This is a genomic window from Microbispora sp. NBC_01389 (assembly GCF_045040095.1).
Classification (GTDB): domain Bacteria; phylum Actinomycetota; class Actinomycetes; order Streptosporangiales; family Streptosporangiaceae; genus Microbispora.
Genome location: NZ_CP109552.1, coordinates 3,839,329 through 3,896,999, shown reverse-complemented (window position 1 = coordinate 3,896,999; position 57,671 = coordinate 3,839,329). Strand labels below are relative to the sequence as shown.

The following is a 57,671-nucleotide window of genomic DNA, read 5'->3' as shown; positions in this document are numbered from 1 at the left end:
AACCCCAGCATTCGGGGACGCTTGGTGGCCACGCCGTCCTCGGCGTACTCCTGGTAGCCCATCCAGTAGGCCGAGATGTTGCCGGCGTTGCCGACCGGGATGCAGTGGACGTCCGGCGCGTCGCCGAGCGCGTCGACGATCTCGAAGGCCGCCGTCTTCTGGCCCTGCAGGCGGTGCGGGTTGACGGAGTTGACCAGCGCGATCGGGTAGGTCTCCGCGAGCTTCCTGGTCATCTCCAGGCAGTCGTCGAAGGAGCCCTCGACCTGGAGCAGCTTCGCGCCGTGGACCAGCGCCTGGGCCAGCTTGCCCATCGCGATCTTCCCGCGCGGCACGAGGACGGCGCAGGTCAGCCCGGCCCGTACGGCGTAGGCCGCGGCGGAGGCGCTGGTGTTGCCGGTGGAGGCGCAGATGACCGCCTGGGCGCCCTCCTCGACGGCCTTGCTGATCGCGAGGGTCATGCCGCGGTCCTTGAAGCTGCCGGTGGGGTTGAGACCCTCGACCTTCAGATGGACGTCACATCCCGTGATCTCGGACACCCGCCGGGCGGGGACGAGCGGCGTGCCGCCTTCGAGCAGGGTCACCACGGGCGTCGTCGCGGAGACCGGAAGACGGTCGCGGTACTCCTCGATAAGGCCACGCCAAGCCCTGAACATGGTTGCTCCTCCCACGCGTGCGGACGCGTGTCACCAGGGGTATCGGTCACCGAGTCTACCGGAGTGCGGGCCGGTGCTCCGGCCTTCAGGCCGGGGGTGAAGGCCCGCGCGGGAGTGCCTTATAGCTAGGGCGCGAGCGTGCCTTCACCCGCAGGTCACAGTGGGCGTTGCCGCTGCTCGATGTACTGCTTGAGCACCGTGATCGGTGCACCGCCGACTGAGCCGGCGAAGTAGGACTTCGGACCAGAAGTGTCCACCCCACAGGTACTTGCGGACATACGCGCTGTGTTCCTTGCGGAGTATCCGCGCCGAGACGCCCTTCAGTGAGTTACGAGTGTGGACAGGGCGACCTTCGGCGGGTGGTGGATCAGTGGGTGGACGTGGTCGTGTTCGCCGTTGAGCTCGCGCAGCTCGACCTCGAAGTCGGCGCGCACCTCGCGCATGAGTTCCTCGCATCGGGTCGGCATCGGGCCGGTGAAGGCCCCACGCCGGTACTTCGTCACGCACACCACGTGGGTGCGGAGGGTGTGGACACCATGGCGTTCGATGCGTACATCGGGGTCACTCAGGGTGTGGATTCCGTCACGCTGGCGTAAACCCGGGGGTACGATCCGGGCGTGGAGGTGGCCAGGCAGGCGCGTGCGCATGTGGCGCGACTCGACCTGAGCACGGCCCAGGTGGCGGTGCTGGATGGTCAGGCGCACACCGCCCGCGCGCTGTGGAACCTGCTGCATGAGTTCTGCACCTTCCGGCAGGGCCGGTTGGCGTCGGTGAAGGACTGCGACACCGCGATCCGGGTGGCTCGCCGCGAGATCGACTGGATGGGGCGGCTGCCCGCTCAGGGGGCGCAGGCGGTGCTGAGAACCTACCGGCAGGCGTGGGCGAACTTCTTCAACCCCGCCCATCCCGCCGGACGGCCCACGTTCAAGGGCCGGTCGCGGACCCGGCCGGCCGTGGATGTCCCCCAGGCCCGCGACCTGAACATCACGCGGGTGAACCGGCGGTGGGGCGCGGTCAACCTGCCCAAGGTCGGGCGGGTGCGCTTCCGCTGGACCAGGGACCTGCCCGGCGTCACCAGGGGCGGCCCGGCCGGGCGGATCACCGGAGCCCGCCTGGTCAAGGACGCCTTCGGGTGGCAGATCGTGTTCCGCACCGAAGCCGTGGTCGCGGCGGCCCCGGTCGCCCACCGGGGCGAGCCGGTCGGGATCGACCGGGGAATCACCGTCGCCCTGGCGTTGTCGGACGGCACCATGCGCGAGCACGGGGAATGGCTCACTCGCGGTGAGAAGGAACACCTTCGCCGGCTGGAGAAGACGTCCGCCCGCCGGCGCCGCACTCGCGTTCCCGGCCGGCCTGCGTCCAGACGGCTGGCCCGCACCTATGACCGGATCGCCCGGCTCCGCGCGACAGCCAAGCGCCGGGCCGTCGACTGGCAGCACCAGACCACCACCGAACTCGCGCGCACCTTCGGCGTGGTCGTGGTGGAAGACCTGACGATCACGAACATGGTCCGCTCCGCGACCGGCACGGTCGAGCGGCCCGGCCGGAACGTGCGGCAGAAGGCGGGGCTGAACCGCGCCATCACCGGGCAGGCGTGGGGCCGGACGGTCACCCTGCTGGAGTACAAGACCCGTGATCGCGGCGGGCTGGTGGTGAAGGTCCCCGCCCCGGGCACGTCACAGACCTGCCACCGGTGCGGCCACCGCGACCCGGCGGCCCGGGACGGCACCCGGTTCTCGTGCGTGAACCCCGCGTGCGGGTGGGCCGGGCACGCCGACACCAACGCCGCGATCAACATACGCAACGCCGCAGGAACCGCGGTGTCAGGACGTGGAGACCTCGGGGCTGCCCGGTCCGCGAAGCGTCAACCCCCGCACGCCGCCTGACCGCGACACGACGGGAGAACCTCCGGCCTTCAAGCCGGGGAGGAGTTCAAGGCCAACCGTTTGACGTGCGGACTCCGTTGTCCACCGACTGGACATATTGGGCGTCACCTTAGGGAACCGTCATTCGCTTTCGCTAGTGCCGCGACCACCAAAGTTTGCCCAGGCGGAGCGGTGTCCAGAGTGGTGCATCGCAAGGCGGAGGAGGAGGCCGTAACGGAGGGCGAGGTGCCGCTCTGGGCGACGTGACGGGGCAAAGACTGGCGGAAGGGGCATTAGTGTGGACCGGGCCTTTGACCATCGCTGTGAAGGACGAGGATTGGCCCACCTGACAGGCGTGGAGCCCCGGCCGAGGATCCGCCACAACGACTACTCTCCGCTCACGCCGCCACCCCTCGGAAGTTGGAGTCCCACGCTCGGCGCGAGCGTCGTGATCCCCGCGCACGGCGGACAGCACCGCCTCGACCTGACGCTGGCCGCGCTGGCCGCGCAGACCTATCCCGCGCGTCTCACCGAGGTGATCGTGGTGGACGACCGCAGCGATCCCCCGCTGCGCCTGCCCGGGCTGCGGCCGGAGAACACGAGAATCGTCTCCGTGCCGGCCGGCGGGTGGGGCGCCGGGCACGCGATGAACGCCGGCATCGCGGCGGCCGAGGGGGAGATCGTGCAGCGCCTCGACGCCGACATGGTGATCTCGCGCGAGCACCTGGAGGCGCTGTTCCGCTGGCACCACCTCACCGACTACCTCGTCACCATCGGCGGCAAGAGGTTCGCCGAGGAGCCCGCGCTCACTCCCGGGCAGGTCCACGACGCCGTACGGCGCGGCTCGCCGGAGGACCTGTTCGACCCGTCGGCGCTGGTGTCCAGTTCGACCGAGGAGACCATCCGCCGCCTCGACGGCCTACGCGCCAGCAAGAACCCCTACCAGGTCTGCACCGGGCCGACGGTCTCCCTGCGGCGGGCCCTGCTGGACGAGGTCCGGGGCTTCGATCCCGAGGTCGTGCGCGGCCAGGACACCGAGTTCGCCTACCGGCTCGCCCAGGCGGGGGCCGTCTTCGTGCCCGACCCGGAGGCCCGCGCCGTCCACCTCGGCCTGCCCGCGCAGCGCAGCGAGCACGGCAGGGCGATCGTCCGGCTGGTCGAGGCTCATCTGGCGCAGCGGGTGCCGCTCCGCCGAGACCTGCGCAAGGAGCCCGGCCGGCGGTGGCGCGTGCCGTACGTCGAGGTCGTCTTCGACGTGGCCGGGGCGGACGAGCGGCGGATCGTCGCGGCCGTCGACGCGGTGCTGCGCGGCACGCTCCCGGACGTCGCGGTGACGCTGACCGGCCCCTGGACGCCGCTCGACGGGGGCCGCAGGTGGGCGCCGGGGACCGAGGCGTTCGACCTCGCCCTGGTCAGGGCGGCGTTCGGGCCCGACGCGCGGGTGCGGTTCGCCGGCAGCGCGGCGCCGACGGCCGCGCCCATCCCTTTCCGCTACACCGCGCCGATCGACGCGCCGCCCGCTCCGGCGCTGCTGGAGCGGGCGGTCAGGGCGATGCTGGAGGAACGCGTCGGCCTGCTGGTGCTGGAAGCGCCCGGCGGCCCCACGGCCACGCTGGAGCGGACCGAGGCCGTCGCACGCGCCCGCCTCCTCGCCGCGCCCGGCGAGGCGATCGCCGACGTCGTCGCCCAGACCCACGGCGTACGGCACGCCACGCCGGACGAGTTCGACAAGGCCCCACCCGCCGCACGGAAGCCCGCGGTGACACCGGCCGCCGCGCCGGCCTCCCCGGAGGACCAGGCGCCGCGGGCGCGCCGGGGCCTGTTCCGCCGTTCCTGACGCGGGGAGGCGCGGTCAGGACTTCTTGAAGGCGAAGGGGCGGGTGAGGCCCCGGGCGATGCCGCGCAGGCCCTGGGCCTGGCCCTGGCTCTGGGCGCGGCGCAGCGCCGAGATCTGCTTGCGCAGGGCGCCGATCTCCCGGCGGAACTCGACGGCCGACTTGCGCCACCGCCCCGCCTCGTCGCGCCACTTGGCGACCTGGCCGCGCAGCCGCTCGACCTCGTTGGTGAGCCGCTCGACCTCGGCCTGCGCCGACACCCGGGCCCGGTAGGCCGCACGAGGGTTCAGGTGGGGCGCGGCCTCGCCGAAGGGCCGGAAGCCGAGGGTCTCGCCGTCGGCCCAGTGGGTGCCGAACATCTCGTCCACGAGATCGTCGGCGTTCTCCCCCTCGGCCGCCTCCCCCTCGGCCGCGACGAGGGCGGCGCGGGCGAAGGCCTCGGTGCGCTCCAGACGGGCGACGACGATCCCCTCCGCGTCCTCGGCCAGGAGCACGCTGACCAGCCCGAACTCCCGCTCGCGCGCCGTCGCGAGCAGCGCTCCGATGCCGTCCTCCCCCGGCGACCAGCCCGGCGGGACGCGCAGCCGGTACGGCGACAGGGTGTCGGGCGGCGTCGCGGCCAGCCGTACGCGGCCCTCGTGCGCGTAGTGCGCGCGCAGCAGCACCAGGTCCAGGCGCGGGTCCTTGAGCGGGGCGCGTTGTTCCGGCGCGAGTTCGTCCCACGGGCCGGTCAGCACGACGGCGAGATCGGTGACGGTGCCGGCCAGCACGCCGTCCACGGTCGCCCGGACCTCGTCGTACGACCCCGCCGTCGCGTCGACGACGGCCTCCACCTGCGGGACCTTCCACTGACGCGAGGGGTGGGTGCGCAGCCACCGGTATACGGGGACGCGGTCGGTCACCAGGGCGTGGCTGACCCGGTTGATCCGCTCGCTGTCGCGCATGCGCATGGACGGCCCGAGGTGGTACGCCCTGGCCTGCGGGTCCGGGACGAAGACCGCCCCCGCCTGCGCCAGCCGGTAGCCCATCTCGGTGTCCTGGCCGAGGATCATGTCGGGGTCCATCGTCCCGGCCCGCTCGAACAGCCTGGCGTTCGCCGACGACGCGCCGCCGATGTGGATGCTGAACGGCCGCGGCGAGCGGGTCAGCCCCTGCGACCGCTCGACCAGGTCCTCGATCCAGGCGTGCGGCTCGGCGGGCTCGAACAGCCTGGCCAGGTCGCCTGCGCCCGCGACGTCCTCGGGAGCGGGCAGCGCCGCGGTGCTGAAGCGCAGATAGGAGGTGACCGACAGGTAGGGCGCGAGGTGGTGCCAGCGCATGTGGGCCTCCACCTCCGCACGCTCCGGCACGACGTCGGAGTCCATCCAGTGGATGACGTCCCCCGTCGCGGCGGCCAGGCCGGCGTTGCGCGCCCTGGCCCGGCCCGGCGCCTCGCACACCAGCAGCCGCGTCCCGCGCGGCCGGATCTCCGGCAGGCGCAGCGGCGGGTCGCTGCCGTTGTCGACGACGATCACTTCGAGCAGGCCGGCCGGGTACGTCTGCGCGGCCAGCCCGGCGAGCGTGAGGTCGAGCTTCGCCTGGGCTCCGTACGCCGGGACGACGACGCTCACCCGCAGGCTCGGCGTCCACGCCGACCCCAGCGCGGGCGGCTGCAGCACGGTGTAGTCGTTTCCCCTGATGCGTGGCGTCATGGCGTGTCCAGAAGCAGACTCGGGCGAAAACCGCGCCATTGGTTCGTCGCGGCTCGCAGGAAGTGGGCAAGGGGACGGTTCCAGGTGTGGTCGGCGCCGAGGGACCGCCGCAGGACGTAGCCGAGGCCGTGCGTACGGTAGATCCGCCCGCCCGCCTCCTCGACGGAGCGCCGCAGGTGGGCGTCCTCTCCCCGGTCCTGCGGCCCGAAGCCGCCGACCTCCTCCAGCAGGTCGCGGCCGAGCAGGATCGTGCCTCCCGCGACGTGGTCGGTCCACACCTCGCTGCCGTAGTCGGTGCGGCGGATCGTGGCGTCCAGGGGCTGGAGGTAGAAGAACTCGGGAGCGGTCCCGACCAGGTCGGCGCCCGAGTAGGTCATGGCCAGCAGCAGGTCCGACAGGTGCTCGGGGCCGTACCAGTCGTCGTCGTCCCATTTGGCGACGATGCCGGTGGACGCCCGCGCGGCCGCCTCGTTGAGGACCGTTCCGAGTGGCGCCTGCCCGGCGGCCTCGACCACGGTGACGGGACGCGGGAACTCCTCGACCGCCTGCCGCACCCGCGCCGCGGGGAAGCCGTGCAGCGCGACGACCACCTCGAAGTCCACCCCGCGCTGACGGGCCATCTGCCGCAGCGCGTCGCCGACATACTGGGGCCGCCGCGTGGCCATGACGACGGTGACCGGCGCCGGGTCCGCGGCGACTCCCCGGGCGCGCAGCGCGTGCCTGCGCAGGCGCACGCTGTGCTCCTCCCGGCGCAGGTCGGCGACCGAGGCCGGGGTGCCGTCGCCGGGCTCGGGCGTCCAGGCCGCGGCGAGCCCAGCGAGCACCGGATCGCCCTCGCGTACCCATGCGGGCGGATCCGGGCAGGTCAGCGGCACTCCCGCGGCGGCGAGCGCGACCACCGGATCGAGTGCCCCGGCGACGGGCCGCGCGGGCCACTCGACGGTCAGCCCGCGCAGCGGCCGGAGCTCCTCGACGTCGGCGGGCCGCGGCGGGCCGGGCAACGGGCGGTCTCCCGCCATCCAGCCGTCGCCGCTCCACGACAGCGCGACAGCCTCCTGGGTGGGACTCCGCGTGAAGCCGTACGGGGAGCACATTTCCGTCGCGACCGTCACGTGTCCCTCCCGCTCGTCTCTTTACGAGTTTTGTGGACTTATATCATCAGAAACTGGTAAATACCTGTGACTTTCAGTGCCCGGACCATCTCTCACATTTCGTCGGGAACCGGCCAGACCTTTCCGCCCACGAGGTCGCCCAGCGCCTTCACCTGGATCTTCCCGGCCTTCCGCTGCCGCGCCACCCAGTCGACGAAGGCGGCGAACTCCTTCGGCGCCGTCGCGTACTGGTCCTTCGGGTTGTTCTTGATCTCGTGGAAGACGAAGGTGACCAGGCCGTGGCTGCCCTCCTGCTGGGCCCGGGTGACGAAGCCCTCCAATGTGCGGGCCGTACGCGGCAGGCGGGTCTGGCTCGTGGCGCGCACGGCGGCGAGGTCGACCGGCGGCAGCTTCTCGGCGACCGGGCACGCGCGGCAGCTGTCGGGCCGGTACAGGCCGTTGATGCCGCGCGCGGTGGTGTAGCCGCACCGCATGGAGAGCTGCTTGGTGGTCTCGTCGTAGTCGCCGAAGGGATAGGCGAACGAGCGGGCGGCGAAGCCCATCTTCAGCAGCGCCCGCCGGTCGTCGCAGATCTCGCTCCGCTGCACGTCCTCGGACTCGTCCGACAGGTGTGGATGGCGGAGGGTGTGGCCGCCGATCTCGTGCCCGGCCCGCGCGATGGCCCGCAGGGCCGGCACGGTCAGGTACTTGCCGGAGCTGCCGAGGCGCCCGCTGTTGACGTAGAACGTTCCCTTCAGGCCGCGCCTGGCCAGCATCTTCGCCACGGCCAGGTGGTCGGCCGTCCCGTCGTCGAACGTGAGCGCCACGGTCGGCACTCCGCTCCTGGCCGCCGCCTGCGGGGCGGCGTGCGCGGCCGCCTGCCCCGTGGAGGGAACGCCGGCCGCCCCGGCGGGGGCCTGCTGGAGCCCCGCGACCGACGCCGCGGCGACGAGACAGGCCGGTACGAGTCTCTTCACCGTAAGTCGCATAGGGGAAGACTTTACTTGCATCGGGCAATTACTTTGCCGTCACCTCGGCGATCGGGTATCGCCGCGGTGGTCATTTTCCGCCCCGCCCGCGTTCGAACAGCGCGACGGTCAGGCCGGGCAGTTCGGCGGAGTGCCAGGCGGTGGACAGGCGGAATCCCGCCGCGCGCACGGCCATCACCCGCCGGATCTTCGTGCCCTCCAGGCCGGCCTGCCTGGTGCCCCGCCAGACGACCCAGACCCGGCGGCGCCCGGCCAGGGCCTCCGCGAGGCCGGGCCTCTCCGCGTACTCGAAGGCCGGGCCGCGCCCTGTGAAGAGCACGTCGTCAGGGAGCCCGTCGCGGCCGTAGTAGCCGAATCCGGTGCGCAGCCTGCTCTGGCCGTACACGATGGCGTCGCCGGGGCGCTCCTGCGCCCTGATCACGTCAACCGCTCCGGGGAAGTCCTCGTAGTGGCCGTTCCGCCGCCGGTAGTCGGCCTGCGCGGGCAGCCCCAGCAACGCGACGGCCAGGACGGACGGCACGGCTACCAGCGCGGTGGTGCGGGCGGAAGACGGGCGGACGGAGGCGAGGGCCACGCCGCCCGCCAGCGCCAGCGCGGGCGCGGCGACGAACACGTAGCGGTCCACATAGGCGGGGGTCACCAGCGCGTCGACCGCGAGCAGCAGCAGCGGCGGGAGGACGAGCCAGCCACCGGCGAGCACGCCCCACGGGACGGACGCGCGCAGCAGGATCACCACCCCCGCGGCGGCGAGGGCGAACAGCGCCGGCCCGGCGAGATCGGAGCCCGCGACGTGCTTGGGCACCTTCAGCAGCACCTCGGGCCCGTGCGGCTCGATCCAGCTGATCGCGGCGCGCTCGCCCCATCCCACCAGCCCGAGGATCGCGACGGGGACGCACCCCGCGGCCATCGCGGGGACGACCCTGGCCGACACGGTACGGAGGGGCAGCGCGAGCAGGGCGGCCAGGAACTGCGCCGGGAGCACCAGGACCGAGAACAGGTGCGTGCAGCCGAGCAGGGCCACCGCGGCCGCGTACGCGCCCGCCCGGCCCCAGGTGGGCGACTCCGCCACCCGGTGCAGCGCCCAGGCCGAGACGACGGCCGCCGCGGCCGCGAACGCGTACGGCCGGGCGTTCGCCCCGTGGAAGGACACCGACGGCAGCACCGCGAACAGCGCGGCGGCCGCCATTCCGGCGCGCGGGCCGGCGAGCCTGCGGCCGAGGTCGGCCAGGAAGCCGGCCGCGACGCCCGCCGCCAGGGCCGACGGCAGGCGCAGCCACCACTCGGCCTCCCCGAGGAGGGACCAGAGGTGGATGAGCAGGTAGTAGGGCAGGAAGTGGCCGTCGACGTGCTGGACGAGCGTCCACAGGCCGCTCAGCGGCCGGGCCACTGCGGCGCTGTAGGTCGCCACCTCGTCACCCGACAGCGACGCCGTGCCGCCGGACACGGCGACGCCGGTGGCCACGAGGCCCGCGACGAGCGGCGTCCACCGCGAGCGCCTGGGCCATCCGGGCCGTTTCGCCGCGGCCCCGGCCGCGCCGTCGCCGGCCGTACGGGCCGCCTCGCCCGTAACCACGCTCTCCCCCGATGAAGTGATCACTTCTACGAGGTTAGGGACATCCCGTTTCCACCGGCACGAAGATCCACAAGGCCGTTACCGGATCGAGTCGTCGCTCGTCAGGAAGGAGGGTCAGGGAGCTTCGTCGCCCTCCACGCGCATCACGCTGGCGACCGCCCGGACGATGTCCAGTTCGCGCAGGTCCTCGATCGTGCCGGACAGGGCCGCGTCGCTGGCCCGGTGGGTGACCAGCACGAGCCGGGCGTCGTCGCCCCGCCCCTCCTGCCGCACCGTCTGGATCGACACGTCCCGCCGGGCGAAGGTGTCGGCCACCCGGGCGAGCACGCCGGGCTTGTCCGCCACGTCCAGCGACACGTGGTAGCGGGTGACGCTGTCGCCCATGGGGTGGACCTTGAGGTCGGCGTACGTCGACTCCTCGGGGCCGCGGGTGCCCGCGAGGCGGTTGCGCGCCACCGCGACGATGTCGCCCAGCACGGCGCTGGCGGTCGGCGCGCCGCCCGCGCCCGCGCCGTAGAACATCAGCCGCCCGGCCGACTCGGCCTCCACGAAGACGGCGTTGTACGCCTCCCGGACCCCGGCGAGGGGGTGGGACCTCGGGATCATGGCGGGGTGCACGCGGACCCCGGCCGACCGGCCGTCGTCGGAGCGGGCGCAGATGGCCAGCAGCTTGATGACGTAGCCCATGCCCTTGGCGGAGGCGACGTCGGCCGCGGTGATGTCCGTGATGCCCTCACGGTAGACGTCGGCGGCCGTCACCCGGCTGTGGAAGGCGATGCCCGCGAGGATCGCGGCCTTGGCCGCGGCGTCGAAGCCCTCGACGTCGGCCGTCGGGTCCGCCTCGGCGTATCCCAGCGCCTGGGCCTCCTCCAGGGCGTCGGTGAACGAGGCGCCGGTGGAGTCCATCTTGTCGAGGATGTAGTTGGTCGTGCCGTTGACGATGCCCAGCACGCGGCGCACCCGGTCACCGGCCATCGACTCGCGCAGCGGCCGCAGCAGCGGGATCGCCCCGGCCACGCTCGCCTCGAAGTACAGATCGGCGCCGTTCTCCCGGGCGGCCCGGTGGATCGTCGCACCGTCCTCGGCCAGCAGCGCCTTGTTGGCGCTGACCACGGACTTGCCCCGCGCCATGGCGGCGAGGATCAGCGAACGGGCGGGCTCGATTCCGCCGATCACCTCGACGACGATGTCCACGTCGTCACGGGTGACGAGGGCCTCGGCGTCGGTCGTGAGCAGCGCGGGGTCGACGTCGGCGTCCCGCTTGCGGCCGAGCCTGCGCACGGCGACGCCGGCCAGCCTCAGCGGCGCCCCGACGCGGGCGGCGAGATCGTCGGCCTGCTCGCCGAGCAGGCGCACGACCTGCGACCCGACGACGCCGCAGCCCAGCAGCGCGACCCCGAGCGCCGGTTTGGCGTTACTCACGACCCCTCCTCGCTTCGCCGCCGGACCGCCTGCGGCGGCTGGTCACAGCTGCCCCCTGAGCAGGTCGTCCTCGGTCTCCCGGCGGATGATCACACGCGCCCGGCCGTTGGACACCGCCACGACGGCGGGCTTGGGCAGATAGTTGTAGTTGCTGGCCAGGGACCGGCAGTAGGCGCCGGTGCCGGCGACGGCGATCAGGTCGCCCGGGGCCAGGTCGCCCGGCAGGTACAGGTCGCGCACGACCATGTCGCCGCTCTCGCAGTGCTTGCCGACCAGGCGCGACAGCATCGGCGCCGCCTGGCTCTCGCGGGAGGCGAGCACCGCCGTGTACTCCGCGCCGTACAGCGCGGTGCGGACGTTGTCGCTCATGCCGCCGTCGACGCTCACGTAGGTGCGCAGGCCCTCCACGTTCTTGACGGTACCGGCCTCGTACACGGTCACGCCGGAAAGGCCCGCGATCGAGCGGCCCGGCTCGACCGTGAGGCGCGGCACCGGCAGCCCGGCCGCCTCGCACACCTTGGTGACGATCTCGCGCAGGCCGTCCGCGATGACCTTGACGTCCAGGGACTCGTCGCCCGTGACGTACGGGATGCCGTATCCGCCGCCGAGGTCCAGCTCGGGGAGCACCACGCCGTGCTCCTCCTTGATGTCGACCAGCAGGGTGGCGAGGCGGCGGGCGGCGACCTCGAAACCGCCGACGTCGGTGATCTGCGAGCCGATGTGGGAGTGCAGGCCGGCCAGTTCGAGCTGCGGCAGCGCGAGGATGCGCCGCACCGCCTCGGCGGCGGCGCCGCCGTTCAGCGACAGGCCGAACTTCTGGTCGTCGTGGGCGGTCGCGATGAACTCGTGGGTGTGCGCCTCGACCCCGACGGTCACCCGGATCATGACCTTGGGCCGCACGCCGTGCTTCTCGGCGAGGAAGCCGAGGCGGGCGATCTCCTCGAACGAGTCGACCACGACGTGGCCGACGCCGGTCTGGACGGCCTTCTCCAGCTCCGCGAGCGACTTGTTGTTGCCGTGCAACGTGATCCGCGCGGGCGGGAAGCCCACGCTGAGCGCGACGGCGAGCTCGCCCGCGCTGCACACGTCGAGGCCGAGCCCCTCCTGGTCGATCCAGCGGGCGACCTCCCGGCACAGGAACGCCTTGGCCGCGTAGTGGACCTCGCCGTCGTGGAAGGCCGAGCGGTATTCGCGGCAGCGGGAGCGGAAGTCCTCCTCGTCGACGACGTACAGCGGTGTGCCGAACTCCTTCGCCAGGTCGCGTACGTCGATGCCGCCGATCGTGACGGCTCCGCCGGTCCGGCCCGACGTTCGCGGCCAGATGGCCGGTTCGAGCGCGTTGAGGTCGGCGGGCGTGTGCGGCGGACGCTCCTCGGGCGGTCCGGCGGTCACGGCGACGATATTGGAGGCGGCGTGCAGGTCGCCGGCTGGGTGGGCGAATCGACTCACCCGCACGAGGCTAGCCGACCCGGCGATTCTCCCGCGCCCGCTGCTCACCCTGCGAGACAACGCGTGGAAGATATTCTGCATCGCAGGTCATCCTGCGTACTGTTTCCGGTCGGTTTCTGCTTTTGCTCAGATTCTGCGGGGCGGGGTGACACCGAGTTCCCGCAGGCCCGTGGCGAGCACCGCGCGCACCGCCTCCCCCAGCCGTACCCGCGCGGCGTGGACGTCCGACGGCTCCTCGTCGCCCCGGGGAATGGGCGCGGCGTGCTCGAAGGCGTCGTGGTAGGCCGCGGCCAGCCGTTCGAGATACGCCGCCCAGCCCGGATCACGGCTCTCCCGCCTGCTCGGCAGCTCCGCCAGGACCCGCAGCACCGCCCGGTCGTACGGGCCGTCCAGCCGCCCGGGGCTGGGGCGCCCGCCGACGCGGGTCGCGACGCCGAGATCGCGCGCCCAGCGCCGTACGGCCTCCGCCCGCGCGTACGCGTACCTGACGGCGAAGCCGGGGTTGTCCCACGTACGGGGGAAGTCCGGCCACGGCCCCTCGCCTTTCGACGGCCGGGAGGGTTCCGGGGGTGCGGCGGGCGGGACGTCGGCGAGGACGTCCTCCGGCTCGGTGACGGCGATGACGAGGAAGCCGTTCGGCCGGACGTCCACCCGCCCGACCCCAGGAACGGCCCGCAGCCGTCCGGCCAGCCGCTCCGCCGTCTCTTTCGCGGGTATACCGGTCCCGCGCAGCGCCGCCGCGGAGGCGAACGTCGCCTCCCGTTCCCACGAGCCCTGGGGGACGGGCGGCGAGCCGAGGACGGCGGCCAGCGCCCCGACGATCACTCGCCGTCCTCCACGGGCGGCGCCGGGCACCCGTGGTCCCGTTCTTCATGGCTCGCGATGGTCATCGCGGCCAGCCTAACGCCGGAGCCGGGCCGGTCGGAGAAGCCGGTCAGAGCAGGAGGGCGAGGGGTTCGGCCGGGACGAATCCCTCCATGCGCGCCGAGGAGAGCAGCGCGCCCTCCGCCGAGTCGCGGACGCAGACGTAGGAGTAGCGGTCGGCCGAGTAGACCCGCACCCCGTCCGTACGGCACTGCCGCATCAGGACCTCGCCCCACTCCTCCGAGACGTCCGCGAGGCCGAGATCGGTGAGGGTCTGGCGGCGGGCCAGGACGGTGCCCCCGGCGATCTCCGGCAGGAACCGGTGCTCGGCCCCCGGCTGGCGCAGCAGCGTTGCCCCGGTTCCGGGCAGGTGCGCGTAGAAGGACGCCTTCCCGAGCACCTCGGCGTCGGTGGAGGCGAAGTGCCGGACGAGGTCGGCCAGGTAGTGCTCGCCGTACAGGTCTCTGGGGTCGAGCACCGCCACGTGGTCGCCGTCGGCGAGCCGGACCGCGCGGTCGAGGGCGGCCCCCCGCGTGATCGGCTCCTCGGCGACGCGGACCACGACGTCGAGGCCGGGGCACGCCTGGCGGACGGTCTTGTCCACCAGCCCGGCGTCCAGGCCCTCCGCGACGATCACGATCTGGCCGGGCCGGTCGATCTGGCGGGACACCTGGGCGAGCAGGTGGTCGAGCTCGGCCTGACCGGCGACCGCGGCGACCGCCGTGACCACGCCGCTGCCCCGCACGCTGGGCACGCCGAGCGTGTCGAGGATCGGGTCGAGCAGCGGCGTCACGCCGGCGCCGGCCCGCCAGGCGAGGTGCGCCTCCCTGGCCAGCCGCTCGGCGTCGGCCATGAACATCTCGGCCGCCGCGACGATCTCCTCGCCCTTGGCCCCCGCCCGCACCTGGAGCACCGGGGTGCCGCAGGCCGTGACCTCTCCTATCGTCCGCGGCTCGGCGTCGGCGCCCGCGATCACCAGGGCCGGCTGCCGGTAGGCCGTCAGCACGTCGTCGTACGCCGTGTCGTCGTCGCCCTGGCCGGCCAGCGGCCGCCAGGCGGCCGATCCGTCGGCGGGAGGGGGGACAGTGCCGAGGGTGACGATTTCCCCCGTACGGCCGCCCTCGGCGGGGATTGGGTTGTGCACCCGGGGCTGGATCGCGAGCGGGAGCACGCCGACCCGGTCGTGCCGCAGCGCCGAGCGCCACTCGCGGGCCCGGGCCTCGGTGGTGGTCAGCACCCACTCGAAGTGCTCGGCCGCCGGGACCCCCCGCGACACCGCGCCTCCGGAGTGCCAGAAGACCGTCTTGATCCCCCGCTTGCGGCAGGCCGCCACCAGGTCGCGCAGCGCGCGCGTCTCCCCGGCCAGCGCCTCCAGCCAGCGTCCGCCGTTCCCCTGGCGGGGGCCGGGCCGTACGGACTCGACGAACAGCACGTGCGGCCGCTGCTGGTCGAGCATGACCTCCCAGTTGTCCGGGCCGAAGTTGGTCACCAGCCGCCACTCGTACCGCAGCAGCGCCTCGGTCTGCCGGTCGACGATCGCGGCGACCGTCATGTACGGCCGTGCCGTCGGGCCCTTGGGGACCACGAAGTGCCCGGCGAGCGGCGCGGAGACCTGCGGAGGCTTCGGCTGGGGCTCGGCCGGAATGGCCTTCGCCTCCTCGACGACGGGGATCTCCGGCGTGAAGTCGGAGCGCCTGGGCGCCGGGCGCTTCCTGATCGGCGCCTTCAGCGTCTTGGCCACCGAGCCGGGGTTCTTGCTGTTGATCGCGTCGCCGAGCTTGCTCCACCGGCTGTCCTGGAGCGAGGCGAGCTTCCAGTTGGCGACCTCGGTCTGGTAGCGCTGCTCGGCGAGTTGCTTGGCGAGTTGCCTGTTCTGCCGCTCCGCCGTCTTCAGCCGCGCCTCGGCCTCGCGCGTCCTGGTCACGGCCTCGGCCTCCGCGCGCGCCACCTCCTCCAGCCGCCGCTGGTAGTCGCCGATCAGCCGGGTGAGCTCCGCCGCGCCGGCCGCCCGTTCCACCGCCTCCGCCAGCGCCCGCCGCAGCGCCGCCGGGTCGTTCCGCTCGGGCTGTCCGGCTGCCGGTTCGCTCAGCTCGCTCATAAGGGGTGACTCCGCGGTAGGCCATCAGGACGCAACTCACAATATTCGCAGAACCTCCTGATCATTCTCAGCCGGAGGCACGACCCCGCAGATCCCGGCACCTCGCCGCTCCACCCACCGTGTCAGCGACCAGTCGCTCACGCGACTTCCGACCAGCTGCCCACGTCCGGAGCGACCAGACGACCATGCGCCCTGCGACCAAATCGTCAGCGATCATGCGGCCATCTGCTCACGTAGGCCGTACGGCCTGCGGAAACACAATCGCCCCCAACCGCACGAGCGCGGCGCCGCCTGTCGTCGTTCCTCATCACTCGCCGACATCGAGCACCACCGGAAAAGGATCTTGACTTGCTTGACGAACCGAAAGACATGACGCTTGCCTCGCCTATAACGTTCATGTTATGAAGTGGGGAGAGGTGGAACTGGAACCCGAAGTCGACGAGTGGTTCGACTCGCTCAGCCAGAACGACCAGGAGACCGCCGTGTTCTATGTCGATCTACTGGCCGAGCGGGGCGTGCTTCTTGACGAGCCGTACACCCGGCAACTGTGCGGCAAGCTGAGAGAACTTCGATTCCATCTTTCCCGAGACGCGGTTCGCGTCACCTACTGGATCGCTCCGGGAAGGCGCATCATCCTGCTCACGGTCTTCCGTAAGCAGCGGATGCGAGAGACAGCCGAGATCGAGCGAGCCGTGCGGGCCATGCAACGGTGCATGGCGGAAGCTCACACGGCAGACGAGGAGTGACCGACATGGGTGAGCGCACGGCATGGTCGGACAGGCGCGCCGAGATCATGAATCGTCCCGGTGCCGGAGCCGCCTATGAGGCCGCTCGCCTCCGCTTCGAACTCGGCGACGCGGTGCGGCGGCGTCGCGAGGAACTCGCCCTGACACAGACGGAGCTGGCAGATCGGGCAGGCCTCAAACAACCTGCGGTCGCCCGCTTCGAGGCAGGTGGCACCATGCCGACCATTCCCATGCTGGAACGCCTCGCCGAGGCACTCGAGGTACGGCTCAGCGTGCAATTCCAGCCTTTTCGAAAGGCAAGTTGAAGCGAACCGACGACTTCCGCGGCCTGCGCCATCTCGCCGACCGCCTGGAGGACGACTTCGTGGCCGGCGTCGTCCTCTACACCGGCACGCAGACCCTCCCCTTCGGCCCACGCATGCGCGCGATGCCGGTCAGCGCCCTGTGGCAAATCTGACGGTGAGAACCAGGCCTACTCGCGTCGGTGGTGATTCGTTCACGAAGCCGGCGTCTTCGGCAAATGGATGGATCACGGCCCGTCGGTCCGATCGAGTTCGAGTATGACGAAGCCTGCGCTGCCGGGCCTTTTCCACAGCCTCTTGATCACCTTTGCCAGACGCGGGTCCTCGAACTCGTCCACCTGGTATGACGCGATCCTGGTGAGGGACAGCTGGGTGTTCTCCCATCGGTCCGACCGCATCGATACCCAATCAGGCAGCCGCTGGGAGTCGACCGCCCATCCGAGTCCTTTCGCCAATGCGACCGCTGTCTCCAGTGCCTTCCGGTTGTCCGTGTTCCTCGTGTCGACGACCAGGACGTTCGTGACCGTGGTGTGGCCTTCCCAGGAGAACTCCGACGTCGTGTCCACCACGATGCCGCCGATCCTCCGCACATCATCGACGACCGGGGGCCGCACCCGAGATATCGAGGGGGAAAGCCAACAGCCGGCCAGAACGGCGAGCATCGCGAGCAGCGTCAAAGCCAGCGCCGTTCCGCAGCCCCGCCATCGCGGCCGCCTCCTCATCGCCCCAACCGACGACATACGCCCCAAGGCACCTTCCTGTACGGCCGCTCACAAGCGGCGGCGTACGACCGCGATCCTCAGATCGCGGTGCCGGTTCACCACGACCTCAGCACAACACGCCGTAAGCATTCACGTCATGCGCGCTTTGTGACCGATGGCTTGCTGGTGTGACGTTCCGTCACTTTGATCGTTGATCTCCGGCATGCTGTGATGGCCGTGTGCCTGGCCTGGAAGAGATGTCGCGTGAGGAGCTGATCGCTCTTGCGCGCGCTCTGGCCGAGCGGACGGTGATCCTGGAGAAGGAGAATGCCGAGCTGCGCGAGCATGTGGCCGTGCTGGAGCAGGAGAATGCCGCGCTGCGTGAGCGGGTCGCGCGGTTGGAGCGGCTGATCTCGCGCAACAGCGGTAACTCGGGGATGCCGCCCTCGGCTGATGATCTGCCGGGTAAGAAGCAGCCCAAGGCCTCTTCCGCGGCCCGTGGGGCGGGCAAGCGCAGGCCGGGCAAGCAGCCGGGCGCTGCCGGGGTGAGTCTGGCGTGGTCGGATGAGGTCGCCGAGCGCGACATGGTCGAGCACTTTCCCGAGGGGGCCTGCGGGTGCGGGGCCGATCTGGCCGGAGCGGCCGATCTTGGGGTGACCGGCCGGCATCAGCAGATCGAGATCCCGCTGGTGACCGCCCGCCGCCTGCAGCACAACCTGCACACGGTCGCCTGCCGGTGCGGTGCGGTGCATACCGCTGCCCGCCCGGACGGGGTGAGTTCCGCGCCGGTCAGCCTCGGGGTCAATCTGCAGGCGTGGTGCGTGTATCTGCTGGTGGTCCACGCGATCCCGGTGCATCGGTGCGTGGAGTTGGTCGCCTCGCTGACCGGGGCACAGCCGTCGGTGGGGTTCGTGCACGGCCTGATCGCCCGCGCCGCGGGCCTGGTCGCCTCGGCCAATGCGCGGATCCGTGCGCTGCTCACGCTGGCGTACATGGTGTGCTGCGATGAGACGCCGATCCGGGTCGGACCGAAGAAGGCAAAAAAGTACCTGCTGGTGGCCTGCACGAAGGTGTTCACCTCGTACATGCTCGGCGACCGGGACATGGCCACGTTCAAGAAGTTCGTCGTCGCCGAGTTGACCGGCGTCGTCGTCCACGACCGCTACCAGAACTACGACTCGGCCGAACTCGGCGAGCACGACCACCAGCTGTGCGTGGCTCACCTGCTTCGTGATCTGCAGGACTGCGCCGAGACCTACCCTGGTGCGGCCTGGCCGGCTCAGATCCAGACCGCGCTGCGCGGACTGATCCACGCCGCCAACCTCGCCCGCGAGCAGGGCAGGGACGCCATCGCCGAAGGCACCCGGAGAATGTGGATCAGCAGCTTCCGGCACGGGGTGCGGGTGGGCCTGTCGGAGGTTCGCCGTCTTCCCGGCCCGGCCAAGACCGTCACCCAGCCCGTCGGCCGCGTGCTGCTGGAGGTGTTGCGCGACCGCGAGGACGACGTGCTGCGCTTCGCCCGCGACCTGCGGATTCCTCCCACGAACAACCAGGCGGAACGCGATGTCCGCCCAGCCAAGACCCAGCAGAAGATCTCCGGCCGGCTCCGCTCCGAACGAACCACCGCGCACCGTTACGCCATCCGCGGCTACCTGTCCACCGCGGCCAAGCACGGTGCCGATGTCATGACCGCGATCCGAGACGCCCTCGTCGGCCGCGCCTGGATGCCTCCCGATCCCACACCGGCCTGACCCCAACACCCACCCCGGGACGACTCGCGGCCATGCACCATCACACACCGCGATCACACCGCGATCAAGCAACACCGGAATGCATCAGAGCTGAATGCTTACGATTCGCCGGCATCTCCGATACCCGTACTTTCGGTTTGCCGCATCCGGAATCGCCGGCGCTCTCCCGGCCGGCGGTCCTGGCCGCGGTGGGATGGGTTCCGGTGCTCCGGGGCCGGGAGGTCCGTAGACTCGGCTGCGGTTCAAGGGAGGGCAAACCGTGCGCAAGGGTGAGTGGCCACGATTCCAGGCCAGGCCGTACGTCTGTGGGGCCGTCGGGCCCTACGAGCAGGCGAGGCTCGACCTGCTGGCACGGTCGGGGCCCGCCGTCCAGGCCGCGCACACCGCCCCCGAGGCCGCGTTGCTCGCCTCCGCCCCCCTGGCGCCGTACGCGTCGGGCCCCGAGGCGACCGCGTACGCCTGGGAGGGCCGGCGGCCGGAGGCCGCGCCGGGCGCGAACGCGTGGCTGCGGGTCGCGGAGACGTACGAGACGCCGGGGCTGGTGGACGGCCCGGAGACGGTGGTCCTGCACACCGGCGGGCTCGGCCTGATCGACGTCTACTACCTCGCCGACGGGGACGCGGTCTACTTCTCCTCGCTCATCGAGCCGCTCCTCGCGCTGGCCCGGCGGCCGTACGAGGTGAACTGGGACGCGTGGGCCGCGATTCTCCGGCTGACCTACCCGCTGCTGGAGGACACGCCGTACCGCCAGATCCGGCGCCTGCCCGGCGCGACCGCGCTGACCTGGTCGCGGCGGGAGCGCACCCTCCGCGTCGACCGGCGCGCGCCGCGCTGGGTGCGGGAGGAGCCGGTCGACCGCGGCGTGACGGCCGGCGACCTGGTCACGTTGCTGCACGACGCGCTCGCGCCGTACGAGCGGGTGCTGGTGCCGGTGAGCGGCGGGTACGACTCGCGACTGCTGGCCAGTGTGGCGATGGACCGGAAGATGGACGTCGAGTCGTGGACCACCAGCCCCGACGACGGCCTGGACCACGACATCGACTTCGCCCGCTACATCACCCGTGAGCTGGGCATCCCCCACCGGATCGTCCCGCAGTCCCCGGAGAGGTACCCCGACGAGGCGCTGTGGGCGGCCCGCCGCCTGGAGTACCTCACCAGCCACCACGCCTGGTACTCCCCCTTCGCCAGGGAGGTGCACGGGGCGGGCCGGGCGCTGGTGGACGGCCTCGCGGGCGGCCCGCTGATGAAGAACTTCCTGATCACGGCGGACGCCGTCGGCGCGGGGACCGGCGCGTCCCGCCGCGCGGCGCTGCTCAAGGCGCTCGCGACCGGCGACGCCCACATCCCCGTGCTGGGCGAGCAGGCCGCCGCGTGGATGGACGACCGGGTGAGCGCGGCCTTCACGCGGGCGACCTCGATGCTGCACGGCCACCGGGCCGAACTGCCGCTGAGCGTGCTCCACACCCGCACCGTGCGGGGCATCGCCCGCTCCCCGGTCAACCTCGTCGGCCCCGAGGCCACCCCGGTCTTCCCGTTCCTGCACCCGGAGTTCTTCGACGCGGCGTTGTCGGTGCCGGTCACGGCCAAGGAGGGCGGGAAGTTCTACCGGGAGGTCCTGCGGGCCGCCAACCCCCGGGTGGCCGCGCTGCCGTCCACGAACACGCCGCTGCTGCCGAACCGCCGGGTGCCGCTGCGCTCGAACGGCCCGGCCGCCCGCGAGTGGAACCACCGAATGCTGGTCAAAGCCACGGAAATCCCGGGCCTGATGTCGCCCCAGATGCTGGAGGCGGTCGCCGCCGGGCCGGACGCGCTGACCGCCTTCGGCTCGTGGAACTCGCGGTTCTGGCTGCGGGCGCTGGTGGCGTTCGGGGCATGGCTCGCCGACTACGAGGACCTGCTCGGCGACCTCACGCCGCCCTGGAGCCTCCGGCCCGCGGCCGTCGTCCCCACCCCGTGATTGGGATCTGCCCTCGTAGGGGTTACGGCTCCGCACAGTTCGGAAAGACGGGTTGTGATCGCCGTCCGTGATCACCCGTAAGCAGGTAAAAACCGCATGTTAGGGGGGTGTCAGGCTTTCCAGTCAGGCCTATATCGGTGGTAGTTTTGGTCAAATAAAGCCAAACAACACGGCGTGAGCTTCAACGCTCGGGTGTGCCCTGACCACGCGCCCTTCTTTCCTCAAGCGAGAACCAGATGAACGCTGCTGCGCCCTGCCCTGACCCGGTTCCCGGGTCGTCCGGCGATCTCCCGGAGATCACCGACTTCACCTCGCAGGACCCCCGCTGGTACAAGCGCGCGGTCTTCTACGAGGTGCTCGTACGCGGCTTCAAGGACTCCAACGGCGACGGCACCGGCGACCTGCGCGGGCTGACCGAGAAGCTCGACTACCTCTCCTGGCTGGGCGTCGACTGCCTCTGGCTGCTGCCGCTCTACCAGTCCCCGCTCAGGGACGGCGGATACGACATCGCCGACTACCTCAAGATCCTTCCGGAGTTCGGCGACCTCGGCGACTTCGTGAAGCTGATCGAGGCGGCCCACGAGCGGGGCCTGCGGGTCATCACCGACCTCGTCATGAACCACACCAGCGACCAGCACCCGTGGTTCCAGGCGTCCCGCACCGACCCCGACGGCCCGTACGGCGACTTTTACGTGTGGTCGGACGATCCCACGAAGTACTCCGGCGTCCCCATCGTCTTCGTGGGCACCGAGGAGTCGAACTGGACGTTCGACCCGGTGCGCAAGCAGTACTACTGGCACCGGTTCTTCCACCACCAGCCCGACCTGAACTACGACAACCCGGACGTCCAGGCGGCGATGATGGAGGTCGTCCGCTTCTGGCTCGACCTCGGCGTGGACGGGTTCCGGCTGGACGCGGTGCCGTACCTGTTCGAGCGCGAGGGCACGTCCTGCTCCGGGCTGCCCGAGACGCACGCCTACCTCAGGAGCATCCGCGCCGAGGTGGACCGGATCTACCCCGACCGGGTGCTGCTGGCCGAGGCCAACGGCTGGCCCGAGGACGTGGTCGAGTACTTCGGCGACGCCACCCGGGGCGGCGACGAGTGCCACATGGCCTTCCACTTCCCGCTGATGCCGCGGATTTTCATGGCCGTGCGCCGGCAGAGCCGCGAGCCGATCTCCGAGATCATGTCGCGGACCCCCAAGCTGCCGGAAACCGCCCAGTGGGGCATCTTCCTCCGCAACCACGACGAGCTGACGCTCGAAACCGTGACGGAGGAGGAGCGCGACTACATGCACGCCGAGTACGCCAAGGACCCGCGCATGCGCGCGTACCTGGGCATCCGGCGGCGCCTGGCCCCCCTGCTGGACAACGACAGGGACCAGATCGAGCTGTTCACCGCGCTGCTGCTCAGCATGCCGGGCTCGCCGGTCATGTACTACGGCGACGAGATCGGCATGGGCGACAACATCTGGCTGGAGGACCGCGACGCGGTCCGCACGCCGATGCAGTGGACCCCCGACCGCAACGCCGGGTTCTCCGAGGCCGACCCCGGACGGCTGTACCTGCCCGTGGTCATGGACCCGGTGTACGGCTACCAGGCGGTCAACGTGGAGGCCCAGATCAAGAGCGAGTCGTCGCTCCTCCACTTCACCCGGCGGATGCTGCAGATCCGGCGCGAGCACCCGATCTTCGGCACCGGCGCCTACACCGAGCTGTGGTCGCCGAACCCGAGCGTGCTGGCCTTCCTGCGGGAGGAGGGCGACGACGTGGTCCTGTGCGTGAACAACCTGTCGCGCTTCGCCCAGCCGGTCGAGCTCGACCTGCGGCGCTTCGCGGGGGTCGTCCCGGTCGAGTGCCGGGGCGGGGTCGCCTTCCCCACGATCGGCGACCTGCCCTACCTGCTCACGCTGCCGGGGTACGGCTTCTACTGGCTGTCGCTGCGCCGGGCCCCGGCACCCAGGCCCTGAACGTCTGACCCGTACGCTCAGCGGGCGGTGACGGGCACCTGTGCCCGCGCCGCCCGGCGGGCGGGGATCAGCGCCACCAGCGACGCGGCGCCGATCGCGATCAGGAGGGCGGCGGCGAGCATCCCGGGGGCCGGCGCGCGGCCGATGCCCGCCCCGACGCCGCTGCCGCGGCCCTCCAGGTCGATCAGCCACCGCGACCAGAACGCCCCCGCCGCGGCCCCGGCGACGACCCCCACCGCGGCCGGCAGGCCGGCCGCGGTGACCAGGGTGGCCGTGACCTGGCGGGGGGTGAGACCCATGGCCTTGAGCACCGCGAGGTCGAGGAGATGGTCGCGCAGGCCGAGGGCGCTGGCCGTGAGCAGGTTGGCCAGCCCGATCAGGGCCAGCACGACGACCAGCGCGACGATGATCACCCGGACGACCGCCAGCCGCTCGGCCGGGTTCACCGCCCGGGTCACCTCCAGCCCCTGCTCCTGCAGGCGGGCGCGCACCAGCGTCGCGTCGGCGCCCGGCCGCAGCACCAGAGCGTAGAACCGGGGCGGCAGCGCGTCCTTGGCCGCCAGGCTGTCCACTCCGAACGACAGCACCTCGCCGTCCTGCTCGGGCTCGATCACCCGGCCCACGATCCGCACGATCAGGGGCGTGCCCCCGATGGTCATCCTGACCCGGTCGCCGACCCGCACGCCGAGCAGGTCGAGCAGTCCCTGGCCGGCCACCGCCTCGCCCCGGTCGGCGAACATGCGGCCCTCCACCACGGGGAAGGGGTACGGATCGGAGGAGAGGCCGAGGGCCCGGGTCCGCACGGTCCTCGTCTGCCAGGGCACGAGCGCGTCGAGTTCGGCCCCCGGATACGCCGCGACCACGTCGGGGTCGGCCATCACCCGCTGCCGGGCCTCCTCGGCGGTCATGTCGCCGGGCCGGATGCTCAGCGCCGCTGCCTGCCCCACGCTCTCCGGGTGGCGGCCGAAGTCGTCCAGCGTCGCCCAGCAGCCGAGCCCGATGGTGATCAGCATCATCGGCAGGGCCACCCCGCAGGCCGTGAGCGCGGCGGGCGTCCTGCGGGTGAAGGCGTCTCTCGCGCCGAGGACGAGCGCGGGCGGCAGCCGTACGAGCAGGGCGACCCGGGCCAGCCGGGACAGGCGCCCGCGCGGCGGCGCGGCGGGGGCGGCCGGGAGCGGCGGGACGCGCCCGCCGCGCCAGGCCGGGACCAGGACCGCCACCAGCACCGCCAGCGCGGTCCCCGCGACGATCGCCGCGAGGGGCCCGGCCGACAGCGGCACCGCGACCGTCTCCCCCATCGCGTACGCCGTGACCAGCCGGGCGGCGAGCACGCCGAGGGCGATGCCGAGCAGCCCCAGCGTGCCGTGCTCGGCGAGGAGCATCCGGACGACCTGGCCCCGGGTGAACCCGAGCGACTTGAGCGTGGCGATGTCGCGCAGCTGGGTCAGCACCCGGCCGCCGGCGGCGTTGGCGAGCGCGAGCGCGGCGGCGACCAGGCCGGCGACGCCGAACAGCGCGAGCAGCAGGCCGAGCAGCCGGTCGTCCAGCTCCATCGAGGCGCGCACCTCGCGCCAGGTCGTCACCCGCTGCACCTGGTTGCGCAGCGTGAAGACGGCCCGCTGGACGACGAGGTCGGTGTCGGCGGGGTCGGCGAGGCGCAGCCCGGTCACGGCCTCCGTACGGCCGGGCGCGGGCTCCACGACGTCGAGGGTCTGGCCGAGCGTCCAGGCCAGGCCGGGGGTCCACTCGGGGTAGAAGCCCTGGTCACCGCTCTCGGCCAGCCCGGCGACGGTCAGCCGGTGGGTCGCGCCGTTCAGGCCGGTGACCGTGAACGGGCTGCCGGGCCGCAGGCCGAGGGCGCGGGCGAACGACCGCTCGACCACCACGCCGTCCGGAGCGCGCGGGTCGAGCCAGCGTCCCTCGCGCGGCAGCGGGCGCGCCACGGAGGTGAAGGCGGCCGGCGTCTCCCGCAGGGTGATCGGCACCCGCCGGCCGCCGGTGGCGAGCGTGGCAGGCGCGCTGCGGTACGGCCCGGCCACGTCGGTCACGCCGGGCAGGCCGCGCAGGGCGGACACGTCCGGGACGTCCTTGCTGTGGATCCAGATGTGCGCGCCGTGGCCGCGCTCGAACAGGCCCCGCCAGGGGTTGGTGCCGCCCTCCAGCAGCGTGGCCGCGACGATCAGGGCGGTGACGATGCCCGCGACCGCGAGCACCGTGAGGCCCGCCTGGCCCCGGCGGGCCCGCAGGTCCGCGCGGATCCAGCGCAGCTCCGCGCTCCTCGGCACGGTCAGGTCACCCCCTCACGGTCATCTGCTCGCGGTCATCTGGTCGCAGTCATCTGCTTGGAGCGCATCCGGTTCAGCTCCGGAGCTCGACGACGTCCCCGGCCCCGCCGGCCGGCCGCCGGCGCACGCGGGGGATGGCGGCGTCGTCGACGATCTGGCCGTCGAGCAGGCTGACGACGCGGTCGGCCATGCTCGCGACGCGGGCGTCGTGGGTGACCAGCACGATCGTCTGCCCCTGGCGGTGCACCCGCCCGAGCAGCCGCAGCACGTCGCGGGTGTTGCGGCTGTCGAGGTTGCCGGTGGGCTCGTCCGCGAGCAGCAGCCGGGGCTGGTTGGCGAGCGCGCGGGCCAGCGCCACCCGCTGCTGCTCGCCCCCGCTGAGCTGCGCGGGCGCGGCGTCCGCCCGGCCGGCCAGGCCCAGCTCGCCGAGGAGGTAATCGCGCCGCTCGCGGGCGTGCCGGGGCGAGGCGCCGCCGAGCAGCGCGGGAAGCTCGACGTTGTCGGCCACGGTCATGTTGCCCACGAGGTTGAAGAACTGGAAGACGAACCCGATCTGCTCCCGGCGCAGCACCGCCCAGCCGCTCTCCGACAGCGTGTCGGCCCGCCTGCCCTCCAGCCAGATCTCGCCGCTCGACCGCGTGTCCAGGCCGCCGATCATGTGGATCAGGGTGGACTTGCCCGACCCGGACGGCCCGGTGACCGCGACGAACTCCCCCGCCTCGACCGTCAGGTCGACCCCGCGTACGGCCGGCACGGGTAGCCCGCCGGTTTGATAGATCTTGACCAGGTTGACCACCCGGACGACGGGTGTGTCCGACATACCGCCCACCCTAACCGCGCCGCGCCGCCGCCTCGCCCACGTCGCGCCGCACCAGATCATGATCGGGCGCGCCCGGCCGCGGGATCACCGCAGGTCCTCCTGGCAGCGCTCCAGCCAGTCGAGGTCGGCCTGCAGGTGGAGCATGGCGCCCTCGATGAGCAGGAGGGCCACGCGGTTGGCCGGGTCGGTGCGCTCGGCCAGCTCGCCCAGGTCTCTCATGAGCGAAAGGTAGTGCCGGCGCTGCCGGTTCACCAGGGCCATGCGGTCGGCCAGGCCGGTCAGCGGGGCGAGCACGAGCTTCATGAAGAACTCGTCGCGGACCCGGGGGCCCTCGGTGGGCTCGTCCACCCAGGTCTCCAGCGCCTCCCGCCCGGCGGCGGTGATGTAGTAGACCTTCTTGTTCGGCCGGTTGGCCTGCTCCACGTCGACCGCGCGAACGTACCCGTCCTTCTCCAGCCGGCCCAGCGTCACATAGATCTGGCCGATGTTGGGCGAGGGATAGGCGATGCCGAAAATCGACTCAAGAGCCTGTTTGAGCTCGTACCCATGGGCAGGTTCCTTCGCCAGGAGCGCCAGCAGCGCCTGCCGCACGCGCCCACCCCCAGACCGTCGGAGCAGTTACCGGAGCGTTACTCGCCCATCCGTTGACGGTCACATTATCGCTATGCATAACATGCATGCACCTACCTAACACGTATGTAACCCGTTTTTCACGCGGAGGCCACATGGTTCGCCGAGCCGTCGCCGTCCTGGCCGCCTTCCTGGTGGCCGGATGCGCGGGGCTTCCGGACACCGGAGCCGGCCCCACGACCGGCAGCGGGGGCACCGGGCCGATCACGCTCGCGATCGGCCGGGACACCACCGCCTACCTCCGCCCGTTGCTGGACCGGTGGAACCAGGGCCACCCGGACGAGCGGGTCACGCTGCTCGAACTGCCCGAGGCGTCCGACGAGCAGCGCGCCCAGATGGTGGCGAACCTGCAGGCCCGCAACGACGTGTACGACGTGCTCGCACTCGACGTGATGTGGACGGCCGAGTTCGCCGACGCCGGGTGGATCGTGCCACTCGACCGCAGCCTGTTCCCTCTCGACAAGCTGCTCGGGGGGGTCGCGGACACCGCGATCTACCGCGACCGGCTGTGGGCGGCGCCGTACACGAGCAACGCCGGGTTGCTCTACTACCGGTCCGACATCCTGAAGAAGGAGCACCTCAAGCCGCCCAAGACCTGGTCGGAGCTGCGCGAGCAGGCCAGGCGCCTGGGCGCGAAGTATCACATCGGGGGGTACGCCGGGCAGTTCCTGCCGTACGAGGGGCTGACCGTCAACTTCGCCGAGGCCGTGCAGTCGGCGGGCGGGTCCATCCTCAGCCAGGACGCCCGCACGGTCACGATGGACCTCGGCAGCGCGCGGGCCGCGCTCGGCTTCCTGGTCGGCGGCGTCACGGAGGGGTGGATCCCCCGCGAGGCGCTGGCGTACAAGGAGGAGGAGTCGCGGCTCGCCTTCCAGGAGGGGCGGCTGCTGTTCGCCCGCAACTGGCCCCACGCGTACGGCCCGGCCACCCACTCCCCGCTCGCCGGGAAGTTCGCGGTCACCCGGCTGCCCGGCCTGAACGGGCCCGGATCCAGCTCGCTCGGCGGCTACAACCTCGCCGTCAGCGCCTTCTCCAAGCGGCAGAAGTCGGCCCTCGACTTCATCCGCTACTTCACCGGCCGCGACAACGAACGGCTCGTTCTCACCGAGGGGTCGTTCCCCCCGGTCTGGGCGGATCTGTACGACGACCCGGAGCTCATCAGGCGGTTCCCGTACCTGCCCGTGCTCAAGGAGGCCATCCTCTCGGCCCGGCCCAGGCCGGTCACCGCCGGCTACAACCAGGTCAGCCTGGTCATCTCCAGCGCCGTGTCCGGCGCGCTCGCACTCGCCAAACCCGTAGACGAGACCGTCGCCGACCTGAAACAGGGGCTCGGCGAGGTCATCCAGCCCGGAGGATAGATAGACATGCGGAAACTTCCCCCCATCATGGTCGCGTGCCTCGCCTTCGCCGCCGCCGCGGCGTGCGGCAGCGACTCCGGCGGCGACACCGGCTCCGGCAGCGCGCCGGCGGCCTCGGGCGCCGCCTCGGACGCCGGGGGCGCCAAGCCCCTGGAGGGAGAGAAGATCGAGATCGCCGCGAAGTGGACCGGCGACGAGCAGGCCAACTTCGAGAAGGTGCTGAAGGCCTTCGAGGAGAAGACCGGCGCCACCGTCACCTACGCCTCCACCGGCGAGGACACCGGCGCCTACCTCGGCCCCCGCATCGAGGGCGGCAACCCTCCGGACGTCGCGATCCTGCCCCAGCCCGGCCTCGTGCAGCAGTACGCCGACGAGAACGCGCTGAAGCCGCTGAGCCCCGAGGTGCAGTCGCAGATCGACCAGAACTACACGCCGTACTGGAAGGATCTCGGCTCGGCCAAGGGCCAGGTCTACGGCGTGCTCGTCAAGGCGGCGCACAAGTCGCTCATCTGGTACCGCCAGGGCGCCTTCGACGACGCCGGGGCGCAGCCGGCGTCCACCTGGGACGACCTGATCAAGAACGCGCAGACGCTGAGCGACTCCGGCGTCGCGCCGTTCGCCCTGTGCGCCGCCTCCGGCTGGACGCTGACCGACCTGTTCGAGAACGTCTACCTCTCGTCGGCCGGCCCGGAGAACTACGACAAGCTGGCCAAGCACGAGATCCCGTGGACCGACGCCTCGGTCAAGACGGCCCTGGAGAAGATGGCGCAGATCTTCGGCAAGAAGGAGTTCATGCTCGGCGGCTCGTCCGGCGCGCTGCAGACCGACTTCCCGACCTGCGTCACCCAGGTGTACGGCCAGAAGAAGGCCGCGATGGTCATCGAGGCCGACTTCGTCGCCGCCTCCGTCGGGCAGTCGGGCGCGAAGGTCGGCGAGGACGCCAAGATCATGCCGTTCCCCAAGGCGGGCGACACCGCCCCCGTCGTGCTCGGCGGCGACGTCGCCGTGGCGATGAAGGACACCAAGGGCGCGATGGCGCTGCTCGAGTTCCTGGCCAGCAAGGAGGGTGGTGAAATCTGGGCCAAGCAGCCCGGTTATCTCTCCCCCAACCGCAACGTCTCCCCCGACAACTACCCCGACGACCTCACCAAGCAGCTCGCCCAGACGATCATCTCGGCCGGAGAGTCGGTGCGGTACGACATGTCCGACCTCGCCCCCAGCGCCTTCGGCGGCACCGACGGCAAGGGCGAGTGGAAGGACCTGCAGGACTTCCTCCGCAACCCCTCCGACGTGAAGGGCGCGCAGGAGAAGCTCGAGGCCGACGCCGCCAAGGCCTTCAAGAAGTAGAGGGGGGGACGGCCGTGACCGAACGGTTGGACGGCCCGCAGGCCGCCGGCGGCGACGACTCCGCCGCCGGGGCCTCCTCCGGACCACACGACACCCCCGCGGAGCCCACCCCGGGCCCCGCCGACCCGGCCCCGGCGGGCGCCCCGGCCGCACGGCTGGGGCCCTCGCCGCGGCTGGCGGTGATGTTCCTGCTGCCCGCGGTGCTGCTGCTCGCCGCGTGGATGATCTATCCGCTGGTCTACTCGATCTGGCGCAGCCTGTTCGACGCGACCGGCGGCACCTTCGTCGGGCTGCGCAACTACATCTCGATCTTCACCGACTCCGGGACGCTCACCACGATCAGGAACAACATCATCTGGGTCGTGGTGGCCCCCGTCGTCGTCACCGTGCTCGGCCTGATCTTCGCGGTGCTCACCGAGCGCATCCGGTGGTCGACGGCGTTCAAGCTCGTGCTGTTCATGCCGATGGCCGTCTCCCTGCTCGCCGCGGGCGTCATCTTCCGCCTCGTCTACGAGCAGGACCCGGACAAGGGCGTCGCCAACGCCATCATCACCACCGTCCACGACACGTTCTCCTCCAGCGCCGGCTATCCCGGCGCCCGGCCCCGTGACAACGACCAGGCGCCGGCGGTCGTGCGGGGCGGCGCGGTGATGACCCGGCAGCCGGCGCAGCCGGGGACCCCGGTGCTGATCCCGCTCGTCGGCCTGAACCAGGACGCGGTCAAGGACGCGGCGCCGGCCAAGGCCGCCGCCGGCGGTGACGGCCTGAGCGGCACCGTGTGGCTCGACGTCGTACGCGGCGGCGGGGGCACGCTCAACCAGGTCGACCCGCAGGAGAAGGGCCTCGCCGGCGTGACGGTCGAGGCGGTCTCCGGCGGGGTGGTCAAGGCGACGACCGAGACGACCGCCGACGGCACGTTCCGCTTCGCCGATCTGCCCGCCGGGTCCTACGACGTACGGCTGCCGCAGTCGAACTTCGCCGCGCCCTTCAACGGCATCACCTGGCTGGGGCCGTCGCTGATCACTCCCGCGATCATCGGCGCGTACATCTGGGTGTGGGCCGGTTTCGCGATGGTGCTCATCGCCGCGGGCCTCTCGGCGATCCCGCGCGACGCCCTGGAGGCGGCCCGCATCGACGGCGCGACCGAGTGGCAGGTGTTCCGCAGGATCACCGTCCCCCTGCTCTCGCCGGTCCTGATGGTCGTCTTCGTCACGATGATCATCAACGTGCTGAAGGTCTTCGACCTGGTGTTCATCATCGCGCCCGGCTCGGTGCAGCCACAGGCCAACGTGGTCGCGCTGGAGATGTGGCGCGTCTCGTTCGGCGGCGGCGGCAACCAGGGCATGGGAAGCGCGCTGTCGATCTTCCTGCTCCTGCTGGTGGTGCCCTTCATGATCTTCAACATCCGCCGGTTCAGGAGGGACGAGCGATGACGACCGTGGCCGAGCCGGCCATCGAGCCGAACCCCGCCTCCGCGGTCCGGCGGGGGGCGGTGGCACGGGTCGCCGACCGCCTCGGCGGCGGCCTGGTCCAGGTCTTCCTGATCCTGATCGCGTTGTTCTGGCTGCTCCCGACCCTGGGCCTGCTCGTCGTGTCGCTGCGCGGCGAGACCGACAACAACTCGTCGGGCTGGTGGACGCTGTTCACCAAGCCGGCGCAGCTCACCTTCGAGAACTACTCGAACCTGCTCGCGTCGGGCTTCGACTCGTCGTTCTGGAACACCGTGCTGATCACGGTGCCCGCGACCCTGCTGGTGATCGGCATCGCCGCCATGGCGGCGTACGCGTTCGCCTGGATCGAGTTCCCCGGCAGGGACACGGTCTTCCTCGTGGTCATCGCCCTGCTGGTCGTCCCCGTGCAGATCGCGCTGATCCCCATCGCCAAGTTGTACGGCCTCCTGGGGATCTTCGGCTCGGTTCTGGGGGTCGTGCTGTTCCATGTGGCGTTCGGCCTGCCGTTCGCCATCTTCCTGCTGCGCAACTTCTTCGCGGGCATTCCCCGCGAACTGCTGGAGGCGGCGCGGATGGACGGCGCGCCGGAGTGGCGGATCTTCGTCACCGTGGTGTTCCCGCTGGCCAAGCCCGCGATCGCGTCGCTCGGCATCTTCCAGTTCCTGTGGGTGTGGAACGACCTGCTCGTCGCGCTGGTGTTCGCCGACACCGACAACCAGCCGATGACGAAGGCACTGCAATCCCAAATGCGGCAGTTCGGCACGAACGTGGACATCCTCGCGCCGGGCGCGTTCCTGTCGCTCCTCGTCCCGCTGGTGCTGTTCTTCGCCTTCCAGCGGTACTTCGTGCAGGGCATGCTCGCGGGTTCGGTCAAATAAGGCCGTCCGGAGGCCTCCTCGGGGGCCTCCGGAACCTCCGCATCTAGTCGGTATATCGGGGAAACGTCCCATCTGTGGCAGGCTGTACGAGAAGAACGTCGGATGCCCGCTTCACGGGGGTAGGCGGGCATCCGATCTTTCCGACGCCGGGCCGTAAGGGGCCGGAAAAGCCGATAGAGTCCGCGGACATGTCAGGACGTCCGTTGCAGGAACTCGTGGAATCGGGATGGGCGGAGGCCCTCGCACCCGTGGCCGGGCGCATCGCCGCCATGGGCGACTTCCTCAGGCAGGAGATCGCGGAGGGCCGGCAGTACCTCCCGGCAGGGGACAACGTGCTCCGCGCCTTCCGGCAGCCGCTGAGCGGGGTCCGGGTGCTGATCGTCGGCCAGGACCCCTACCCCACCCCCGGCCACCCCGTCGGCCTGAGCTTCTCCGTGGCCCCGGACGTGCGGCCGCTCCCGGGCAGCCTGGTCAACATCTACAAGGAGTACACGGCCGACCTCGGCCATCCCCTGCCGTCGAACGGCGACCTCACCCCGTGGACCGAGCAGGGCGTGCTCCTGCTCAACAGGGTGCTGACCGTGATGCCGGGCAAGCCCGCCTCACACCGGGGCAAGGGCTGGGAAGAGGTGACCGAGCGGGCCATCACCGCCCTGGTCGAGCGCGGCGGCCCGCTCGTCGCGATCCTGTGGGGACGTGACGCCCGCAACCTGCGCCCCATGCTCGGGCAGGTGCCGTGCGTCGAGTCGGCCCACCCGAGCCCGCTGTCGGCCCGCAGCGGCTTCTTCGGCTCCCGCCCCTTCAGCCGGGCCAACGCCCTTCTGGAGGAGCAGGGCGGAACTCCGGTGGACTGGAAGCTGCCGTGACGGCTCCCCGATAGGATCACCACCATGAGCGATGGAACGGACACCGGTCGCTATCTGCGGCTCACCGTCGACCTGGTGGTCGAGGTCCTCGACGTGGACGCGCTGCAGGCGGCGGCGCTCGCCGAGATCCGCGACCCCCAGGCCGAACTGGACGACGCCGAGCGGCAGGAGCAGATCGAACTGGTCAACTCCGACGAGACGGGCGCGGCGGCCCTGCAGTGGCTGATCGAGCCCGATCACGTGCTCGGCCTGGTCGAGCACGTGACCGAGGTCGAACCGCGGGAGGCGATGCTCGGGGTCGAGCCGTCGGACGGCATGCTGGAAGACGAGGACGACCACGACCACGACCACGAGGAGCACGCCCACTGACCGGCGGAATCAAAGCTTCGGTGAGGTCCGGCCGGCGGGCATGATCCCCGAAGGGCGTCAGACCGGCTGGAGTGGGTGGTGGGGCCCGGCGGGCAGCTCGACGCGGATCGGGTCGCCCGGCCGGACCTCGCCGCCCGTCACGACGACCCCCATGATCCCGGCCTTGCGCACCGGGTTGCCATCCTCGTCGCGGTCCAGCACGGCCTTCATCAGCCCGTCCTGGAGGCCGTTGAGCTGGCCGCAGGGGTTGCGCAGGCCGGTCACCTCCACGACGGCGGAGTCGCCGAGGTGCAGCCGCGTCCCGGTGGGCAGCCTGAGCAGGTCCACGCCTCTGGTCGTGACGTTCTCCCCCATGTCCCCCGCCCGTACGGCGAAGCCCGCGTCCCGCAACTCGTCGTGCAGTTCGGCGTGGACGAGATGCACCTGGCGGAGGTTGGGCTGGCTCGGATCCCGGGCGACCCGCGACCGATGCTTGACCGTCACCCCGGAGTGGGCGTCCCCCTCCACCCCCAGGCCGGGCAGCAGCCTGACCGACTCCAGGGGCGCCTTGCTGAAGGTGTGGGTCGCGCTCCGGCTCACCGCCGTGACACTGCCGGCCATCTCCGTTCCTCCTCCGCTCACCCGGGCATGATCTCCGCTCACCCGAGCATGCTCGCATCCGTGTGCGAGCCCGGGAAGCCGGTCGCGTCAGGAGCTCAGGAGCTCCTCGCGGCGGCGGGCGAGGGACTCCTGCTCCCGGGCCAGGTGACCGCAGCGGGCGGACAGTTCGCCGACCATTCCCCCCACCCACTCGGCGACCTCGCGCACCGCCTCCCCCGTACGGGCGATCCGCTGGTGCTTGATGGCGTCGGTGATGATGTTGTCGAAGAAGACGTCGGCGAACCAGCGGGTGTCGATCTTGGGCAGCTGGGGCGCGGCGGTCACGCCGACGTCGGCGAGCTCCCGCGAGAACCGGTCGAGCGCGCCCTGGGCGTGCCAGGCCGCCTCGTCGGCCTGCCGCAGGTGCCCGTGCTCGACCATGTCGGCGAAGCCGCCGCTGCTGAACATGTCCCAGGTCGACGCGCCCCGCGCGCTCCCGAGGTGCCGCAGGACGTAGCCGACCGCCTGGCCCGCGGCCGCCCCCGCCTGCCGCGCCTCGTCGTGCTCGCGCAGGTCGGCGGTCACGTTCGCGAGCCGGGCGGCGATGTCGGAGAGCTCCCGCCCGCGCGGATCGCCCGACTCGACCAGCATCCGTTCCTTCCGCGCGAGCAGAACCTCCAACTCGTGGTGGGGGTTGCCGAGCTCCGCGAGTGACTGGTCGGCGGTGCGCAGGTCGCCGCTGAGCCACTCCAGGCGGGACCTCTGGCCGCCGACCCGCTGGCGCGCCGCCACCGCCTCGGCCCGTTCCCGGGCGAGGCGGTCCTCCTTGTTCCCGGTCAGTCCGGCCAGAAAGGCGGCGAAGCCGCCCTGCTCCAGCTTGGCGACGTCCCGGTCCTCCTTGGCGAGCTGCCGTTCCAAGTCCGCCAGCACGCCGCGAACCTCCTCGATCTGGTTGAGAAGAGTCGCACGCTGCCGCATGAGCTGGTCGCGGCGGCGGGCGCGGTCCCGCGCGTCACGGATCTCGTCGTCGATCGCACCAAAAGGAATCACATCTCACAGACGTCTGGAAACCGCCCTGATGTTCCCACCCTCGTCGCTGCGCTGTCTTCGACCGGTCAGGGGACCAGCACGATCTTCCCGGTGGTGCGGCCGGCCTGCCCCTGCTCGTGGGCCTTCGCCGCCTCGGCCAGGGGCACGGTCAGATCCACGTGAACCGTGAGCCGTCCCGCCTCGACGAGTGAGATCAGCTCCGCCAGATCGTGCGCCGAGGGACGCACGGAGACGACCTGAAGCCGGACGCCGAGCGCGGCCGCCTCCTCCGGGGTGATGCCCGGGTTGCCGCCCAGCGCCGAGACCAGCAGGCCGCCCGGCCTAAGTGCCGCCGCCGAGCGCTGTCCGTACTCACCACCCACCAGGTCGAGGACGACGTCCACCGGCCCGGCGGCCGTCACGAAGTCCTCCGCGGTGTAGTCGATCAGGGCGTCGGCGCCCAGACCACGCAGGAACTCGTGCTTGCCCGCCCGTGCGGTGCCGACGACGTACGCGCCGCGCGCCTTGGCGATCTGGACCGCCAGGTGACCCACGCCCCCGGCGGCGCGGTGGACGAGCACCCGGTCGCCCTCCTCGATCCGGGCGATGCCGGCCAGTGCCTGCCACGCGGTGAGGCCCGCCAGTGGCAGCCCCGCCGCCTGCTGCGCCGTCAGGCCGGCCGGCCTGCGGACGATCTCGTTCGGCGAGGCGAGCACGTACTCCGCGTACGCGTTGCCGGCGGCGGGGAAGCCGAGCAGCCCGAGCACCTCGTCTCCCGGAGCGAAGGCGGACACCCCCGGCCCGGCCTCCTCCACCACTCCCGACACGTCCCAGCCCACGGTGAACGGCGGGTCGCCGAGCAACGGGAAGGCTCCCGCCCGCACCGCGGCGTCGACGGGGTTGTACGCCGCCGCCTCCACCCTGACCAGGACCTGTCCCGGGCCCGGCTCCGGCCGGTCCACCTCGGTCACCCGGAGGACGGACGGCTCTCCGAAGGCCGACTGCGTGACTGCTCTCATCGCGTTCTCCTCACCTGCCGCACTGGCCGCGGGCGCCGTCCAGCGTGTCCGGCGGCCCCCTCATCGCGATCAAGCGTGGACGACCCCGTATCCGATGGAAAGAAGGCACCTTTCCGGTATATAGGTACCTTGTGGAAACCATGTCACGGCTGCGTCCCCGGGGCGCGGCGGACGCGTACCTGCGCGACTGCGCCTCCCGCAAAGTGCTGGACAGCATCGCGAACAAGTGGACCTGCCTGCTCGTGGACGCCCTGCGCGACGGCCCGGTCAGATTCGGCGCGCTGCGGCGCAGGCTCGACGGGATCACGCAGAAAAGCCTCACCCAGACGCTGCGCGCGATGGAGCGCGACGGGATGGTCATCCGGACCGTGTATCCCACGATTCCTCCCCGGGTGGAGTACGAACTGAGCGATCTCGGGCACAGCCTGGTCGTGCTGATGGAGGGCATCCGGATGTGGTCGGAGACGCACGTCGGCGAGATCGAGGCCGCGCGGGCCGCCTTCGACAGCCGGGCCACGAAGGAACCGCAACCGGTCCGGCCCGGCTGACCGCGCCCACGTGGCGGTGTCACGCCCCCGGCCGGCCCGGCGCGCTCCGCGGGTCAGGCCACCAGCAGGCCGGGCGTGTGGTGCGGATGGCGGTTTCCGCCGTTCTCGCCTCCCGGCCGGCCGGGCCTGAGGCAGGAACAGGCGGCGGCCTCCGGGGCGAGCCGCACCCGAAGAAGGTCTCCCGGGCCCGGCCAGCCGAGCAGGGCGTCGGACTCGGTCCCGGCCACACGTAGCCGCTCGCCTTCCCCCCACCCGGCGGAGACGACCGCGTACTCCGAGCCCGCCACGCTCGGTCGCTCTTCTGCCTCGCCCCACCCGGCGGAGACGACCGCGTACTCGGCTCCGGCCAGGCGCAGGCGGTGATCGATGCTGCGGAAGGGCGCCTGGGGACTCGTCGAGAGCCAGGTGAGGTGGCCCTCCAGCAGCGCTTCGGCGGCGGTCCGCAGCGCGGTGACCGCGCAGAGGCTGTGCACGCAGGCGAGCCCGGTCAGCGTGATCTCCGGAAGTCCGAAGCGCCGCAGCCCCCGCGACATCGCGACGAGACAGGCGCAACCGCTCGCCCCCAGGGTGTCCACGGTGTCCACGGCCTCCTCGACACCCCCGGCCTCGGGACAGACACCGTCACCCGTGCCCTCACCAGGGCCGCCGCACGTGCCGTCACTCGCGCCGTCACCGGGGACGGTGCCAGTCCCGCCGCCGAGGTCGGCGCCGCGTGCGCATGCGGCCTCGGGGTCCGCGCACGACAGCCTCCAGCCCAGCCAGTCGTCGCCGAGATCGAAGCCCTCGCGCTCCCCCGGGCACTCGGCGCAGTGATAGACCACCCCACCGACAAGCGGGTCGTACAGCGTGCCGTGGCAGGCCTCCGCGACCGCCCGCGCGGCCGCCCGGGCGACCTGCGCCGCCTCGGGTTGCTCCCCTACAGGTGCCGTGCTCGTCACCATGACGTGGTGACGAGCGCGCCGCACCTGTTTCAGGTCGTCACGGCCCAGGTCGATCCGCCGCCAGGGAGACCGGGCCGAGCGGAACGCCTCCACCGCCAGCCGGGGCGTTCCGAGCGCCTCCCTCGCGCTCCGCCGATGGGCCGGGCCCATCCGCCAGGGCACGACCGACGAAAGGTCGACCGGCGTGCGGTCGGTGACCACGACGAAGACCGACGAGGTCTGCGGGGGCACGGGATAGGTGATACGCATGGCTCCTCCTCGAAGGGTGCTGCGTACGCGGACCGCCGGAACGGCCGCGCGATCCGCCGCGGGAAGTGCCGGAGGAACGGTCGCACACCGCGCCGGCCGCTCCTCCGATCGCCGCGGTGCACAGCCTGCGCCATTTCCGCGCCAGGCGTCCCACCCGAACGCCGCTCTGTGGATAACCGGCTCATCGAGACGACCGGGACCGCCCTCAGGGCCGGGCTCGTCCACAGGCCGGCACCGTGTCACGCCACAGGGAGGCCCACTGCTCGGCGCTGAGGTCCTTCGGCAGCGCGTACGGCTTCACGCGCGTGGCGTGTGCCCAGTCCCGTACGGCCTGGCGGTCCACGCGCCCGGCGCGTTCGACGATCTCCAGGAGACCGCGCCCGCGCCCGGTGAAGACCCGCCGCACGAAGTCCTGGTACGGACCCCGTTCGCCGACCAGGGGCACCGGCCTCCGCCTGATGCTGAGCAGGCCGCCGTCGACGGAGGGAGCCGGCCGGAACGCCCGCGCCGGCACCCTCGAACGCACCTCGAACTCGTACCAGGGCCACCAGACGGCCGTGAGCATGCTGGCTCCGCCGACTCCGGCCCGTCGCCTGGCCACCTCCCACTGGACCAGCAGCACCGCCTCCTCCCAGCCGTTCGCGGCGAGAAGCCGTCGCATGATCGAGGTCGTCAGATGGAACGGCACGTTCCCGACGACCACATGAGGATGGCGGGGGAACCGGAACCGCAGGATGTCGGCGTTGACGACCTCGACGTTCGGCGGGACATGCCGGGCCAGGCGGCCCGCCCGCCGGGGATCGATCTCCACCGCCGTCACCGGCCTGCCGTACCGGCTCAGGGGCAGCGTGAGCGCCCCGTCTCCCGCGCCGAGCTCGACGATCGGGCCGGTCGTCTCCGCGACGAGATCGCCGATATGGGCGATGACCGCATCGTCGACGAGGAAGTTCTGCCCGAGTTCCTGTCGTCCGCCCTGATGAACCATGAAAGTCGCTCCGCGAATCACGCGATCGGAGCCGGGCAGCACGAAGCACCGCACCGGCGTGGGACACCGATGGCGGCGGAGCCGAGCAGAGGAAGGTACCGGGCCGGTCCGCCGCTAGGAGCGGCGGATCCGTACGAAGCACGGGAAGGCGAGCATGAGCGTCACCCTAGCGAGGCCGCTCGACGAGTCGCACGACGTTTTTCACCGGCGTGTCCGCACGGCACAGGCGTCCCGCTTCCCCAGGGGACCTCCAGCCCGTCGCGCGGGCAGGGGCGGGCAGGGGCGGGCGTTACCCTTAATGTCACAAACTTGGACGATTCGATGACTTGAACTGTTCATGTTTAGGGCGATAGGTTGGCGCCATGACCGCACCCAGGACTCCGACCACCGCCGAGGAGCTGCGCGGCGTCGGCCTGCGGGTGACGGCCGCCCGTGTCGCGCTGCTGGAGACCGTCCGGCACGGCGACCACCTCGACGTCGAGACGATCGCGTCTGGGGTCCGTGACCGCGTGGGCCACATCTCTCTCCAGGCCGTCTACGAGGCCCTCCACGCGCTCACCTCGGCGGGACTCATCCGCCGCATCGAGCCGGCCGGCAGCCCGGCCCGGTTCGAGGGCCGCGTCGGTGACAACCATCACCACATCGTTTGCCGGTCCTGCGGTGTCGTCGCGGACGTCGACTGCGCGGTCGGCGAGGCCCCCTGCCTGACCTCTTCGGACGACCACGGCTTCGCCATCGACGAGGCCGAGGTCATCTACTGGGGCCTGTGCCCCGGTTGTTCCAGCGCCCGCAGCTCCTGAGCCCCATGATCCGCTGATTCAGAAGGATTTCCATGACTGAGAACCATGACGCGATCGTTGTCGACCCGAAGACGGAGGGCGAGGGCGGCGGCTGCCCGGTCGCGCACGGGCGTGCCCTGCACCCCACCCAAAGCGGTGGAAACCGCCAGTGGTGGCCGGAGCGGCTCAACCTGAAGATCCTCGCCAAGAACCCCGCCGTGGCCAACCCCCTCGGCGAGGAGTTCGACTACGCCGCGGCGTTCGACAGCCTCGACCTCCCGGCCGTGAAGCGGGACATCGCCGAGGTGCTGACGACCTCGCAGGACTGGTGGCCGGCCGACTTCGGGCACTACGGCCCGCTCATCATCCGGATGGCCTGGCACAGCGCGGGCACCTACCGCATCAGCGACGGCCGCGGCGGCGCCGGCGCGGGTCAGCAGCGTTTCGCCCCGCTCAACAGCTGGCCCGACAACGCCAACCTCGACAAGGCCCGCCGCCTGCTGTGGCCGGTCAAGAAGAAGTACGGCAAGAACATCTCGTGGGCCGACCTCATGATCCTCGCCGGCAACGTCGCGCTTGAGTCGATGGGCTTCACGACCTTCGGCTACGCCGGCGGCCGTGCGGACGTCTGGGAGTCCGAGGAGGACGTCTACTGGGGTCCCGAGACCACCTGGCTCGGCGACGAGCGCTACACCGGCGACCGGGAGCTCGAGAACCCCCTCGCCGCGGTGCAGATGGGCCTCATCTACGTCAACCCGGAGGGCCCGAACGGCAACCCCGACCCGCTCGCCTCGGCCCGCGACATCCGTGAGACGTTCCGCCGGATGGCGATGAACGACGAGGAGACGGTCGCGCTGATCGCGGGAGGCCACACCTTCGGCAAGACCCACGGCGCCGGCCCGGCCGACGCCGTCGAGGCCGACCCCGAGGCGGCCCCGATCGAGCAGCAGGGTCTCGGCTGGAAGAACACGTACGGCACCGGCAGGGGCGGCGACACGATCACCAGCGGCCTTGAGGTCACCTGGACGCCCACCCCGACCACCTGGGACAACAGCTTCTTCGAGGTGCTGTTCGGCTACGAGTGGGAGCTGACCAAGAGCCCCGCCGGCGCCAACCAGTGGAAGCCGAAGGACGGCGCCGGCGAGGGCACCGTCCCCGATGCCCACGACCCGTCGAAGCGCCAGGCCCCGAAGATGCTCACCACCGACCTCGCGCTCCGGTTCGACCCGATCTACGAGCAGATCTCGCGGCGCTTCCTGGAGAACCCCGACGAGTTCGCGGACGCCTTCGCCCGGGCGTGGTACAAGCTGACCCACCGCGACATGGGCCCGGTCGTGCGCTATCTCGGCCCGGAGGTTCCGTCCGAGGTGCTGCTGTGGCAGGACCCGCTGCCCGAGCGGACGTACGAGCTGGTCGAGGCCGCGGACATCGCCTCCCTCAAGGAGCGGATCCTCGCCTCCGGCCTGCCGGTGTCGCAGCTGGTGTCCACCGCCTGGGCGGCGGCGGCGTCCTTCCGCGGCAGCGACAAGCGCGGCGGCGCCAACGGCGGCCGCATCCGCCTTCAGCCGCAGAGCGGGTGGGAGGTCAACGACCCCGACCAGCTCGCGGCGGTGCTGAGCGCCCTGGAGGGTGTCCAGCAGGAGTTCAACGCCGCCCAGAGCGGTGGCAAGCAGGTCTCGCTGGCCGACCTGATCGTGCTGGCCGGATGCGCCGCCGTCGAGAAGGCCGCCAAGGACGCGGGTTACGACATTGAGGTGCCCTTCACGCCGGGCCGCGTGGACGCCTCGCAGGAGCAGACGGACGTCGAGTCGTTCGCCGCGATCGAGCCGAGCGCGGACGGCTTCCGCAACTACTACGGGAAGGGTAACCGGCTGCCGGCCGAGTACCTGCTGATCGACCGGGCTAACCTGCTCAACCTCAGCGCCCCCGAGTTGACGGTCCTCGTCGGCGGCCTGCGGGTCCTGGGCGCCAACCACCAGCAGTCGAAGCTGGGCGTCCTCACCGAGACCCCGGGCGTGCTGACCAACGACTTCTTCGTCAACCTGCTCGACCTGGGCACCGAGTGGAAGTCGACGTCCGAGGACCAGACCGCGTTCGAGGGCCGCGACGCCGCCACGGGCGAGGTCAGGTGGACCGGCAGCCGCGCCGACCTCGTCTTCGGCGCCAACTCCGAGCTGCGCGCGGTCGCGGAAGTATACGCGAGCGACGACGCCAAGGAGAAGTTCGTGACCGACTTCGTCAAGGCGTGGGACAAGGTCATGAACCTCGACCGGTTCGACCTGCGCTGATATCACCACCATTCGGGCCGGCCCCACTCGGGCCGGCCTGAACGCTGTCCGCCCAAGAACCCAGCCGAGCAGGCATACCGGCTAGGACCACAAGTGCAGGGCCGGGTCTGCGAGCGCGTCGACGACCTCCCTGCCACGTAGGACACGGTCCGCGAGTTCCAGGTGCTCGTACGGATCCTCGGCGGAAGGATCGACAAGCAGCGTGGTTCCGTCTTCGTCCCGGGGAAACGACTCCCGCTTCTGATGGCTGTTGCAGTGGGAGCACGCCAAGAGGTGGTTGAGCCAGTCGAAGGCGCGTAACGGCGCCTCGGCGAGCGGCTCGAAATGGTCGATGTCCGTCCCGAGCCCGTCACCGCAGTACATGCACCGTCTGATGCCTGTGGCCATCTCGGTGAGATGGTGCGTCAACTGCCCTCGGATGCCTTTGGCGGCCTTCCAGTCGGTTCGCGCCGCCGAGCCGACTGCCTGCTTTTCCCGCAGTCTCTTAGTGCGATCGCGGAGCTGCTCGGCCAGCTCGGGGGGAAGCGCCAGACGATGTAGGCGAATCATGGTGTGTCGGCGATCCTCGCGGCCACCTCGTCCACTCGCGTGGTCAGCGTACTGCTGAGCATTTCGCGTAGACGGTCGTACTCCTTGAGTTCTTCCGGGGTCGCACTTCCGCGAAGGACCGATCGTTCGAGGGCGGTCAGCCTGCGCCGAAGTTCTTCGGCGCGTTCGGAGTATGGCGAGTCGATGCCGAAAAGGTCCGTGAGCAGCGCGTCGTCGCCACTGCCGTACACGATGCGTTCGTACAACTCTTCCTCGACAACTCGGGGAGGAATGTCCTCGTCCACTCCCGGAAGCCGGATCAATCCGCCGGGGTCCGCGCTCTGACAGATGTAAGGGCTGTGCGAGGTGACGATGAACTGAATAGCCGGGAAGTGTGCCTTCAGCCACTCCCCGATTCGCTTCTGCCAGCTCACATGCAGATGAACGTCGATCTCATCAATGAGCACCACACCCGGAGTGCGAATGACAGGATTCCCCGTCTCCGACCTCTCCGCACCGAGAAGGGCGGCGATCTCGCCTGCGTACGTCTGGCTCATGTGCCGCACCAGGTCGAGGACCAGCGCAGTGACGGTGCGATAGCCGTCACTCATCTCCCTGAGCGCGATCAAACGGCCGTCCCGCTCGGCCCACAGACCCTCGCTGTCCACGCGGACGACCCGGAAGCCGTCGGGGAGCAGCCCGTCGTTCAGAAGATCGATGACGAAGGACAGCAACTGCCCGGCTCCCGGCCGCTTCTCCAGCCGCCGTAGGTGCAGGTCGATCAGCCAGCTCACGCTCTCAGCGAGGGACGCGTCTTCGTGGAAGAGCGTGGCCAGACGAGCGACAGGACCCGTCGTCATCATGAGCCGCTGAGCGTCCGCCGATCCGCCGACCAGTCGGCGGAACGGACCATATCCCGCGACGAACCAGCCTTGCGGGTTCTCCCTCCACGGACCAAAGACAGCGGGCCGGTTGTGAGTGCCGTGCAGGGTTGGCTGCCCGCCGTATTGTCCGGACTCGTCGAGCTGTTGCATCGACCACGTCAGGCGCAACGAAAAGGGGTGCCTCGGGCTCTGTTTGAGGACGGGAAGGAATCCGTCCCATTTGTGGTCTGTGCCGATCTTGGCTTCGACGAAGCCTCCACGTTGATCGTCCGAGACCCAGGCGTCAAAGGCGGGCATCAGGCTACGGGCGACGAGTGGACCGACCGTGGCCAGTGCCAGCGCGCGGAGCAGCGTGGTCTTGCCGGAACCGTTGCGGCCTGCCAGGACCGTCCAGCCGGCGTGACTGCCGTCGGGACGGGTGAGACGAAGGTCCACGCTGCGGGGCCCGGAGAACCCGCGAATGCCGGAGACCCTGACCTCGGCGAGGTACATCGTCCGCTCCCGTTCCCTGGTCGTGCCGTGCCTTCTTGAACCTTAGGACTACCCGGGACACGACCCGTACTGAGCGGGTGGGAGCTCAGGGAATCGGCTCGAACTCGCCGGCCCGTACGCCGAGGAGGAATGCCTTCCACTCCTCGGGGGTGAAGAACAACGCGGGCCCGTCGGGGTCCTTCGAGTCGCGCAGGGCGATCAACCGGCCGCTCTTGTGGTCAGGTCCTCCGTCGACCTCCGCCACCTCGACACAGTCGCCGCCGTTGTCGCCGGAGAAGCTCGACTTGCGCCAGCGGGCGGTGTTCAGGTCCATTTGTCCTCCATCGCCTTCCTGATCAGTTCGAGGGACATGGCCAGCGGAAGCGCCTCGGTGCGGATGGCCTCGAACCGCTCGATCGCCGCCGCGACGTCCTCCACGTCGCTCGTGGTGATGCCTCGGACGGCGGTCTCCGCATACAGGACATCGCTTCCGCCCTCCAGAGTCGCGATGACGAACCCTCCGAGCAACCCCGAATGCATCCCATGTGGAACAATCTGGACGCTCAGTCGGGGCCCGACCACCGCGACCAGGTGTTCGAGCTGCTCGCGCATGACTGCCGGGCCACCGATCGGACGGTACAGCACCGCCTCGTCCAGGACACATCGGAAGATCGGTGGCTTCGGGTCCTCACGGGTGAGGATGCCCTGCCGGTTCAGGCGAGCCGCCACCGCTTCTTCACTGCCCCGCAGAACCGTCCGAGCGTACGCCTCGGTCTGCAGCAGGCCGGGCACCAGGAGCGGCTGGTAGGTCCGCAGCGTGGTGGCGACCTGCTCCTTGTCGCGCCATTTACCGAACCAGGAGGGGAAGACCTGGCCCTTGCGCCAGTCGAGCAGGCGGAGCAGCGCGCCGCCGGTGGACAGCGCCTCGTCGCAGCACTGTGCGAACTCCGGGCTGGCCGGAAGGTGACCGGTCTCGATACCGCTGATCAGGGACTCGCTGAAGTGCACCTTCTGGGCCAGTTGCGCCTGCGTCAGGCCAACCGCCTGCCGGTAATGGCGCAGCTCCCTGCCCCATATCGCCTGCGGCGAAAAGGATGTGGCCGTCGACTGGAACGCGGCCGAGGACGTCCCGGAGGTCGCCGAACTCCTGGCGTCAGAACTCGTCACCAACGCGCTCACCCACGGCATCACCGGCGCAACGGCGGCGAGCACGATCCGCGTCACCGTCAGCCGGGAATGCCCTGCTCGTCGTGGACGTCCACGACCCCTGCCCCGCGCTCCCCCGGCTTCGCACGGCCGGCTCGCTCGACGCGTACGGCCGGGGCCTCGCGATCGTCCAGGCGTTCTCCCACCACTGGGGCTGGGCCCCCACCCCGTACGGCAAGTCGGTCTGGTTCCAGCTTCTCGCCTGGCCGTCGGCGGCTGCCTGAGCGGACCGCTCACGGCCGGCGGCCGTGCTCGCCCGGCTGGACCACTCCGTGGGTGAGGCCGTCGGCCACCAGCCGGGCCAGGTCCTCGCCGAGCGCCGCGGCCTCGCGCAGGGCCGCGCGGAAGTCGGCCAGGCGCCGGAACGCCTCGCCGTACCGGCGTTGCTCGGCCATCGGGAGCAGCGGCACCTCCGCGCGCCGTACGTCCACGCGGTAGCGGGAGGACATGGTGCTGTAATGCCGGACGTTGATGGACGCGCACACGAACCCGGCGAGGAAGTAGGGGTCGAGCGCCTCCGGGTCGGGCCGCAGCAGGGACAGGTGTGGCCCGAGCAGGGCGCCGCCGGTCGTCAGGACCCGGGCGACCGGAGCGGCGACGACCTGCGGCACCACCACGTCACCGGGTCGCGTGACGACCGCCTTCTCGTCGGCCCGCCGCGCGCCGGTCGCCGCGCGTCCCTCCAGCACGTCCTCGGCGGTGAGCACGGGCAGCCCGTACGGCGGCTCCGGTCCCTCCGCCAGACCCGCGGGCCCCAGGGCGAGCAGGCCCCGCCGCACCAGCTCGGGCAGTGGGACCAGCACGAGGTCCTCCGGCGGCGGCCCCGCGACGCCGGGCATGAGGCCGGAGACCCGGTCGATCAGCTCGCCCAGCCGGTCACGCGCCCCGGTGAGGCGTTCCTGTGACACGTCGTCGGCGGCCGTGGACAGATAGCGGGCGGGAGTGAGGTCCACGTCCTCGTCGAGCAGGTCGACGAGCGGGACGGACCGGCTCACCTCCGTCTCGTCCAGCCGGAGCCCCTCCCCGAACTCCCGCCACGCCTCGACGGCCACCCTGGCGTAGTCGTCCTGCCTGCCCGAGGTGTCGACCATGAGGACGTGGCTCGGCGTGCCGCCCTCCGCCGGCTGGCGCAGGATCCACAGCGTCAGCCCGACCGCGACGTTGGGCACGACGCCCTGCGGGAGCGCGATGACCGCGCGCAGCGCGCCGCGCCGCAGGAGCTGGGCCCTGATCCGCCGCCCCGACCTGCGGGCGGCGACGGCCGGCGGCATCAGGAGGACCGCCACGCCGCCGGGCGCGAGGTGGGCGAGCGCGTGCTGCACCCAGGCCAGTTCGGGCTCCACGCGCGGCGGCAGGCCATACTCCCACCGGGGATCGGCGGTCAGCTCCTCGTAGCCCCAGTTGCGGTCGTTGAACGGCGGGTTGCACACCACGGCGTCCACCAGCTCGCCGGGAAAGGCGTCCGCGCGCAGGGAGTCGCCCGCCCTGATCCGCACGTTGTCGCTGCGCAGCGCGAGCCGTACGGCGGTGAGCCGGGCCGACGCGGGGTCGACGTCCTGGCCGAACAGGCGGGCCCCGGGCGAGCGCTCCAGCGCGCGGCCGAGGATGCGCCCGGAACCACAGGCCGGGTCGAGCACGGAGCCGACGCCCTCGCCCACGAGGTCGAGCGCGAGCATCACGATCTCGGCCGGGGTGGAGTAGACGCGCCGGGTGTGCACCTCGAAGTACCGCTCGCGCAGGAACTCGAAGGTGGCCGGGGCGCCGCGCTCCTCCGCCAGCGCGGCGATCGACCTGACCAGCGGCATCCTGGCCGGCGCGAGCGCATCGGGGAACGCCCGGTCGCTGATGGTCGCGGCGCAGGCGGCCCTGACCCTGTCCGGGATCGCCCGCGCGACCGTCTCGTCGTCTCCGGACGCGAGCTTCTCCCAGTCGCCCGCCTCGTGCCGCAGGTAGACGAGGAAGGCCCCGAGGTCGGCGATCAGGTCGGCGAGCTCGTCGTCGTCGGCCGTCATGCGCAGTTCCTGCCAGAGCCACTCGTCCGGGGGCAGCTCCCTGCCCTCCGCGTGCCCGCGCAGCCAGTCACGGACTTCGGCGAGCGAGAACGCCGGGCTGGTGGACGTGCCGCCCACGGGCTGGGGGAAGTCATCGTGGCGGCGCCGCCAGTTGCTCACCGCCGCACGGCCCACACCGGCCATGCGGGCGATGTCGGCCGCGGTGACGTGTACGTCTCGGCGCACGTCCACCGTCCTTCCCCCCCGTTCTACGAACAGAGGGGACGATAACCCACACCCGGGACACAGGCAACGTCGCGTCAAAGTCTGGTTGATGGCGTCAACACATGGTTCAATGGACGGCAAGCCTCGTCACAGAAGGGACCAGGGATCGTGACCTCTCCCATCACGCGCCTCCGGTCGCTGCGCCGCGGACGCGCGATCCATCTCCTGGACATCGAGAACCTCGCCGGGTCCCCCCGGCCCACGACGTACGACGTGCGGCAGACGATGGGCGCCTACCGGCACGCGGTGCCGATCGGGCCGCTCGACCAGTTCATCGTCGCGGTCAACCACAGCGCGCTCGTGCCGGTCGGGGTGGCGATGACGCTCGCGCTCGGCGGCGTGCAACTGCTGGTCCGGTCCGGTCCCGACGGCGCCGACCAGGCCCTCGACGAGGCCGCCCGTACGGACCGGGTCGACCTGCGCTTCGAGCGGGTCGTGATCGGGTCGGGCGACGGTTACTTCGCCGACCTGGCCGGGTGGCTGGCGGGATGCGGCCTGCACGTCACCGTCGCCTCCCAGCGTGACCGCCTGAGCTGGCGGCTCTACACGGCGGTCCCCGACACCGTCACCTTCTCACTTCCCGTTTCCCAGGCCGCCTGAGGCCTATCCTCGCCGGATCGGCGAGGGCAGGATGAGAGCGTGATCGACTATCTGGTGATCGGAGCCGGGTCTGCCGGATGCGTCCTGGCCAACCGGCTGTCGCAGGATCCGTCCGTCCGTGTGCTGCTCGTCGAGGCGGGCGGCGCCGACCGCCACCCGCTCTATCAGGTGCCCAAGGGCTTCGGAAAGCTCTTCGACGATCAGCGGAAGGTCTGGCACTACCGGACACAGCCGTTCGGCCCCGATGGTCAGGCAGAGATATGGCCGCGCGGCCGGGCTCTCGGCGGGTCGAGCTCCATCAACGGAATGGTGTACAACCGCGGCCACCGCGCCGACTACGACGAACTCGTACGGCTCGGCAACCATGGCTGGGGCTGGGAGACGATGCTGCCGATCTTCCGTGCCATGGAGGACAACGCCCTGGGCGCCACGGCGACCCGCGGAGCGGACGGGCCGCTGCATGTCTCCTCTCCACGCGACCCCGATCCCCTGTGTGACGAGATGATCGCCTCCGGTGTGTCGCTCGGCCTGACCGCCGTGGCCGACGTCAACGAGTCCGACGACGAACGCGTCGGCCACGCGATGGCGACCATCAAGGACGGGCGCCGGTTCAGTGCGGCGCGGGCCTTCCTGCACCCGGTACGCGACCGGGGCAACCTCACCGTCGTGACCGGGACGACGGTGACCGGGCTACTCTTCGAGGGCGACAAGGTCGTCGGAGTCACCGCGAGGAAGGCCGGCGGCGCCGTGGCCGAGTATCGCGCCACCCGGGAGGTCATCCTGTCCCTGGGCAGCCTGGGCACGCCGAAGCTGCTGCAGTCGTCCGGCATCGGCCCCGCGGAGGTGCTGCGGGCGGCCGGGGTGGGGGTCAGGCTGGACCGGCCGATGGTCGGCGCCCGTATGCGCGAGCACCGGTGCCTCGCGCTGAAGTTCCGGCTGAAGGACGATCTCGGCTACAACCGCATGCTGTCCACGCCGCTGCGGCAGGGCGTCACCGCGCTGCGCTATCTCCTCAACCACAAGGGCCCGCTGGCCGCGCCGGCGTACGACGTGATCGCCTTCCTCAAGACCCGGCCCGAGCTGGACCGGCCGGACGCCCAGCTGCTGATGGGGCCGTGGTCGGTGGCCACCTACCGGGCGGGCGAGACGGTCACGGTCGAGCGGCGGCCCGGGGTCTCGGTCGTCGCCGAGATCCTCCGCCCGACCGCGGAGGGCAGCGTGGCCATCACCTCCGCCGACCCCGGCGCGCCGCTGCGCATCGAGCCCAACTACTTCGGCTCCGAGCACGACCGGCGCGTCGGCGTCGATCTCTTCCGCCGGATGCGCGAGTACTTCGCCCAGGAGCCGATCGCCGGACGGCTGGCGTCCGAGACGTTCCCCGGCCCCCAGGTGGGCTCCGACGAGGAGATCATCGACGCGGCGCTGGGCGGCGGCTACTGCGGTTACCACGCCATGGGCACCTGTGCCATGGGCCCGGGCGACGACGACGTGGTCGACTCGCGGCTGCGCGTACGGGGCCTCGACAACCTGCGGATCGTCGACTGCTCCGTGCTGCCCACCATGGTCTCGGGCAATCTGAACGGCCCCATCATGGCGATGGCCTGGCACGCCGCGGACCTCATCCGCGGCGCGACCTGATCGCTCACACCTCGGCGATGGCGAGGGAGCGTGCGGGGAGATCGAGGACGTGATCGGTCAGGCTGGCCGACTCGTCGGAGGCGAGCAGGAGGCGCGAGGCGGCGAGCCGTACGGAGACGGGGCCCGCGGCCAGGTTGGCGGCGACCCGCAGCGAGCCGCGTTCGATCACCACGACCCGGCGCTCCTCGTCCACGTCGACCCGCACCCGGTCCATCCGGGGGTCGGTGAGGTCGGGATGCGACCTGCGCAGGGCGATCAGGGCGCGGTACCAGTCCAGCAGTGAGGCGTGCTCGTCCTTCGACAGCTCCTCCCAGTCGAGCTTGGACCGCAGGAAGGTGTCCTCCTCGCCCGGCTCGGGGGCCTTCCACTCGTAGCCGAAGCCCTCGAACTCCTTCCTGCGCCGCTCGCCCTCGCCCTCGGCGAGGTGCGGCTCGAAGTGGTCGGTGAAGAAGTAGAACGGCGTGGTGGCGCCCCACTCCTCGCCCATGAACAGCATCGGCGTGAACGGCGAGGTCAGCAGCAGGCCCGAGGCCAGGCGGAGCTGGCCGGGCCGCATGCGGTCGCCCTCGGGCCGGTTGCCGATCTGGTCGTGGTTCTGCGCGCAGCAGACGAACCGGTGCCCGGGGATCCCGGCGGCCGGGCGGCCGTGCGAGCGGCCCCGGAAGGACGAATAGGTGCCGTCGTGGAAATATCCGGAGGTGAGCACCTTGGCCAGGGACGACAGCGTGCCGAAGTCGCCGTAGTAGGCGTTCGTCTCGCCGGTGACGTTCGCGTGGATGGCGTGGTGGACGTCGTCGTTCCAGCTCGCGTGCATGCCGAGGCCGCCGGCCTCGCGCGGGGTGACCATGCGGGGGTCGTTGAGGTCCGACTCGGCGACGAGCGTGAGCGGGCGGCCCACCGCGGCGGACAGCGCGTCGATCTCCACCGACAGCTCCTCCAGGAAGTGGACGGCGCGCTTGTCGTGCAGCGCGTGCACGGCGTCGACGCGCAGCCCGTCGACGTGGTAGTCGCGCAGCCACTGCAGGGCGTTGTCGACGAAGTAGCGCCGCACCCCGTCCGAGCCGTACCCGTCCAGGTTGACCGCGTCGCCCCAGTAGGACCCCTTCGCGTCATGGAAGTACGGCCCGAACTTCGCCAGGTAGTTGCCCGACGGCCCGAGGTGGTTGTAGACGACGTCGAGGATCACGCCGAGACCGGCCCGGTGACAGGCGTCCACCAGGCTCTTCAGCCCGTCCGGCCCGCCGTACTCCTCGAAGACGGCGTACAGCTCCACGCCGTCGTATCCCCAGTTGCGGGTGCCCGGGACGGGCGGGACCGGCATGATCTCGACGAAGTCGACGCCGAGGTCCACCAGGTGGCCGAGCCGGTCGGCCACCCCCTGGAAGGTGCCCTCGGGCGAGAACGTGCCGACGTGCAGCTCGTAGATCACCCCGCCGCGCAGGTCGCGGCCGCGCCAGCCCTGGTCGGTCCAGGCGAACCTGTCGTGGTGGTAGACCCGGCTCGGGCCGTTCACGCCGTACGGCTGCCGCCGGGTCCGGGGGTCGGGGAAGGGCCCCTCGCCGTCCACGTGGAAGGCGTAGTCGCGGTCGTGCTCGTCGCCGGGCGCGGTCCACCAGCCGCCCTCGCCCGGCGCCATCGCGTGCCGGGCGTCCTCGTACTCGACCTCGACCCGCGCCGCCCCCGGCGCCCAGACCTCGAACATTCCTCGTCTCCCCTTACCGGCCAAGCCCCTACCGACCAGGCCCCTACCGAAAGCCCTGCTGGTCACGCTTCGAGCATCGCCACCGGATGGGCGGACAGCAGGCCGGCTATCCGCACCTCCCCGGCGTGCTGCGCTCCCGTGAGCAGGTCGCGCCAGCGTCCCGGCGGCAGCGTGATCGTCTCACTTCCCCAGCCGCCCCGGCGCTCCAGCCCGGCCGGCAGCCGGGTCGCGACCACGACCGCGGCCGTTCCCCGCCCGGGGACGCCCCTGGTGAACGCGACCGCGTGCTCCCCCGCCTCGATCGGCGCGTACGGCGCCTCGGGGTCGAGCCGCCCCCGCAGGCCGAGCGCGGCGGCGGTGACCCGGATCTTCTTGCCGTCCCAGCTGTCGTCGGGCTCGGCGAGCAGCCGGCGGCGGCGCTCGAAGTCCACCGGCCGCCGGTTGTCCGGGTCCACCAGCGAGAAGTCGGTGATCTCGGTGCCCTGGTAGACGTCCGGGACACCCGGCATCAGGAGCTGGACGGCCTTCTGCCCGAGCGAGTTGACCCGGGCGTACCGGTCGACGACCTCGGTGAACGAGGCGACCGAGTAGCCGCAGACGTCCATCGCCCGCCGGGCGAAGTCCCTGATCCCCTCCTCGTACTCGGGGTCGGGATCGACCCACGAGATGGCCGTCTTGGCCTCCCTGGCCGCCTTGAGCAGGTAGTCGGTGAAGCGGTCGAGGGAGATCGGCCAGGCCGCCATCAGCGACTGCCAGGCGAGGTAGTCGAGCCGGGGGTCGAACGACACGACCGCCGACCACGAGTCGACCGCCATCGTCCACTCCTCGGGCAGCTCCGAGAGCACCGCGAGACGGGCCCGCACGTCCTCCGACCGCTTCGTGTCGTGGGTGGACAGCGTGGTCATCGTGCGCGGCGGCAGCCCGGCGCAGAACTCGTGGAACTCGGCCGGCGAGACCCCGAACCGGTCGGGCTCCCCGCCCACCTCGTTGAGGCAGGCCAGCGGATACCACCGGTAGAGCGCGGTGTCCTCCACGCCCTTGGCCATGACGGGCCCGCAGGTCTGCTGGAAGCGGGTGACCGCGTCCGGCGGGCCGTACAGGACGAGGTCGGCGGCCTTGGCCACGGCGTCGGGGTCGGTGCGGCCGGCCGCGAGCCGGGCCGCCTCCGCGACGATCGCCTCCGCGTCGGCGGACGGCCGCTCACCCGGGTTCACGTACGCCCGGTAGACGGGCATCGCGGCCAGCAGCTCCACGACGGCCTCGCGCAGCGCCGGGTCGCCGAGGCCGGTGGTCAGCCGGTCGACCTCCCCGCGGAAGAACAGGTCGATGACGTGCTTCTTGGCGTCGTGGCGCACGGTCTCGTAGTCGTCGCGCACGCCGGTGTGGCGGCCGAAGGTCTCGATCAGCGCGTCGCGGCCCGCCGGGTCCACGAACAGCCGGGTGACCATGTTGAGCGCGTCGTAGCCGGTGGTCCCGTCGCACGGCCAGTCGGCGGGCAGCCGCTCGCCGTCGATCAGGATCTTCTCCACCCACAGCGGGCCCGGCACGTGGGGGCGCAGCCACCGGAGATAGCCGCGGGGGTCGGCCAGGCCGTCGGGGTGGTCGACGCGCAGCCCGTGGAGCACGCCCTCCTCGATGAGGCGGAAGGTGACGGCGTGGGTCTCCCGGAAGACCTCGGGGTCCTCCACCCGCAGGCCCATCAGCGACGACACGTCGAAGAACCGCCGGTAGCCGGGGCTCTCCCGCCAGTGGGCCAGCCGGTAGTGCTGGGCCTCCAGCAGCTCCGGCAACGGCAGATCCTCCGTGCCGGGCCTGATCGGGAACGCGTGGTCGTGGTAACGCAGCACGTCACCCTCTATATGGACCGCCTCGTCCGCGTCGTCGCCGAGCAGCGGCAGGGTCACCGGCCACTGGAAGTCGAACCACCGGGAGGCCGGCGACCCGGGCCCGTCCCGCAGCGCCGCCCACAGCCGCGCGTTGTCCGACTCCGGCACCGGCACGGTCATGTGGTTGGGCACGATGTCCGACACCAGCGGCATGCCCTCGGCCGCCAGCGCCCGCAGGCCCTCCTCGCCGCCGAACTCCTCGCGTACGCGGGTGTGGTCGGTCACGTCGTAGCCGTGCAGGGAGTCGCGGCACGCCTGCAGGATCGGCGACAGGTAGAGGTGGCCGGCCCCCAGCTCCCGGAGATATCCGACGAGGCCGGCGGCCTGCGCGAAGCCGAAGTCAGGCGTCAGCTGCACGCGGTAGGTAGAACTCACTGGACCGCCCTTCGAAACACGTTCCCGGCGCGGAGAACCGCCGGGCAGTGTCCGTACTTGCCCGCCTGCCCGGCGGCTCACACCAACGGCACTCTAACGGGCCGTCCCCGCTGGTCAGGACGGCCTCGTCACGGCGGTCACGACGTACGGCGGACCCGGCGCAGGACCCGCACAGACCGGCCGGTGACCGGCACCGCCTCACCGGCCCGGCACATCCGCGACTCGCTCTGCCCCGGCATCGCCGTGTCCAGCTCGGTGCACCACAGCTCGCCGTAGTTCTTCGGCACGGTGAACTTGAGCATCTCGTGGTGGGCGTTGAACAGCAGCAGGAACGAGTCGTCGGCGATCCGCCTGCCCCTGCTGTCGGGTTCGGTGATCGCGTCGCCGTTGAGGAAGACCGCCAGCGCCTTGGCGTAGCCGTTCGTCCAGTCGGCGTCGGCCATCTCGGTGCCCGACGGGGTGAGCCAGGCGATGTCGCTCAGCTCGTGGTGGGAGCCGCGCACGGCGCGGCCGTAGAAGAAGCGGCGGCGCCGGAAGACGGGGTGGTCGCGGCGCAGCCGGGCGAGGCGCCGGGTGAACTCGAGGAGCTGCCGCCTCTCGACCGTCCCCGCGTCCTCCTCGGCGGTGGCCCCGGCCTCCAGCACGGCGCCCCAGTCGACCCAGCTGATCTCGTTGTCCTGGCAGTAGGCGTTGTTGTTGCCCTGCTGGGTGCGGCCGATCTCGTCGCCGTGCGACAGCATCGGCACGCCCTGCGACAGGAACAGCGTGGCCAGGAAGTTGCGCTTCTGCCGCTCGCGCAGCTGCGCGACCGGGCCGGTCGCCGGGCCCTCGACGCCGCAGTTCCAGGACCTGTTGTCGTCCGCGCCGTCGCGGTTGTCCTCGCCGTTGGCCTCGTTGTGCTTGCCGTCGTACGACACGAGGTCCTGCAGCGGGAAGCCGTCGTGGCAGGTGACGAAGTTGATCGACGCGGCGGGGCGGCGGCTGTCGTCCTGGTAGAGGTCGCTCGACCCGGTCAGGCGGCTCGCGAACTCGGGCAGCGCGGCGGGCTCGCCCCGCCACAGGTCGCGGATCGTGTCGCGGTAGCGGCCGTTCCACTCGGTCCAGCGGGCCGGGAAGTTGCCGACCTGGTATCCCCCCGGGCCGACGTCCCACGGCTCGGCGATGAGCTTGACCTGCGACAGCACCGGGTCCTGCTGGACCAGGTCGAAGAACGCGCTCAGCCGGTCGACCTCGTGCAGCTCGCGGGCCAGCGACGCCGCGAGGTCGAAGCGGAACCCGTCCACGTGCATGTCGCGCACCCAGTAGCGCAGCGAGTCCATGATCAGCTGGAGCGCGTGCGGGCTGCGCATGAGCAGGCTGTTGCCGGTGCCGGTGGTGTCCATGTAGTAGCGGCGGTCGTCCTCGACCAGCCGGTAGTAGTTGGCGTTGTCGATGCCCCGCATGGACAGCGTCGGGCCCAGGTGGTTGCCCTCGGCCGTGTGGTTGTAGACGACGTCGAGGATCACCTCGATGCCCGCCTCGTGCAGGGCCTTCACCATCGCCTTGAACTCCAGCACCTGCCCGCCGCGCTGGCCCGAGCTCGAGTACGCGTTGTGCGGCGCGAAGAAGCCGATCGTGTTGTAGCCCCAGTAGTTGGCCAGCCCCCGCTTCTCCAGCATGTGGTCGGTCACGAACTGGTGGACCGGCATCAGCTCGATCGCGGTGACCCCGAGCGCGGTGAGATGGTCGATGATCTCCGGGTGCCCGAGCGCGGCGTACGTGCCGCGGATGCGGTCCGGGATCTTGGGGTGAGTGATCGTCAGGCCGCGCACGTGCGCCTCGTAGAGCACCGTGTCGTGGTACGGCGTGGCCGGGGGACGGTCGTGCCCCCACCCGAAGAACGGGTTGACGACCACCGACCGCGGCACGTACGCCGCCGAGTCGCTGTCGTCCCGGCTGTCCGGCTCGCCGAAGCGGTAGCCGTACACCGCCTGGTCCCAGTTGACCGAGCCGTCCACCGCCTTGGCGTACGGGTCGATCAGGAGCTTGTTGGGGTTGCACCGCAGGCCCTCGGCGGGCGAGTAGGGCCCGTGGACGCGGTAGCCGTACCGCTGGCCCGGCCCGACGCCCGGGAGATAGCAGTGCCAGACGAAGCCGTCCACCTCGGCCAGCGACACGCGCTCCTCGTTGCCCTCGTCGTCGAACAGGCACAGCTCGACCCGCTCGGCCACCTCGCTGAAGAGCGCGAAGTTGGTGCCCGCGCCGTCGTACGTCGCCCCGAGAGGATAGGAATCCCCCGGCCAGATCTCCCTCACTGGACCTCCTCGCCGTCCGGCTCGGCGGTCCTGCCGGGAAGCCCCCGGAGTCCACCGGCTCTATGGTCGCGATCGTGCCCGGTCCGGTCCCGTCCGGGACGGCCGCTCACCCGATCGTGATGCTGAGTGTCGTTCACAAGACATCGTGCCTGCCCGCAAAAGGCTCCGACAGTCGCGCCACGTTAACTGCGTGTATGGCAAAGGGGTGAACCGGCCATCGACGAGCAAAGCGCCGCCCGTTCCGGGCATCTACGCCGCGAGCTGGCCCTACGCGCCGAATCTGGGACACCTCATCCTTTCGTCGTCCGTCTCCGGCCGGTCACCCACCGCAGTCGCGGCGGCCCCCACCGGCCCTCACCGGCCCTGGATCGACCCGCTGATTAACGGTCCTTCCCGATGTGCCTTCCCCCGGCGGGGGTTACGGACACCGGAAACCGGCGGGTCATCGGGCCGGTCATCAGGCCGGGCCGGTCACCGGACCGGCGAGGTGGCCGCGCCCCCGCGGGCGCGGCGCAGCAGGCCGCGGCGGGGGGCGGCGGCGCGGCCGTCGGTGCGCAGCCACAGGTTGACGCCGGTGCCGCCGAGCGCCGAGTGCTCGACGCGCACTCCGCCGCCCGTCGACTCGGCGAGGCGGCGGGCGATGTCGAGGCCCAGGCCGGTGGAGCCCGCCCCGCTGTTGCCCCGCCGCAGCGCCTTCTCGGGATCGGGGATGCCCGGGCCGGCGTCCGCGACCAGGACGCCCACGATGCCGCTCCCCCGGTGCAGGGTGACGCGGAAGGCGGTGCCCTGCGGGGTGTGCCGGAAGACGTTGCCGAGCAGCGCGTCGACCACCGCGCCGAGGTCGGCGGCGGCGACCGGCACGGGGGTGGTCTCGTCGGCGCCGACGAGCTGCCACGGCCGCCCCTGGTCCTCGGCGAGCGCCGACCAGAACGCGAGCCGTTCGCACAGCACGAGCGCGGCGTCGCAGCCCGCCGGCACGGCCCGGCGGGCAGGCCGCCGGGACGCCTCGATGATCTCGTCGACCGCGTGTTCGAGCCGGTCGATCGCGAGCCTGCGCTGCTGCTCGGCCTCCGGGCCGCTGCCGCCGAGGTTGAGCCGCAGCGCGGTGAGCGGGGTGCGCAGCCGGTGCGACAGGTCGGCGGCCAGCTCACGCTCGGCCGCGAGCAGCACCGCCACCTGGTCGGCCATCGCGTTGAAGGCGCGCCCCGCGGCCACCAGCTCGGGCGGGCCGTCCGGGATGATGCGGACCGACAGGTCGCCCGCGCCGAGCGCGGCGGCGGCCTGCCCGAGCCGCCGGGCGGCCCGCACCACCCGGGCCCCGAGCCGGTCGGCCACCACCACCGACCCCACCACAAGGGTGACGGCGACGCCGGTCAGCACGGCCCACGAGGTGGAGACTCCCTTCTTGGCGTCCGCCTCGGGCGCGTACGCCTCGATGACGGCGCTCCGCCCGCCGCCCAGCGCGACGGGCCTGAGCAGGACGTATCCGTTGGCGACCGGCACCGTCCTGGCCCGTTCCGCGGCGTTCGCCACGTCGGCGGGGCCGACCCGGGAGCGGCCGACGGTCCGCCCGCCGGACAGGTGGACGGCCAGGCGCGAGACCCCCGCGGGCGTGGTGGCCAGCGCGCGTTCGAGCGCGGCCACGTCGTCGGTGAGCACCAGGGCGGGCACGATCGTGGCTGCCTGCCGCTCGGCGTCCGCCAGGGCCCGGCTCTCCGCGATCTCCATGACCCCCACGGCCAGCGGGATGAGGAACGCCAGCGCGACCATCGCCGTCACGGCGACCGCCACCAGGGCCAGGCTCCGTCGCACCGTGCTCCCCGCCGCTCCCGCCGCCGGACTCTCAGGCCTCTGCGGGAGGGCTGAGACGTACGCCCACACCCCGCACGGTGTGCAGGTAGCGGGGACGCGAGGCGCTCTCGCCGAGCTTGCGCCGCAGCCACGACAGGTGCACGTCGATGGTCTGGTCGTCGCCGTACGACTGCCGCCAGACCTCGGCCAGCAACTGCCTGCGTGAGATCACCCGGTCGGGGCGGGCGGCGAGGTAGGCGAGCAGGTCGAACTCCCTGCGGGTGAGGTCGAGCGGCACGCCGTCGAGCCGCGCCTCCCTGCGGTCGGCGTCGACGACCAGGCCGCCGACCTTGACGACCGACGCCGGTGTCCCCGGCCTCGCCCGTCTCAGCACGGCCTCCAGCCGGGCGTTGAGGTGGTCGCCCGAGAACGGTTTGACCAGGTAGTCGTCCGCGCCGTCGCGCAGCAGGCGGACGATCTGGGCCTCGTCGTCACGGGCGGTGGCGACGATGACCGGCACGTCGGAGATCGCCCGGAGCATCTTCAGGGCCTCGGCGCCGTCGAGGTCGGGCAGCCCCAGGTCGAGGATGACCACGTCGGGGGCGACGTGGGCGATCTCCCGCAGCGCGTCGAGCGCCCGGC

General features: G+C 71.6%; 48 protein-coding genes and 1 pseudogene (2 of these 49 only partly in view). 20 read left to right on the top strand and 29 right to left on the bottom strand.

Annotated elements, in window-relative coordinates; translation table 11 throughout:
* Window positions 1-653 carry the 5' portion of a threonine synthase gene (gene thrC / locus OG344_RS17520; protein WP_405084038.1) on the bottom strand. It extends 406 nt beyond the left edge of the window, so 653 of the gene's 1,059 nt are visible here — the first part of the coding sequence; its start codon is at window positions 651-653; the stop codon falls past the left edge of the window.
* Between the two features lie 155 nt (window positions 654-808).
* Window positions 809-1,222 (bottom strand): annotated as a pseudogene (tnpA, locus tag OG344_RS17515) (IS200/IS605 family transposase).
* Between the two features lie 48 nt (window positions 1,223-1,270).
* On the opposite strand from tnpA, the gene OG344_RS17510 reads away from it, so the two are divergent.
* Window positions 1,271-2,539, top strand: a complete 1,269-nt coding sequence (locus tag OG344_RS17510) for an RNA-guided endonuclease InsQ/TnpB family protein (protein WP_405084037.1) — start codon at window positions 1,271-1,273, stop codon at window positions 2,537-2,539.
* A 316-nt stretch (window positions 2,540-2,855) separates the two neighbouring features.
* Window positions 2,856-4,355: a glycosyltransferase gene (locus OG344_RS17505; RefSeq protein WP_405084036.1), complete on the top strand. Its 1,500-nt coding sequence runs from the start codon at window positions 2,856-2,858 to the stop codon at window positions 4,353-4,355.
* 15 nt (window positions 4,356-4,370) lie between these two features.
* Here OG344_RS17505 and OG344_RS17500 read toward each other — a convergent pair whose 3' ends face one another.
* The 8 genes from OG344_RS17500 to OG344_RS17465 form a co-directional block, all read right to left on the bottom strand.
* Window positions 4,371-6,044, bottom strand: coding sequence for a glycosyltransferase (locus tag OG344_RS17500; protein ID WP_405084035.1), 1,674 nt, complete (start codon window positions 6,042-6,044; stop codon window positions 4,371-4,373).
* Complete coding sequence (locus OG344_RS17495) at window positions 6,041-7,156, bottom strand: glycosyltransferase family 2 protein (protein ID WP_405084034.1); 1,116 nt, start codon at window positions 7,154-7,156, stop codon at window positions 6,041-6,043. Before OG344_RS17495 ends, OG344_RS17500 begins: the two co-directional genes overlap by 4 nt.
* Window positions 7,157-7,248: 92 nt before the next feature.
* Complete coding sequence (locus OG344_RS17490; protein ID WP_405084033.1) at window positions 7,249-8,112, bottom strand: polysaccharide deacetylase family protein; 864 nt, start codon at window positions 8,110-8,112, stop codon at window positions 7,249-7,251.
* Between the two features lie 82 nt (window positions 8,113-8,194).
* Window positions 8,195-9,721: a glycosyltransferase family 39 protein gene (locus tag OG344_RS17485; protein ID WP_405084032.1), complete on the bottom strand. Its 1,527-nt coding sequence runs from the start codon at window positions 9,719-9,721 to the stop codon at window positions 8,195-8,197.
* 90 nt (window positions 9,722-9,811) lie between these two features.
* Entirely contained in the window at window positions 9,812-11,119 is a 1,308-nt protein-coding gene (locus OG344_RS17480) for a homoserine dehydrogenase (RefSeq protein ID WP_327044354.1), read from the bottom strand.
* Between the two features lie 42 nt (window positions 11,120-11,161).
* Window positions 11,162-12,568 (bottom strand): diaminopimelate decarboxylase, encoded by a 1,407-nt coding sequence (gene lysA / locus OG344_RS17475; RefSeq protein WP_405084031.1) that lies wholly within the window; start codon window positions 12,566-12,568, stop codon window positions 11,162-11,164.
* Between the two features lie 126 nt (window positions 12,569-12,694).
* Entirely contained in the window at window positions 12,695-13,393 is a 699-nt protein-coding gene (locus tag OG344_RS17470; RefSeq protein WP_405084030.1) for a DALR anticodon-binding domain-containing protein, read from the bottom strand.
* A 109-nt stretch (window positions 13,394-13,502) separates the two neighbouring features.
* Complete coding sequence (locus tag OG344_RS17465; protein WP_405084029.1) at window positions 13,503-15,530, bottom strand: hypothetical protein; 2,028 nt, start codon at window positions 15,528-15,530, stop codon at window positions 13,503-13,505.
* A 401-nt stretch (window positions 15,531-15,931) separates the two neighbouring features.
* On the opposite strand from OG344_RS17465, the gene OG344_RS17460 reads away from it, so the two are divergent.
* Genes OG344_RS17460 through OG344_RS17450 form a run of 3 tightly spaced genes read left to right on the top strand, consistent with a single transcriptional unit; the run spans window position 15,932 to window position 16,733 of the window.
* Window positions 15,932-16,276, top strand: a complete 345-nt coding sequence (locus OG344_RS17460; protein WP_405084028.1) for a type II toxin-antitoxin system RelE/ParE family toxin — start codon at window positions 15,932-15,934, stop codon at window positions 16,274-16,276.
* Window positions 16,277-16,281: 5 nt separating this feature from the next.
* Window positions 16,282-16,581 carry a helix-turn-helix domain-containing protein gene (locus OG344_RS17455; RefSeq protein ID WP_405084027.1) on the top strand — a complete coding sequence of 100 codons (300 nt, stop codon included), beginning with the start codon at window positions 16,282-16,284 and terminating at the stop codon, window positions 16,579-16,581.
* Entirely contained in the window at window positions 16,578-16,733 is a 156-nt protein-coding gene (locus OG344_RS17450; protein WP_405084026.1) for a hypothetical protein, read from the top strand. Before OG344_RS17455 ends, OG344_RS17450 begins: the two co-directional genes overlap by 4 nt.
* A 72-nt stretch (window positions 16,734-16,805) precedes the next feature.
* Here the strand turns inward: OG344_RS17450 and OG344_RS17445 are convergent, their stop codons facing one another.
* On the bottom strand, window positions 16,806-17,240 hold the full coding sequence (locus tag OG344_RS17445; protein ID WP_405084025.1) for a hypothetical protein: 435 nt from the start codon (window positions 17,238-17,240) through the stop codon (window positions 16,806-16,808).
* Window positions 17,241-17,536: 296 nt separating this feature from the next.
* On the opposite strand from OG344_RS17445, the gene tnpC reads away from it, so the two are divergent.
* From tnpC to treS, 3 genes are all read left to right on the top strand, one after another.
* Entirely contained in the window at window positions 17,537-19,030 is a 1,494-nt protein-coding gene (gene tnpC, locus OG344_RS17440) for an IS66 family transposase (RefSeq protein ID WP_405084024.1), read from the top strand.
* Between the two features lie 259 nt (window positions 19,031-19,289).
* Window positions 19,290-20,987 carry an asparagine synthetase B family protein gene (locus tag OG344_RS17435; protein ID WP_405084023.1) on the top strand — a complete coding sequence of 566 codons (1,698 nt, stop codon included), beginning with the start codon at window positions 19,290-19,292 and terminating at the stop codon, window positions 20,985-20,987.
* 236 nt (window positions 20,988-21,223) lie between these two features.
* The gene (treS, locus tag OG344_RS17430; protein WP_327044347.1) at window positions 21,224-22,957 is read left to right on the top strand and encodes a maltose alpha-D-glucosyltransferase; all 1,734 of its coding nucleotides are present in this window, start codon (window positions 21,224-21,226) and stop codon (window positions 22,955-22,957) included.
* Window positions 22,958-22,974: 17 nt separating this feature from the next.
* On the opposite strand, the gene OG344_RS17425 is transcribed toward treS, so the two are convergent.
* From OG344_RS17425 to OG344_RS17415, 3 genes are all read right to left on the bottom strand, one after another.
* A complete protein-coding gene (locus OG344_RS17425; RefSeq protein WP_405084022.1) occupies window positions 22,975-25,242 on the bottom strand; it encodes an FtsX-like permease family protein in 2,268 nt (755 codons plus the stop codon).
* 73 nt (window positions 25,243-25,315) lie between these two features.
* A complete protein-coding gene (locus OG344_RS17420; RefSeq protein ID WP_405084021.1) occupies window positions 25,316-26,062 on the bottom strand; it encodes an ABC transporter ATP-binding protein in 747 nt (248 codons plus the stop codon).
* Between the two features lie 84 nt (window positions 26,063-26,146).
* Window positions 26,147-26,653, bottom strand: a complete 507-nt coding sequence (locus OG344_RS17415; protein ID WP_327044344.1) for a PadR family transcriptional regulator — start codon at window positions 26,651-26,653, stop codon at window positions 26,147-26,149.
* A gap of 134 nt (window positions 26,654-26,787) precedes the next feature.
* Between OG344_RS17415 and OG344_RS17410 the strand changes: the two genes are divergently transcribed.
* The 6 genes from OG344_RS17410 to OG344_RS17385 all read left to right on the top strand — a co-directional run bounded on the left by OG344_RS17410 (window position 26,788) and on the right by OG344_RS17385 (window position 32,961).
* A complete protein-coding gene (locus tag OG344_RS17410; RefSeq protein WP_405084020.1) occupies window positions 26,788-28,050 on the top strand; it encodes an ABC transporter substrate-binding protein in 1,263 nt (420 codons plus the stop codon).
* A gap of 6 nt (window positions 28,051-28,056) precedes the next feature.
* Window positions 28,057-29,397: an ABC transporter substrate-binding protein gene (locus OG344_RS17405; protein ID WP_405084019.1), complete on the top strand. Its 1,341-nt coding sequence runs from the start codon at window positions 28,057-28,059 to the stop codon at window positions 29,395-29,397.
* Window positions 29,398-29,411: 14 nt separating this feature from the next.
* Window positions 29,412-30,830 (top strand): ABC transporter permease subunit, encoded by a 1,419-nt coding sequence (locus OG344_RS17400; RefSeq protein ID WP_405084018.1) that lies wholly within the window; start codon window positions 29,412-29,414, stop codon window positions 30,828-30,830.
* Window positions 30,827-31,726 carry a carbohydrate ABC transporter permease gene (locus OG344_RS17395; RefSeq protein ID WP_405084017.1) on the top strand — a complete coding sequence of 300 codons (900 nt, stop codon included), beginning with the start codon at window positions 30,827-30,829 and terminating at the stop codon, window positions 31,724-31,726. Before OG344_RS17400 ends, OG344_RS17395 begins: the two co-directional genes overlap by 4 nt.
* Window positions 31,727-31,914: 188 nt before the next feature.
* Window positions 31,915-32,592, top strand: coding sequence for a uracil-DNA glycosylase (locus OG344_RS17390; protein WP_405084016.1), 678 nt, complete (start codon window positions 31,915-31,917; stop codon window positions 32,590-32,592).
* Between the two features lie 24 nt (window positions 32,593-32,616).
* A complete protein-coding gene (locus OG344_RS17385; protein ID WP_405084015.1) occupies window positions 32,617-32,961 on the top strand; it encodes a hypothetical protein in 345 nt (114 codons plus the stop codon).
* 57 nt (window positions 32,962-33,018) lie between these two features.
* Here OG344_RS17385 and OG344_RS17380 read toward each other — a convergent pair whose 3' ends face one another.
* The 3 genes from OG344_RS17380 to OG344_RS17370 all read right to left on the bottom strand — a co-directional run bounded on the left by OG344_RS17380 (window position 33,019) and on the right by OG344_RS17370 (window position 35,588).
* Window positions 33,019-33,561: an MOSC domain-containing protein gene (locus tag OG344_RS17380; protein WP_405084014.1), complete on the bottom strand. Its 543-nt coding sequence runs from the start codon at window positions 33,559-33,561 to the stop codon at window positions 33,019-33,021.
* A gap of 87 nt (window positions 33,562-33,648) precedes the next feature.
* On the bottom strand, window positions 33,649-34,590 hold the full coding sequence (locus OG344_RS17375) for a hypothetical protein (RefSeq protein ID WP_405084013.1): 942 nt from the start codon (window positions 34,588-34,590) through the stop codon (window positions 33,649-33,651).
* 65 nt (window positions 34,591-34,655) lie between these two features.
* The gene (locus tag OG344_RS17370; protein WP_405084012.1) at window positions 34,656-35,588 is read right to left on the bottom strand and encodes an NADP-dependent oxidoreductase; all 933 of its coding nucleotides are present in this window, start codon (window positions 35,586-35,588) and stop codon (window positions 34,656-34,658) included.
* 140 nt (window positions 35,589-35,728) lie between these two features.
* On the opposite strand from OG344_RS17370, the gene OG344_RS17365 reads away from it, so the two are divergent.
* Window positions 35,729-36,136 (top strand): winged helix-turn-helix transcriptional regulator, encoded by a 408-nt coding sequence (locus OG344_RS17365; protein WP_405084011.1) that lies wholly within the window; start codon window positions 35,729-35,731, stop codon window positions 36,134-36,136.
* 53 nt (window positions 36,137-36,189) lie between these two features.
* Here the strand turns inward: OG344_RS17365 and OG344_RS17360 are convergent, their stop codons facing one another.
* On the bottom strand, window positions 36,190-37,326 hold the full coding sequence (locus tag OG344_RS17360) for a hypothetical protein (protein WP_405084010.1): 1,137 nt from the start codon (window positions 37,324-37,326) through the stop codon (window positions 36,190-36,192).
* A 205-nt stretch (window positions 37,327-37,531) separates the two neighbouring features.
* A complete protein-coding gene (erm, locus tag OG344_RS17355) occupies window positions 37,532-38,311 on the bottom strand; it encodes a 23S ribosomal RNA methyltransferase Erm (RefSeq protein ID WP_405084009.1) in 780 nt (259 codons plus the stop codon).
* 362 nt (window positions 38,312-38,673) lie between these two features.
* Between erm and OG344_RS17350 the strand changes: the two genes are divergently transcribed.
* A complete protein-coding gene (locus tag OG344_RS17350; protein WP_327044331.1) occupies window positions 38,674-39,111 on the top strand; it encodes a Fur family transcriptional regulator in 438 nt (145 codons plus the stop codon).
* A gap of 32 nt (window positions 39,112-39,143) precedes the next feature.
* On the top strand, window positions 39,144-41,378 hold the full coding sequence (gene katG, locus OG344_RS17345; protein ID WP_405084008.1) for a catalase/peroxidase HPI: 2,235 nt from the start codon (window positions 39,144-39,146) through the stop codon (window positions 41,376-41,378).
* An 81-nt stretch (window positions 41,379-41,459) separates the two neighbouring features.
* Here the strand turns inward: katG and OG344_RS17340 are convergent, their stop codons facing one another.
* The 4 genes from OG344_RS17340 to OG344_RS17325 all read right to left on the bottom strand — a co-directional run bounded on the left by OG344_RS17340 (window position 41,460) and on the right by OG344_RS17325 (window position 44,428).
* Window positions 41,460-41,927 (bottom strand): HNH endonuclease, encoded by a 468-nt coding sequence (locus tag OG344_RS17340; protein WP_405084007.1) that lies wholly within the window; start codon window positions 41,925-41,927, stop codon window positions 41,460-41,462.
* On the bottom strand, window positions 41,924-43,282 hold the full coding sequence (locus OG344_RS17335; RefSeq protein ID WP_405084006.1) for an AAA family ATPase: 1,359 nt from the start codon (window positions 43,280-43,282) through the stop codon (window positions 41,924-41,926). The genes OG344_RS17340 and OG344_RS17335 overlap by 4 nt, the downstream gene beginning before the upstream one ends.
* Before the next feature lie 85 nt (window positions 43,283-43,367).
* Entirely contained in the window at window positions 43,368-43,595 is a 228-nt protein-coding gene (locus OG344_RS17330; protein WP_405084005.1) for a DUF397 domain-containing protein, read from the bottom strand.
* Window positions 43,586-44,428 (bottom strand): helix-turn-helix domain-containing protein, encoded by an 843-nt coding sequence (locus OG344_RS17325; protein ID WP_405084004.1) that lies wholly within the window; start codon window positions 44,426-44,428, stop codon window positions 43,586-43,588. The genes OG344_RS17330 and OG344_RS17325 overlap by 10 nt, the downstream gene beginning before the upstream one ends.
* Before the next feature lie 83 nt (window positions 44,429-44,511).
* Here OG344_RS17325 and OG344_RS17320 point away from each other — a divergent pair, with 83 nt between their 5' ends.
* Entirely contained in the window at window positions 44,512-44,691 is a 180-nt protein-coding gene (locus tag OG344_RS17320) for an ATP-binding protein (protein WP_405084003.1), read from the top strand.
* 9 nt (window positions 44,692-44,700) lie between these two features.
* On the opposite strand, the gene OG344_RS17315 is transcribed toward OG344_RS17320, so the two are convergent.
* Complete coding sequence (locus OG344_RS17315) at window positions 44,701-46,704, bottom strand: N-6 DNA methylase (RefSeq protein WP_405084002.1); 2,004 nt, start codon at window positions 46,702-46,704, stop codon at window positions 44,701-44,703.
* A 147-nt stretch (window positions 46,705-46,851) separates the two neighbouring features.
* Between OG344_RS17315 and OG344_RS17310 the strand changes: the two genes are divergently transcribed.
* Both OG344_RS17310 and OG344_RS17305 read left to right on the top strand, forming a co-directional pair.
* Window positions 46,852-47,343, top strand: a complete 492-nt coding sequence (locus tag OG344_RS17310) for a hypothetical protein (protein ID WP_327044323.1) — start codon at window positions 46,852-46,854, stop codon at window positions 47,341-47,343.
* A 39-nt stretch (window positions 47,344-47,382) separates the two neighbouring features.
* Window positions 47,383-48,981: a GMC family oxidoreductase gene (locus tag OG344_RS17305; protein ID WP_405084001.1), complete on the top strand. Its 1,599-nt coding sequence runs from the start codon at window positions 47,383-47,385 to the stop codon at window positions 48,979-48,981.
* Window positions 48,982-48,985: 4 nt separating this feature from the next.
* Here OG344_RS17305 and treZ read toward each other — a convergent pair whose 3' ends face one another.
* From treZ to OG344_RS17280, 5 genes are all read right to left on the bottom strand, one after another.
* Complete coding sequence (gene treZ / locus OG344_RS17300; RefSeq protein ID WP_405084000.1) at window positions 48,986-50,683, bottom strand: malto-oligosyltrehalose trehalohydrolase; 1,698 nt, start codon at window positions 50,681-50,683, stop codon at window positions 48,986-48,988.
* 62 nt (window positions 50,684-50,745) lie between these two features.
* Window positions 50,746-52,944, bottom strand: coding sequence for a malto-oligosyltrehalose synthase (gene treY, locus OG344_RS17295; protein ID WP_405083999.1), 2,199 nt, complete (start codon window positions 52,942-52,944; stop codon window positions 50,746-50,748).
* A 137-nt stretch (window positions 52,945-53,081) separates the two neighbouring features.
* Window positions 53,082-55,238, bottom strand: coding sequence for a glycogen debranching protein GlgX (glgX, locus tag OG344_RS17290; RefSeq protein ID WP_405083998.1), 2,157 nt, complete (start codon window positions 55,236-55,238; stop codon window positions 53,082-53,084).
* 471 nt (window positions 55,239-55,709) lie between these two features.
* Window positions 55,710-57,050 (bottom strand): sensor histidine kinase, encoded by a 1,341-nt coding sequence (locus OG344_RS17285; protein WP_405083997.1) that lies wholly within the window; start codon window positions 57,048-57,050, stop codon window positions 55,710-55,712.
* A 31-nt stretch (window positions 57,051-57,081) separates the two neighbouring features.
* A protein-coding gene (locus OG344_RS17280) for a response regulator transcription factor (protein ID WP_150940250.1) crosses the window boundary here: on the bottom strand, window positions 57,082-57,671 show its 3' portion. It continues 94 nt past the right edge of the window; the window shows 590 of its 684 coding nt (coding positions 95-684); the start codon falls outside the window, past its right edge — the gene reads right to left on this strand; its stop codon occupies window positions 57,082-57,084.

Coding starts and splice junctions, on each gene's coding strand:
- OG344_RS17500 (WP_405084035.1), bottom strand. CDS start 6,044: ATGACGCCACGCATCAGGGGAAACGACTACACCGTGCTGCAGCCGCCC.
- OG344_RS17465 (WP_405084029.1), bottom strand. CDS start 15,530: ATGAGCGAGCTGAGCGAACCGGCAGCCGGACAGCCCGAGCGGAACGAC.
- OG344_RS17460 (WP_405084028.1), top strand. CDS start 15,932: ATGAAGTGGGGAGAGGTGGAACTGGAACCCGAAGTCGACGAGTGGTTC.
- OG344_RS17455 (WP_405084027.1), top strand. CDS start 16,282: ATGGGTGAGCGCACGGCATGGTCGGACAGGCGCGCCGAGATCATGAAT.
- OG344_RS17445 (WP_405084025.1), bottom strand. CDS start 17,240: ATGCTCGCCGTTCTGGCCGGCTGTTGGCTTTCCCCCTCGATATCTCGG.
- tnpC (WP_405084024.1), top strand. CDS start 17,537: ATGTCGCGTGAGGAGCTGATCGCTCTTGCGCGCGCTCTGGCCGAGCGG.
- treS (WP_327044347.1), top strand. CDS start 21,224: ATGAACGCTGCTGCGCCCTGCCCTGACCCGGTTCCCGGGTCGTCCGGC.
- OG344_RS17420 (WP_405084021.1), bottom strand. CDS start 26,062: ATGTCGGACACACCCGTCGTCCGGGTGGTCAACCTGGTCAAGATCTAT.
- OG344_RS17410 (WP_405084020.1), top strand. CDS start 26,788: ATGGTTCGCCGAGCCGTCGCCGTCCTGGCCGCCTTCCTGGTGGCCGGA.
- OG344_RS17405 (WP_405084019.1), top strand. CDS start 28,057: ATGCGGAAACTTCCCCCCATCATGGTCGCGTGCCTCGCCTTCGCCGCC.
- OG344_RS17395 (WP_405084017.1), top strand. CDS start 30,827: ATGACGACCGTGGCCGAGCCGGCCATCGAGCCGAACCCCGCCTCCGCG.
- OG344_RS17390 (WP_405084016.1), top strand. CDS start 31,915: ATGTCAGGACGTCCGTTGCAGGAACTCGTGGAATCGGGATGGGCGGAG.
- OG344_RS17385 (WP_405084015.1), top strand. CDS start 32,617: ATGAGCGATGGAACGGACACCGGTCGCTATCTGCGGCTCACCGTCGAC.
- OG344_RS17380 (WP_405084014.1), bottom strand. CDS start 33,561: ATGGCCGGCAGTGTCACGGCGGTGAGCCGGAGCGCGACCCACACCTTC.
- OG344_RS17370 (WP_405084012.1), bottom strand. CDS start 35,588: ATGAGAGCAGTCACGCAGTCGGCCTTCGGAGAGCCGTCCGTCCTCCGG.
- OG344_RS17365 (WP_405084011.1), top strand. CDS start 35,729: ATGTCACGGCTGCGTCCCCGGGGCGCGGCGGACGCGTACCTGCGCGAC.
- OG344_RS17360 (WP_405084010.1), bottom strand. CDS start 37,326: ATGCGTATCACCTATCCCGTGCCCCCGCAGACCTCGTCGGTCTTCGTC.
- erm (WP_405084009.1), bottom strand. CDS start 38,311: ATGGTTCATCAGGGCGGACGACAGGAACTCGGGCAGAACTTCCTCGTC.
- OG344_RS17350 (WP_327044331.1), top strand. CDS start 38,674: ATGACCGCACCCAGGACTCCGACCACCGCCGAGGAGCTGCGCGGCGTC.
- katG (WP_405084008.1), top strand. CDS start 39,144: ATGACTGAGAACCATGACGCGATCGTTGTCGACCCGAAGACGGAGGGC.
- OG344_RS17340 (WP_405084007.1), bottom strand. CDS start 41,927: ATGATTCGCCTACATCGTCTGGCGCTTCCCCCCGAGCTGGCCGAGCAG.
- OG344_RS17335 (WP_405084006.1), bottom strand. CDS start 43,282: ATGTACCTCGCCGAGGTCAGGGTCTCCGGCATTCGCGGGTTCTCCGGG.
- OG344_RS17330 (WP_405084005.1), bottom strand. CDS start 43,595: ATGGACCTGAACACCGCCCGCTGGCGCAAGTCGAGCTTCTCCGGCGAC.
- treZ (WP_405084000.1), bottom strand. CDS start 50,683: ATGTTCGAGGTCTGGGCGCCGGGGGCGGCGCGGGTCGAGGTCGAGTAC.